Below are 56120 nucleotides of genomic sequence, written 5' to 3'. Positions count from 1 at the left end.
CCTGATCGACGAGGAAACGCCGGTAGTGCTGATGGGGTACGCCAATCCTATCGAACGTATCGGCCAGGCCGAGTTTGCCGTGATGGCGGGCAAGGCCGGTGTGGACGGTGTATTGACGGTGGATTATCCGCCTGAAGAGTCCGAGGATTTCACCCGTTTGCTGACTGAGCAGGGCGTGGATACCATTTTCTTGCTTTCACCCACTTCCACGGATGAGCGCATTGCCAAGGTGGCCGAGTTGGCACAAGGCTATGTGTATTATGTATCCCTGAAAGGGGTGACCGGTTCGGCCCAGATTGATGTGGCGGATGTGGAACACCACTTGCAGCGCATTCGTCAGCACGTCAAAATTCCGGTCGGAGTGGGTTTTGGGATTCGTGATGCGCAAAGCGCCAAAGCCATCTCTCGTAGCGCGGATGCGGTTGTTATTGGCTCCAAGCTGATCCAGACCATGGAGCAGGCCGTGCAGGAGAACGCTGGCAAAGAGCAAAAGGATAAGGATGCAGCAGCGGTTGCAGCGGCCAGTCAATGGCTCGCACAGATACGGCAGGCGCTGGATAATTAGCCTAAATACCTATTCCGCGTATAGAATCATCTGCCTGTTCTTTAGGAACAGGCGCTTTTTTTCAGAATAAAGAGCTTGGTGGGCCGGGTGCCGGCCAGGCGAAAACAGGATCTAACAATGAGCTGGATCGAGAAAATACTCCCGCCGCGAATTAACCGTAACCCCGAAAGCAGTCGTCGCGTTCCCGAAGGGCTGTGGGTGAAATGTCCGTCGTGTGAGTCTGTGCTCTACAAGGAAGATCTTCAGGCAACCTTGAATGTCTGCCCCAAGTGCAGCCATCACATGCGTATTGGTGCGCGTGGCCGGATCAAATCCTTGCTGGACCCCGAAGGCCAGACCGAGATTGGTTCCAACACCCGTCCTATGGATCCCTTGAAGTTTCGCGATTCTCGCAAGTACACCGAGCGTGTTTCCGAGGCAGCCAAGCAGACGGGCGAAACCGAAGCCATGGTGGTCATGAGCGGCACAATTTTGTCCGTGCCTGCGGTGGTGGCCTGCTTCGAGTTTGAATACATGGCCGGTTCCATGGGTTCGGTGGTGGGTGAGCGTTTCACACGAGGTGTGCAGGCAGCGATTGCCAACCGTAGTCCTTTTATTTGCGTGGCCGCTTCGGGTGGGGCGCGTATGCAGGAGAGCTTGTTCTCTCTGATGCAGATGGCCAAGACCACGGCTATTTTGGCGGAGTTGTCCGAGGCGGGTTTGCCGTTCATCAGCATCCTGACTGATCCAACCATGGGCGGTGTGTCGGCCAGTTTCGCTTTTATGGGCGATGTGGTGATTGCCGAGCCTAATGCCTTGATCGGTTTTGCCGGTCCTCGTGTGATTGAGCAGACTGTGCGCGAGAAGCTGCCTGAAGGTTTCCAGCGTGCCGAGTTTTTGCTGGAGAAGGGGGCGATCGATATGGTGGTGGATCGTCGCGAGTTGCAGCGTGAACTGGCGGAGTTGCTGGCTTTGTTGACTCGTCAACCCGCTGAGGCGGTGTCGCGTCATCCTTGATTGCCACAGCTTGAAGCTTAGGGAAAAACGCCATCTGGGTTCAGGTGGCGTTTTTTTATTGCCTGCTGTGGTTTGGGGATTTTGCAGAGGGGCTTGTGCTATTGATGCGTTCGCTTCTTGCTTGAGACTTCAGGGCGAGATTGGCTTGGTTTTCTTGGAGTGGGGGGAGTACGGCCCGCGGCCAAAGCCCTGACTCGCCCCCGGGCCGTACTCCCCCCACCCCAAGAAAAAAGGAATATCGCAGAGGGCTCAAATAGAGGACTGTATCTGCTGTCTGCACCTGCGCCTGCACTTGTCCTGCCCTAGGACCTATATATCGTTCGGTGGAGAGTGTGCGCACGTTTTTTGCGCTATTGGTTTCAGCTTTGTTTTTCCTCTTTATTTCTGTATTTCGCCTTGTCTGCTGCTGAGGTTGGAAGAGTTATAGACTTGAGGCTAAGGCTAGGACTAGGATGGGTTTAATGCCGACCCTGAAGCTGCAGTAGGCGGGACCAGGCTAGGTTTGGGTGAAAGAGAATAGTGACTTTTTGGAGAGGCTGGGGATTAGTGGGGAAGGAGAAAGGGCCCAGGTGACTACTCTTTGTGGATACGGATAGGCATAAAAAAACGCCACCCTTGTGGGTGGCGTTTTTAGTCTAGCTGTTTACTGCGTTTCGACCTGTTGCAGCGGTTCGCTGTTCTCGGTTTCTGCAGCACGTTGCTTGCGTGGGCGACCCAGGCGCACTGGTGCGGGCTGGTAGTCGTCCTGTGTGGCCGAGCGAACGGTTTCCACCAGTTCGATGCCCGCTGCGTTCAGCACGGCTTCCAGAGGGGCGGCTGCGGGCTTCTGTGCTTGTTCGGCAGCAGGGGCTTTTGCAGCAGCAGTCGTTTGAGTCTCAACGTGAGTCTCTACAGTTGTGGTTTCCACTGGAGTGGCTTCAACGGCCGAGGCTTCAACTGCAGGTTGTGCTTCTGCGGGAGTAGCAGCTGTTTCCACGGCTTCAGCTTGAGCTTCGGTGACTTCTGCTTTGGCTGGTTCGGTAGCAACTTCTGCTTGCGCAGGAGCAACAGCTTCTTCAGCAGCAGGAGCTTCTGGAGCGACCTCGGCCTGAGCGGCTGGAGCAGCAACTTCTTCCTGGGCAGTAGCGGTTTCTACGGCTGCAGTTTCCACTGGAGCGGCTTCAACGGCAGGGGTTTCTGCTGGGGCTTGGGTTTCTGCAGGCGCTGCGGCTGTTTCTACGGCCTTGGCTTGGGCTTCGGAGCTTTCCGCTTTGGCAGGTTCGGCAGCCGCTTCTGCTTGCACAGGAGCAACGGTTTCTTCTGCGGCAGGAGCCTCTGGAGCAACTGCGGCCAGAACGGCTGGAGTGGCTACTTCTTCCTGGGCTGGTTCGGTGTTAACAGCGGTTGCCTGGGTCGTCGTGACTTCTTGAGCTTGTTGTGCAACTTGGGCAGCGGCAGGGGCTTCCTGAGCGGTCTCTACGGCGACAGGAGCGGCTTCTTGGGCTGCTGGTGCCTCTACGGCTGCTTGGTGCTGTTCAGGCTCGGCTGCTGCGTTTTGGGCAGCGGTTTGTTTCTGTGCGTCCAAGGCAGCGGGGTTAAAGCTGGGTGTTGCGTGAGCAACGTAGGCATTGGTATTGCCTTCTTCGTTGGTCTCTTCGTTTTCGGCCACTGCGTTGGCGTCCGTGTTGCGACGACCGCGGCGGCTACGACGGCGACGACGTTTGCGCTCTGGATCCAGGGTGCTGTTCTCGCTGTTTTCGTCCGTTTCAGTATCCGAGTTATCGCCGGTATCGGTGTTGTCGGCCTCAGCGAGCGGTTCAACACGTTTTTGTGCTTCTTGCTTGGCGGTGGCAACTGCAGAGGCTGCAGCGATGCTGGCAACAACAGCCTGTTCGGGCTGGGCTTCTGTGCTGGTGAGGTCTTTGTTCGACTCGACGTTTTCTGCGCTGCTTTCTTCACGGCGTTGACGACCGCCACGGCCACGGCGGTTACGTGGGTTGCGGTTGTTGCTGCCGCCTTCCTCGGTGGTGCTAGACGTCGTTGTGGTGTTGGTGCTTTGTGGGGTTCCCGACGCGGTTTCGTTATTAGCCGAGGCGTTACGGCGGCGACCTCGGCTATTACCGCCGGTGCTTTCCGTGCTGGCTTTCTCTTCCTGAGCCGCTTCCGGGCGGTTGGACTGGCGACGGCCACGTCCACCTTGGCCACGTCCACCATTGGATTGGCCTGGACGGCCTTGGCGGCGACCGGAGGAAGATTTGCTGCCTTCGGATTTGGTGGTTTCGGCTACGGGTTCGGCGGGTGAGCCGGACAACCAGTTCAGCACACGTTTGAGCAGGCTGGGTTTGTTGTCGCTGGCAGTGGGGCTGGCGGCTGCAGCGGGCTTGCTCATGGGAGCTGGCTGGGCCGGTGTGGTGCTCTTGACCAGGGCTTCTGGACGAGGCTTGATGTCGTGGCTGCGGTGCGGCACCAGGCTGTCTTGCTGTTCAGGCTGCTGAACCAGTTCGTAGCTGCTGCGCAGTTCGTCCAGACGTGGGTCGTCGTGGCGCAGGCGTTCGATGATGTGGTGCGGGGTTTCCAGATTCTTGTTGGGAATCAGGATCAAGGCAATATTCAGACGCGACTCAATCTTGGTGATATCAGCGCGTTTTTCGTTCAGCAGGAAGGTCGCCACATCCACCGGCACCTGAGCGTGCAGGGCGGCTGTGCCTTCCTTCATGGCTTCTTCTTGCAGCAGACGCAGTACGTGCAGGGCGCTGGATTCGGCATCGCGAATCACGCCAGTGCCAGTGCATCGTGGGCAAGTAATGTGGGAGCCTTCGTTCAGGGCCGGGCGCAGGCGTTGACGGGACAGTTCCATCAGGCCAAAGCGCGAGATCTTGCCCATCTGGACGCGGGCGCGATCCAGATGCAGGGCATCACGCAGGCGTTGTTCGACAGCACGCTGGTTCTTGCTGTCTTCCATATCGATAAAGTCGATAACAATCAGACCACCCAGGTCACGCAAACGCAACTGGCGGGCTACTTCATCGGCGGCTTCCTGGTTGGTGCGCAAGGCGGTTTCTTCAATGTCGGCGCCACGCGTGGAGCGGGCCGAGTTCACGTCAATGGCAACCAAGGCCTCGGTGTGGTCGATAACGACGGCACCGCCCGACGGCAATTGCACCGTACGCGAGTAGGCGGTTTCAATCTGGTGTTCGATCTGAAAGCGCGAGAACAAGGGGATGTCATCGCGGTACATCTTCACGCGATGCAGATTGTCGGGCATGACCACGCTCATGAAAGCGGCGGCCTGCTCGTGAATTTCATCCGTGTCGATCAGGATCTCGCCAATATCGGGCGAGAAGTAATCGCGGATTGCCCGGATAACCAGGCTGGATTCCAGATAAATCAGAATAGGGGCAGCATTGTCGCGGGCAGCGCCGTCAATGGCGGTCCACAACTGCATCAGATAGTTCAGGTCCCACTGCAGTTCTTCGACGCTGCGGCCGATGCCTGCGGTGCGGGCGATGATGCTCATGCCCTGCGGGATGTCCAACTGGTCCATGGCTTCGCGCAGTTCCTGGCGGTCTTCGCCTTCAACGCGACGCGATACGCCACCCCCACGGGGGTTGTTGGGCATCAGAACCAGATAGCGGCCTGCCAGGGAAATGAAGGTGGTCAGGGCAGCGCCCTTGTTGCCACGCTCTTCTTTTTCAACCTGGATGATCAGTTCCTGACCTTCCACCAGGGCGTCCTGGATGCGGGCGCTACGTACATCAACCCCTTCCTTGAAGTAGCTGCGAGCGACTTCCTTGAAAGGCAGAAAGCCGTGACGCTCTTCGCCGTAACTGACAAAGCAGGCTTCCAGGCCGGGTTCAATGCGGGTGATGACCCCTTTGTAGATATTGCCTTTGCGCTGTTCGCGTCCGGCTGTTTCGATGTCGAGGTCAATGAGTTTTTGACCGTCGACAATGGCGACGCGTAGTTCTTCTTGATGCGTCGCATTGAACAACATGCGTTTCATGAGTGTGGATCTCCGTTGTCATGGCGCACCGAAATATTCTCGGCGCACGACCACGGGTCACAAGTGTGTGGCGCTATAGCTGCATCAGTTTGGTGCAGGCAGGCAAAATCGGCCTACCGGCTTATAGTCTGGGAGGCACGAGTCGCGCCAAAGCGCGAAGTTCAATCAGCAGGGGGGTCAGAGTCACGGTGTGTGTTTGACGAATATAAAATTGCTGGGGGAACGGCAGTCGCATAAATCATGCGGCTGGTGCAAAAGAACGGGACAATCTGTGCAGGAATTCAGCGCCGCACGCGGGAGGAAAGCATTTCTTGGAAAGCGGGCCTTCTTGCCACACGACTTTCGCTATTTCGGACTCACCCCGGCGACCTTATGACCCGGAAGCTGGAACTCAAGGATACAATTATCAGTCCTTGCTTATCCAACGGAGACGCACCCTTTGCATCTCTACGCTGGACCCAGTCTCAGCTTCTATAGGCTGAAGCGATTATATGCCCCTTTTTGTTATGTGCAAACCTCATGAATCACAAAGATCAGCCCCTCAAGTGCGAATATTACGCATTGATGAAACGCGGGCGGGTCAGCGTATAGATAATTTTTTGTTACGCGAATGTAAAGGGGTGCCAAAAAGCCACATTTACAAAGCGATCCGCGGCGGCCAGGTGCGCGTGAATAAAGGTCGAATTAGCAGTGACTACCGCTTGCAGGACGGCGATATGGTACGGATTCCGCCCCTGCGTCTGCCCGAGCCCGAGCAGCCTCGTCATGTTCCCGCCGCTGTTTTTCCGGTGGTGTTCGAGGACGAGCACATGATGGTGATCGACAAGCCCGCCGGTGTTGCCGTGCATGGTGGCAGTGGTGTGTCTTTTGGGGTTATCGAGCAGTTGCGTGCCGCGCGTCCCCAGGAACCCTTCCTGGAGCTGGCTCACCGTCTGGATCGTGATACCTCCGGCTTGCTGATTATTGCCAAGCGCCGGGCTGCGCTGGTTGGCCTGCATGATATGTTCCGCGAAATCCGTGCCCGCAAGTTTTATTGGGCGCTGGTGCAGGGCGATTGGGTGAACGATCGTCAGCATATCCGTTTCCCCTTGCTGCGCTGGCTGACCGACAGTGGAGAGCGGCGCGTCAAGGTTGACCTGACTGGCAAGCCTGCGCATACCATCATCACCATGCAGCGTCGCTTTGGTCGCTTTACCTTGGTACAGGCGGAGCTGAAAACCGGTCGCACCCACCAGATCCGGGTTCATTTGGCCCATTCGGGCTTTCCGATTGTGGGCGACGACAAGTATGGCGACGACGCCATTCGCGATCAATTCGCCCGCCAGGGCTTCAAGCGCATGTTTCTGCATTCGGGGCGCCTGGAGTTCAATCATCCTGTCACTGGACAGCCCCTGGTTCTGGAGGCGGCTTTGCCAGCGGCCTGTCAGGCCGTTCTTGAGCGTTTGGAGAAATCGTTATGACGCGTTATGCCGCCGTTCTGTTTGATTGGGATGGCACAGTTATGGATTCAACGTACTCAATTGCCAGTTCTATTCAGTTGGCCAGTGCGGATCTGGAATTGCCTGTACCTTCTATTCAGCAAGCCAGCTGGGTGATTGGTTTGTCGCTGGAAAGCGCCTTGTATCGTGCTGTGCCGGATTTGACTGCCGAGCAGATGCCCCTGTTTCTGGAGCGATATCGCCATCACTTCATGCAGCGTGACCCACATATCAAGCTTTTTGACGGAATTTTACCTTTCATGGGTGAACTTCGCGGTCGCCAGATTGCCTTAGGTGTAGCAACGGGAAAAAGTCGTCAGGGTCTGGACAGAGTGTTGCATCAGGTCAATCTCAGTACGTTTTTTGATGCCACCCGTTGTGCGGACGAAACACGCAGTAAGCCGGATCCCGAAATGCTGCATCAATTGCTGGCTGAGTTGATGCTGGAGCCCGAGCAGGTCTTGATGGTTGGTGATACCGTGCATGATATTCATATGGCAGCCAATGCAGGTATGGATAGTGTCGCTGTCACGTATGGCGCACATGATCCCCAAACCCTGGCCAAGGCTGAACCCACGGTCATGGTTGATAATGTGGCGCAAATGCGCGATTGGGTATTGACACGTATTTAGTACAAGGCAAGCGGGTTTGACGGCCATCTTGCCAGGTAGGTTCAAGGAGATGGAAATGTTCAAATCACGCTCGCAGCCCATACGTCCCTCCGAAATTACCGATGAGTCGGTCTGGCGGGCTCGCCGCCGCCTATTGTTGCAGGCTCCGGGGGCTTTGGCCTTGGCGGCCAGCTTGCCGGGCCAGGCCCAGGCGATTGCGGTGGGGCAAGCCTTGTCGTTTACGCCTTCCCAGCGTTGGAGGCTGGACGAGACGCCCACCCGCGAGTCCGATGTCACCACCTACAATAATTTCTACGAATTTGGCACGGGTAAGGAAGATCCTGCTCGTCACTCGGGGACGTTCAAGACGGAACCCTGGACTTTGCAGATCGATGGTTTGGTGAACAAACCGCTGACGCTGGATATGGATCAGATCTTGAGGCTGGCCCCCTTGGAAGAGCGTATCTACCGTCTGCGTTGTGTGGAAGCCTGGTCCATGGTGGTGCCTTGGGTGGGCTATTCCTTGTCGGCCCTGCTAAAACAGGCCTCGCCCCAAGGCTCGGCACGTTTTGTGCGGTTTGAAACGGCAGCAGATCCAGAAACCATGCCGGGTTTGCGCTCACGTATCTTGGACTGGCCTTACGTGGAAGCGTTGCGGCTGGATGAGGCCATGCATCCTTTGACTTTGCTGGCCACCGGCTTGTACGGAAAAAGCCTGCCTGTTCAGAACGGCGCGCCTGTGCGGCTGATCGTGCCGTGGAAATATGGTTTCAAGTCGGCCAAGTCCTTAGTGCGAATTACCCTGACGGACACCATGCCCGAGTCTAGCTGGATGAGGGTGGCTCCCCATGAGTACGGGTTTTACGCCAATGTGAACCCTGAGGTGCCACATCCACGATGGAGTCAAGCCACTGAGCGTGTCATCGGCTCGGGTTTCTTTGCAACCAAGAAGCCGACCTTACCTTTTAATGGCTATGCGGACGATGTGGCTGGTTTGTATGCCGATATGGATTTAAGGCGTTATTACTAATGGGTACCTGGAAGGCTGCACAGTTAGACAGGCTCAAGCCGCTGGTATTTGTACTGGGCTTGTTTCCCTTTGCGCGCTGGGTGTGGCTGGGTTTCAATAATGGCCTGAGCGCGAATCCCGCCGAGTTCTTGACGCGCTCCAGCGGAGTCTGGGCCTTGGTGCTGTTATTGCTGACCCTGGCCTTGAGCCCCGTGCGGCGTTTGCTGGCGCAACCCGCTTTGGTGCGTTGGCGGCGTATGTTGGGTTTGTTCAGTTTCTTTTATGCAGCCCTGCATACGCTGGCCTGGGCCTGGTGGGATCGTTCGGGAGACTGGTTGTCCATGTGGCAGGACGTAGTGCAGCGACCCTTGATCGCTATTGGTGTGGTGGCGGTGCTGATTTTATTGGCCTTGACACTGACCTCCACGAATGGCTGGCAAAAGCGTTTGGGTCGTGGCTGGAGTCGTTTGCATCAGACGGTGTATCTGGCGGCAGTCTTGTCCATACTGCACTTTTATCTGATTCGGACTGGTAAGAATGATGTGGTGGAGGTCTATGTGTATGGTCTGGTTCTGGTGGGGCTGCTGATTCTGCGTCGCTGGCCCGCCCTGAATAAGACAGGGCATTAAGAAGAACAGGTAATGCGCACTAGCCCATTACCTGTTTTTTTATCAATCCAGACTTTGCAAAATGGCGGCTGTTTCGGCATCCAGAATGCCGTCATAGCGGGCGGGGCGGTAGTGCATCTGGAAGGCGGCGATCACATTTTGTGTCGCCTTGTCGAACGTCCCGCTGTCCGGAGTCTCGTAGCCTGCCTTTCGCAGCAGAGCCTGGGTTTGTGCGGCAGAGGGCAGGGGGCGCGTGGCGTACTGCGCTTGTAGTGCGCGGGCTTGTGATTCCTTGTACCAGCGGCCTATGCCCGCTTGAGCCAGTTCCTTCCAGGGAAAATGGGGGCCGGGGTCCAGCTTGCGCTGCGGGGCCACATCGCTGTGGCCAATAATATTGCGGGCAGACACGCCATGGCGCTGAGCCAGATCTTTCAGCAGTACTTTGATTGCTTCAATCTGCCCGGATGTATACGGGGCCCAGCGGCCATCTGCCAAACGCCCCATATTCACGATTTCGATGCCAATAGAGCCCGTGTTCAGGTCTGTGAAACCGTACCAGGAACCCAAGCCAGCGTGCCAGGCGCGGCGCTCCTCCGGAACCAGACGGTAGACGGTGGGGCGGCGCTCGTCACTGACCAGATAGTGGGAGCTGACATCGCGCTGTGTCAGCACTTTTAGGGACGTGGCGTGGTCGCCTGCGGTGTAGTGCAGGACCAGATAGCGCACGCGACTGTTTTGGCCCTGTGCGCTGTAGCTGTCATCCAGTTTGAAGGGGCCGCTACTGCCACAAGCGGCTAACAGGGCTGTCAGGCTGAGAACGCCAATCTGAAAGCCGCGCTTCAAGGTGGGCGTAAGAGAAGACAGGGGGTTCATCTTAACGGCCTGCCAGAAACAGGAAAATACAGGGGGTTTTGTCCAAGGCAGGCGGCTGGCGTTCGCGCCATTGCTCAATTGTGGCAGTTTGGATCAATTCGCGCGAGCCGGTCAGGTCACGAGCCAGGCACAAGCGTGTTGTGGGTTTTAAAGATTGCAGCAGGGTGTTGTACATGGCCTGGTTGCGGTAAGGCGTTTCGATCAGGATCTGAGTTTGCTTTAAGGTCTGGGACTGGTTTTCCCATTGCTTGAGTTGCTTGGCGCGTGCGCCGCCATCGACGGGTGCATAGCCGTGGAATACAAACTGCTGGCCGTCCAGGCCGCTGGCCATCAGGCTCAGCAAAATAGAAGAGGGGCCCACGTGCGGGCGTACGGGAATCTTCATTTCGTGGGCCATGGCCACCACCAGCGCGCCGGGGTCGGCTACCGCAGGGCAGCCGGCTTCTGACACCAGGCCAATCGACTGGCCTTGCAGGGCGGCTTTCAGCCACTCGCGTATCTCGCCAGGTTTGTTGCCGCGCTTGTCCAGGGTATGAATGGTAATTTCCTGCAAAGGCACCACGGGCTCCACCAGTTTTAGAAAGGCGCGGGCGGTTTTGGCGTTCTCGGCAATGAAAACAGTCAGTTCGCGGGTCAGTGCCTTGATGTCGGCGGGCAGCCAGCCGCTGATCGGGCTCTCGCTTAAGCCTACGGGGATCAGGTGCAGGGGGGCGGCTTGGGGCATGGCGAATCGGTCCTAAACGGAAGGGGTAAGAAGGTTGGGGCGCAAGGGGTTCAAGCCAAAGTGCCGCAGCATGGTACACAGCTCGATCAGGGGCAGGCCGATAATGGCGGTCGGATCGTCCGAGCGCATGGACTCCATCAGGGCAATGCCCAGACTTTCGGCCTTGGCACTGCCGGCGGTGTCATACGGCTTTTCCTGTTGCAGGTAATGCTCGATTTCCTCATCGCTTAAGGCGCGAAAACGGCAATGGGTAACAATGTCGCTACACAGAAACTTCTGGCCATCCGTTACACATAAGGCACTATGGAAATCGATGTGTTGACCGCTCAGGCGACGCAGTTGTTTCTGTGCGCCGGCGTGGTCTCCGGGCTTGCCGATGGCGTCCTGGCCAGATGTGGCGACCTGATCGGAGCCAATCACGAGTGCGCCTGGGTTTAGCTGGCTGATGCGGGTGGCTTTTTCGCGCGCCAGACGCAGGCTGAGCATGGCCGGAGCCTCTCCGGGAAGGGGGGCTTCGTCAATGTCTGGCGACTGACAGGTGAAAGGCAAGCCCAAACGCGCTAACATAGCGCGGCGATAGACTGAGCTTGATGCAAGGATGAGACGCATGGTGTGTTTTGGCTGTGCTTTGGTTTGACTGTCTTGTGCTTAGCACGGTATTATCTAATGTTTTCTTCGTTATTGAAATGGTTGTGGGCTAGCTTGGTAGTTTGCCGGCTGTGTTTTACACGCTTCAATGCCGAGGGGCAGGAAAAAAGCAGTACCAGAAAAAATGGTAGAGCAACCCAAGCGATACCAAGGCAGTGAAACAGGTAAACAGCAAGCAAAACAAACAAGCGGTATCCAAATCCTGGCAAGACTGCGGTTTGATGCCCTAAGCATACTTATGACGACACAGTATATCGATACCTTGAATCTAGCCCGTGCCCCTCAGGAAATGTCGGGTCAGGTGCTGGTGAAAGATTTGTCTCGTCTTGTGTCCGACTTGCCCGGTCAAGGCGATTTACGCATTGATTGGAGTGTTTCGGGTCGGGAGGATTCTGCCCGGCGTCGTTTTGTGCATGTGCAGGCCAAAGGTAGTGTCATTTTAGAATGCCAGCGTTGTGTGAAGCCTTTTGAGTGGCCCATCGATATTTCTAACGAAGTACAGATTGTGGCAAGCGAGGAAGAGCTGGAGCTGGATGATGACGATACGGAAGGTCCTGATCGCATCTTGTGTGAAGGCCAGTTGGATGTCCTGGGGCTGGTCGAGGATGAGCTGATTCTCAGCGTGCCTTATGTGCCGCGCCATGAGGTTTGTCCTGACGCTCAGTCGCTGTCCATGCAAGCCAAGTCAGACGATCTGGATGAATCCGCCTTTGAGCGGCCATCTCCGTTTGCTGCGCTGGGTTCGCTCAAGAAGTCTTGATTGTTTGTTACTAATTCGTTAATTTTTCGGGCTGCACCCATTTATTCGGGGTTGTCCATCTACAGGAGTCATCATGGCTGTTCAGCAGAATAAAAAGAGCCCGTCCCGGCGTAATATGCGTCGTTCGCACGACGCGCTTACTGGTCCTTCGACGGCTATCGAGCCTACGACTGGTGAATTGCACCTGCGTCACCACATCAGCCCCAACGGCATCTATCGTGGCCGTAAAGTGCTGAAAACAAAGAACGACGAGTAATACCTCTTAGTCGTTGCAAGCAACATAGGTTGCATGCTTGATGTCTAACAAAAAAATACGTATTGCCATCGATTGCATGGGCGGCGATATCGGTTTATCCGTCACTGTCCCTGCGGCGCTGCTTTTTGCCAAGCGCCATCCGGATGTGCACTGCTTATTGGTTGGCGAACCTTCGGCCATCGAGCAAACATTGCGTGCGCAAGGTAATGTCGATACTTCCTGGTACGACATTCTTCCCGCATCCGAAGTTGTCACCATGGCCGATTCGGTCGAGGTGGCCCTGCGCCGCAAAAAAGATTCCTCCATGCGAGTGGCTGCTCAGTCCGTCAAGGACGGGATGGCGGATGCCTGCATTTCTGCGGGCAATACCGGCGCCTGGATGGCAATTTCGCGCTACGTACTCAAAACGCTGGATGGGATTGATCGCCCAGCCATTGCCACGTCCATCCCAAACCAAAAGGGCGGGGCCACGATCATGCTGGACCTGGGTGCCAATGTGGATTGCTCCGCAGAACACCTGTTGCAGTTCGCCATTATGGGATCTGCCCTGGCCAGTATCGTGGATCGCCATGAGCGTCCCACCGTGGGCTTGCTCAATATTGGGGAAGAGGTCATCAAAGGCAACGAGGTCGTCAAAAAGGCGGCTGAACTGTTGCGCTCCAGCGGACTGAATTTTTACGGCAACGTAGAAGGTGACGATATCTGCAAAGGTACCGTCAACGTGGTCGTGTGTGACGGTTTCGTGGGCAATGTGGTCCTCAAGTCCATTGAGGGCCTGGCCAAGATGGTCGGCAGTATGCTGCGCGACGAATTTACCCGTGACCCCTTGAGCAAAGTGTCTGCTTTGCTGGCTCGTCCTGTCTTGAATCGTTTCCGCGACAGGGTGGATAATCGCCGTCATAACGGTGCGGCCCTTTTGGGTTTACGCGGTATTGTTATCAAGAGTCATGGTTCTGCCGATGCCTACGCTTTCGGTTATGCTTTGCAGCGGGCCCGCGGTGCGGTGCTCAATGGTCTGCTTAGCGGCACCAGCCAGGCAGTCGAGCGCATCATGCAAAGTGTGAGCTTGCATGAAGAGCAAAGCGGCGAACCTGATACACGCCATACTTCAGAGCCCTCGTCCTCATAAGAACGGGCTTGATCGGGAACATAAAATGACGATATTTGCCAAGATTATCGGTACAGGCGGCTACCTGCCTCCTCGGATTGTGTCTAACGATGATCTAGCGGTCGAGCTGGCTCAAAAGGGTATCGAAACCTCCGATCAGTGGATTGTCGAGCGTACCGGTATTCACCAGCGTCATCTTGCCGATCCCGGTGTCCGTACCAGCCATTTGGCAACACAGGCTGCGCGCCAGGCGCTGGAGGATGCAGGCGTTGCTGCTCAGGATCTGGATCTGATTGTGGTGGCTACGTCCACGCCTGATTACGTTTTCCCCAGCACGGCGTGTCTGGTGCAAGCCGAGCTGGGCAACAAGGGCGCTGCCGCGTACGACGTACAAGCGGTGTGCAGCGGCTTTGTCTATGCACTGACGACCGCCGATGCCATGATCAAGGCCGGCCGTGCGCGCAACGCGCTGGTCATCGGTGCCGAAGTGTTCTCCAGCATCCTGGACTGGAACGACCGTTCTACCTGCGTCCTGTTTGGCGACGGTGCGGGCGCTGTGGTTCTGCAAGCCAGTGATGAACCCGGTATTTTGGCCGCTCAGCTCAATGCAGATGGCAGTCAAATGGGTATTTTGTGTGCGGCAGGCAATGTCTCGCACGGACAGGTTGTGGGTGATCCCTTCCTGCGCATGGACGGTCAGGCTGTGTTCAAGCTGGCTGTTACTTCTCTGGCCGCTTCGGCCAATCAAGTCTGCGAACAGGCTGGCGTTTCCTTGTCTGATGTCAATTGGCTGGTTCCGCACCAGGCCAACGTTCGCATCATCAATTTTCTAGGTCGTAAGCTGGGTATCCCCTCCGAGAAGGTGGTTATCACGGTTGATCAACATGCCAACACCTCGGCAGCCAGTGTGCCTTTGGCCCTGAATGCCGCTCGCCGGGATGGTCGTATCCGCGCCGGTGATCTGGCGCTGTTGCAAGGCGTGGGTGGCGGCTTTACCTGGGGCTCGGTGCTGGTCCGTTGCTAAGTAGCGCGATCCGGATTACCGCCTCATCTCTTTGGGTTTTTCTACCATGAAAATTGCGTTTGTCTTTCCAGGACAAGGCTCGCAGTCCGTGGGCATGCTCGATGCCTGGGCCGAGTCTGCTGTCGTACAGCAAGCCATTGCACAAGCCAGCCAGGCGCTGGGTCAGGATCTGGCCCAGTTGATGGCACAAGGGCCTGCGCAGGCTCTGAACCTGACTACCAATACTCAGCCTGTCATGCTGGCTAGCGCCGTGGCCATGTATCAGGCCTGGATTCAGGCTGGTGGTCCGGTTCCTGCCGTGATGGCAGGCCATAGTCTGGGTGAATACTCGGCCCTGACTGCTGCCGGTGCTCTGAGCCTGGAACAAGCTGTTCCGTTGGTGCGCATCCGTGCCGATGCCATGCAAGCAGCCGTACCTGTGGGTGTGGGCACCATGGCTGCCGTGCTGGGTCTGGATGATGATCAAGTGCGCGATGTGTGTGCTCGTGCCTCCGAGGGGCAGCAGATTGTCCAGGCTGTTAACTACAATGCCCCTGCCCAGGTGGTGATCGCCGGAAATGTGGAAGCGGTAGATCGTGCATGTGCCCTGGCCAAAGAAGCCGGTGCCAAGCGCGCCTTGGTACTGCCTGTATCGGCTCCTTTCCACTCCAGTCTGCTGGAGCCGGCAGCCGCGGTCTTGGCCCAGGCCCTGACCTCGGTGCAAGTGCAAACGCCCGCTATTTCCGTGATCAATAACGTGGACGTAGCCGCGCCCACCGATCCCGAACAGATTAAAGATGCACTGGTCCGTCAGGCCTGGCATCCCGTGCGCTGGGTTGAGACCATCCAGGCCATGAAGGCCCAAGGAGTCACCCACGTGGTCGAGTGTGGTCCAGGCAAAGTGCTGACGGGTCTGGTCAAGCGTATTGATCGTGATCTGGTCGCCTTGTCGATCAGCGACCCTGCGTCTTTGCAGGCCACTTTGGAAGCCCTGGAGGGAGCGTAAATGCAAGAATTGGATCTAAGCGGCAAGACCGCCCTGGTAACCGGCGCATCGCGCGGCATTGGTCAGGCGATTGCCAAAGAGTTGATGGCACGTGGCGCCAAGGTGATTGGTACCGCTACTTCCGAGTCCGGCGCGCAGGCGATTTCCGCCGTGCTGGATCAGAACGGTAGCTACGGCCATGTACTGAACGTGGACGACCCGGCTGCTTGCGAAGCGTTGATTTCGGCCTTGAGCAAAGAAGACGGCGGCCCGCACATTCTGGTCAATAATGCCGGTATTACGCGTGACAACCTGGCCATGCGCTTGAAAGATGAAGACTGGGATGCGGTTATCCAGACCAATCTAAGTGCCGTGTTTCGCTTGTCGCGTGCCGTTATCCGCCCCATGATGAAAGCCCGTTGGGGTCGTATCATCAGCATCACCTCGGTGGTGGGGGAGAGCGGCAACCCTGGTCAAGCCAACTATGCCGCTGCCAAAGCGGGTGTGGCTGGCATGAGCCGCGCCTTGGCGCGTGAGCTCGGTAGCCGTAACATTACCGTTAATTGTGTTGCTCCGGGCTTTATTGATACGGACATGACACGCTCTTTGACCCCTGAGCAGTCGGCGGCAATTTTGTCGCAAATTCCCCTGGGACGACTGGGTGCAGCCGAAGATATCGCCAACGCGGTAGCCTTTCTGGCCGGGTCGCAAGCGCAATATATTACGGGCAGCACCATCCATGTGAATGGTGGTATGCACATGTAAGGCTTGGCATCGCGCCCGGCTGAGGTAAAATTGCGGGATTATTTGGGGCCTATTGCTTGAGCCGGCGTTGTACGAATAACGTTGGGCCTCATACAAGAACGCCGTTTTTTGTCATAGCTCATCCCTCTTCGCAGTATGGATTGGCTATAATTTGCGGGAATTTTTCCCAACTTGGAGAATCTGCATGGAAAGCATCGAACAGCGCGTCAAGAAGATCGTCGCTGAACAACTTGGCGTTAACGAAGCCGAGATCAAAAACGAATCTTCTTTTCTCGACGACCTCGGTGCCGACTCGCTCGACATGGTCGAGCTCGTGATGGCGCTCGAAGACGAATTCGAAACCGAAATACCAGACGAAGAAGCTGAGAAAATCACGACGGTCCAGCAAGCTGTGGACTACATCAATTCTCACAGCAAGCAGTAAGTTCAATTAAGAGAGTGGGCGGCATTGTGCGCGCCCTCGCTCCAGAGCGGTTTCCAGAGAGTAGCTTGTGCCCGGCGGCTTTAGCTTGCAAGACGCAGTTATTCCCTTTAAACCGCTTTTTTTGTGTTTAGGAGTCATCCGTGAAACGACGTGTCGTGATTACCGGGCTGGGTATTGTTTCCCCGGTCGGCAACGATATTCCTACCGCGTGGGATAACATCGTCAATGGGCGTTCGGGCATCGGGCGTATTACCCGTTTCGATCCTTCGGCCCTGAGCGCCCAGATAGCGGGTGAGGTCAAGGATTTTGATTTAGCACCATACATTTCGTCCAAAGAAGCCAAGCAGATGGATACCTTTATCCATTATGGTGTGGTGGCAGGTATGCAAGCCTGGCAGGATTGCGGTCTGGACATCAACAGCATCGATGCTGAGCGTGTGGGCGTTATCGTAGGTTCGGGGATTGGTGGTTTGCCCCGCATTGAAGAAACCCAAAAAGATTATCTGGAACGGGGGCCACGCCGGATTTCCCCGTTCTTTGTGCCCGGTTCCCTGGTCAACTTGGTCTCAGGTCAACTGTCCATCGGCCTGGGCCTGAAAGGTCCAAGCTACGCAGTTGTGTCGGCATGTACAACTGGTTTGCATTCCATTGGTGATGCTGCTCGTCTGATCGAGTATGGCGACGCTGATGTGATGATTGCCGGCGGTGCTGAATCCACCGTGTCCCCTCTGGGCATTGGCGGTTTTGCGGCCATGCGGGCTTTATCCACGCGTAACGACGATCCTGAAACGGCATCGCGTCCCTGGGATATGGATCGTGACGGCTTCGTACTGGGTGAGGGCGCTGGTGTACTGGTGCTGGAAGAGTACGAACACGCCAAAAAACGTGGCGCACGCATTTATGGCGAGTTCGCCGGTTATGGTATGAGCTCTGACGCTCACCACATCACGTCGCCCGACCGTGACGGTCCGCGTCGTGGCGTGATGAATGCCTTGCGCAACGGTGGCATCAACCCCGACGAAGTTCAGTACGTCAACGCCCACGGTACGTCCACGCCGCTGGGCGACGTGAACGAGTCCGAAGCATTGAAACTGGCTTTTGGTGATCACGCTTACAAGCTGGTGGTCAATTCCACCAAGTCCATGACGGGGCACCTGCTGGGGGCTGCCGGTGGTATTGAAGCGGTGTTCACCACCTTGGCGGTGTATAACCAGATCTCGCCTCCAACGATCAATATTTTCAATCAGGATCCTGCTTGTGACCTGGATTACTGCGCTAACCAGGCGCGTGATATGAAGATTGACGTGGCCTTGTCCAATTCCTTCGGGTTTGGCGGCACGAACGGTTCGATGGTGGTTCGTCGTCTTCGCTAAGCTAGACTGCCCCACTCTTGACGCCCAGTCCTGGTCGATCGGAGCTCCGGCTCCGGTGCGCCGACTGGGCGTTGTTGTCTGTGCCTTGCTTGCGTCAGGCCTGGCCTGGACGATGTATAGCTGGCAATGGCCCTGGGCTGTTTGTCTATTCACAGGTGCTTTGTGGGCTAATTTTTTGTATGCTCGCAGTCGTCGGGTATGGGGTGAGCGCGCTACACTAGCGCATCGGGCAGGACTATACTTCTTGCAGTGCGAGGGTGCAGCAAAGGCGTCCGTGCAAATAGAGCAGATCTGGCGGTGCGCTTGGTTCATGACCTTGCGCGTGCGTTTTGATTCCGCCGGTATGACTTGCCGTACGATCACTGTATGGCGCCGTACTCAGCCGTCGCAGGCCTGGTGGGCCTTGTGTCTATGTGCTAACCGGCTGTCCCATCAGGTCCGTGCTCAGAATAAGGATTCTTAATGAGTGAACGCGATACCGATGCCGAACTAGTTGCACGTGTTCAGCGTGGGGATAAGCGAGCCTTTGATCTGCTGGTACTGAAGTACCAGCGCAAAATCATGCGTCTGCTCAGCCGTATGGTACGTGACCCGTCTGAAGTTGAGGACGTGGCTCAGGAAACCTTCATCAAAGCGTACCGAGCTCTTCCCCAGTTCCGGGGCGAGAGTGCTTTTTACACCTGGCTGTACCGCATTGCGATCAATACGGCCCGTAATTGGCAGGCCTCGGCCGCACGACGTCCCAATACCTTGCAGAACGTCGAAACTGAAGAAGGTGAAACTTTTGACCGAATCGACAACCTAAGCGATATAAGCACGCCGGAATCCATGATGGTCAGCCGCCAGATTGCTGAAACAGTAAATACAGCAATACAGGCGCTGCCCGAAGAGTTGCGGACGGCTATCGTGCTACGTGAAATAGAAGGTATGAGCTACGAAGACATTGCTCAGACCATGGACTGCCCTATAGGAACTGTACGCTCACGCATCTTTCGAGCCCGCGATGCCATTGCCGCGCAATTGCGTCCCATACTCGATGGTGAAGATAGTGAACGACGGTGGTAAGGATTGATGATGCAAGCCCTGAAATCCCATTCCGATGAAGATCAACTCAATGCCTGGGAGGCCGCCGTGTCTTCCTGGGTGGATGGTGAGGCTGAAATACGGCCCGAGGAACTGGACTCCCCTTATGGGCGTCAAGTCTGGGATACCTATCACTTGATTGGTGACGTCATGCGTACCGACGCACTGGCTATCCGAACGTCGGATCGTTTTTATGCACGTCTGTCCAAGGCGATCGATGAAGAGCCTACTGTGCTTGCCCCAAGCGCCATGAAGCGCCCTTTGGTGCAACGCTACGGGGTTGGCGGCCTGGCCGTGGTGGCTGCGGTAGCGGCAGCCTTGTGGGTGGGATTGCCCTACATGGGCGTGAACTCCGTGCCGGGTACCTTGGTGGCCAGTGCTCAGGACGAGCAGCTCTGGAATGATTACGCGGATTTACATCGCGACTTTGTGGGTACTGGCCCAGTACGCCATGTTTCCTTTGAAAGCGGAGCTCTGGGTCAATGAGGTCTGTACGTATGCCGTCGCAGGTGGGCTTGGCGCGTTTCTATAAGGGTTTGCTTGCCTTTTCGCTGGTGGTGCTGTGTACACCTGTGCTAGCCCAGGGAACTGACGGGCTTGAGCCTCTGGATCTGCCCTGGTTGCAAAAAGTTCACAAAGCGGCGCGCGACCTGGATTACTCCGGGGTCATTATTTACACCCAGGATCAGGCCAGCCAGTCCATGAAACTGGTCCACATTATTGACGGCACCGGCGAGCGCGAGCGTCTGGAAATTCTGGATGGCGAACCACGGGAGTTTCTGCGCCAAAACGAAGTCACCCAATGCCTGATTCCCGAAAAGAAAATGGTGGTGATCGAACGTCGTGAAAACGAGCGATTTCCCAGTTTTCTGGTCGGTGATGTCAGTCAATTACCCAATTTTTACGATATGCGTCGTTTGCCATCGCGTGAGCGTGTGGCTGGCCGCCCCTGCGATCTGATTGAATTGGTCCCCAAAGATGATCAGCGTTATGGCTACCGAGTGTGTGCTGATACCGAGCATCATTTGCTGTTGAAAATGCAGACTTTGGACCCACAACAAGCGGTAGTGGACCAGATTGCTTTTGCATCAGTCGCTTTGGGAGAGCAGGTGGATTTGCAACAATTGCGTAGCAGTTGGAACCCCAGCAAGTGGGATGTGGTTGAGCCCGAAGTGCAGAAAATTGATGTAAGCGAGTTGGGGTGGCATTTGGCCATGCCAGCTGGTTTTACCTTGCGCTCCGAAATGCTTCGGCCCATGCGGGCCGGTCGTCAGGTAACGCATCTGATGATGTCCGATGGTCTGGCCGCTATCTCCGTGTTTTTGGAAAAAGTAGGGGCTCCCGAAGCCGAAGAAAATAGCTTGGGTGCCTTTCACCGCGGCTCCATGAATATGTACCGCAGTCGCATCAACGATTATGTTTTAACCAGTACGGGGGCTGTTCCTGTACAGACTCTGCGCGCTTTGCTTGAAGGCACACAGTTCACCCCACCATCCCGGACACATTGACTATCGTCCACCAGGAGTATTTGAATGGAAAAATCGAGTCATAAAATGCGTATTCCTGTTCTCTCGGCTTTGACGGCTGCCGTGGTATTGGCAACGGGTGCGTCTATGGCCTATGCGCAGGCTCAGCCTGTCACGACCAGCGAGCAGGTTCAAAGCACGACCTTGGGTCTGCCCGATTTTACGGGGGTTGTGGCCAAGACCGAAGATGGGGTGGTCAATATTCGCACCACAGAGGCGGTGCGAGTACGCTCACCTGCCATGGGCCCTGGCTCGGACCCTTACGATATGTTCCGTTGGTTTTTTGGCCCCGATTTCATGCCGCCAGGCATGGCGCCCCAACGGCCGCACGGAGGTAATAACGGGCAGCAGCCTCAGGAGCGCACCGTTCCGCGTGGCGTGGGCTCGGGCTTTATTATCTCGGCCGACGGCTACATCCTGACCAATAATCATGTGGTGGCCGACTCCAACGGCATTTTCGTCACCCTGAGCAATGGCAAGGAATATCCAGCCAAGATCATCGGTACAGACGAACGCACTGACGTGGCGCTGATCAAGATTGAAGCCAAAGACCTGAAGCCTATGGTCATTGGGGACTCCAAGACACTCAAAAAAGGGCAGTGGGTTCTGGCGATTGGTTCGCCGTTCGGCTTGGAGTCCACCGTGACCTCCGGGATCGTCAGTGCCATCAACCGTGAAACCGGCGACTACCTGCCTTTCATTCAGACTGACGTGGCGGTAAACCCCGGTAACTCTGGCGGCCCCTTGATCAATTTGAATGGCGAAGTGGTGGGCGTGAACTCCCAGATCATTTCGCGCAGTGGTGGTTTCATGGGTATTTCCCTGGCCATTCCTATCGATGAAGCCATGAATGTCGTCGAGCAGCTCAAGTCTGACGGCAAGGTGACTCGTGGCCGTATTGGTGTGCAGATCACCCCGGTGGCCGATGATGTGGCGACAGCATTGGGTTTGAAAGACAGCAAGGGTGCCTTGGTCAGTAGCGTGGAAGAGGGTGGTCCTGCTGCCAAGGCCGGTATTCAGTCCGGTGACGTGATCCTGAAGTTCAACGGTCGCAGCATTGATCAAATGACAGACCTGCCTCGTATTGTGGGTGGCACCAAACCAGGTCAAAGCTCCACGTTGGAAATCTGGCGCAAGGGCAAGTTGCAGACCATCAAGATTGATGTCGAAGAAATGCCTTCCAGCAGCCCCAGTGCCGCCAGCAAGAGTCAGAAGGATGCGCCTGCTGCCAGCACGGCAGATGCCTTCGGCTTGAAAGTGACGGCTGTTTCTGAGGCTGATTTGAAGCGTTTGGGTGTCGAGAGTGCTGTTCAGGTTGTGGATGCGACCGCTCCTGCCAGCGAGGCTGGCCTGCAGCCCGGTGATCTTATTTTGCGTGTCAACGATAAAGACGTAGGAACCCCGGATCAATACGCTAAAATGGTGGCATCCTTGGATAAATCCAAAGCGGCGGCCTTGCTGGTTTTACGTGCAGGCCAGTCGCAATGGGTTTTGATTACGCCATCGAAATAAAAATTCTGTAAAACGGCTAAAATGGTAGCCATTGATGAACTCCGGCCAGGGGCCGGAGTTTTTTCGCCACTATTTGCGGGGGCAGTTTGCCCCGAATAGATTATGGTTCCACGTGCGCCCGTCTGTCAGGACGGGTCTTGCGTTTTCGGCGCGTGGACTGAAAAGGGGCGTCATGGGCGCCCCTTTCTTGTGCCGTCTCTCTGGCGTTACGCCTCAACATTTTCTTTGCTTATTAACGGGTTTATGGATCACATCCGCAATTTCTCTATCATTGCCCACATCGATCATGGCAAATCGACCTTGGCTGACCGCCTGATCCAACGCTGTGGTGGCCTGGCCGACCGCGAGATGTCGACCCAGGTTCTGGATTCGATGGACATCGAGAAAGAGCGTGGCATTACGATTAAGGCCCAGACCGCTGCTTTGCACTACAAGGCTCAGGATGGCAAGGTATACAACCTGAACCTGATCGATACCCCCGGCCACGTTGACTTCTCCTACGAGGTCAGCCGTTCTTTGTCCGCGTGTGAAGGTGCCTTGCTGGTTGTCGATGCCTCCCAAGGTGTGGAAGCGCAAACGGTGGCCAACTGCTACACCGCTTTGGACCAAGGCGTGGAAGTGATTCCCGTGCTCAATAAAATGGATTTGCCGTCGGCTGATCCGGATTCGGCTCGCCAGGAAGTGGAAGACGTTATCGGTATTGATGCCAGTGATGCGATTGCAGCCAGTGCCAAAACGGGTCTGGGTATCGACGAGATCCTGGAAACCATCGTGGCCCGTGTTCCCCCGCCAGTGGGTGATCCTACCGCTCCATTGCAAGCTCTGATTATCGACTCCTGGTTTGATAACTACGTGGGCGTGGTTATGCTGGTGCGCATCGTCAATGGTGTGCTCAAGCCCAAGGAAAAAATTCTGCTGATGGCCACCCGCGCCACGCACCTGGTCGAGCATATTGGTGTGTTCACCCCCAAATCGCAAAACCGTCCTCATTTGTCTGCGGGCGAGGTGGGTTTCATTATTGCCGGCATTAAAGAGCTGGAACACGCCAAGGTGGGTGACACCATCACTCTGGCTGGCAAACCGGCTGAAAAAGCCTTGCCCGGCTTTAAGGAAGTGAAACCCCAGGTGTTTGCCGGTTTGTACCCGGTGGAAAGCAGCGAGTACGACCAGTTGCGCGACTCTCTGGAAAAGCTCAAGCTGAACGATTCCTCCCTGATGTTCGAGCCCGAAGTGTCTCAGGCGCTGGGTTTTGGTTTCCGTTGCGGCTTTCTGGGCCTGCTTCACATGGAAATCGTCCAGGAACGTCTGGAGCGTGAATTTGACATGGACATCATCACCACCGCGCCGTCGGTGGTGTACGAGGTCGAGCGTCGTGATGGTGAGGTGCTGATGATTGAAAGCCCCTCCCGCATGCCGGAAGTGGCTCATATCGAAGATGTACGAGAGCCTATTGTTGTGGTTTCGCTGCTAATGCCGCAGGAATACGTGGGCCCGGTCATGACCCTGTGTACAGTCAAACGTGGTTTGCAGTTAAATATGACCTATCATGGCCGTCAGGTGAATCTGGTCTATGAAATGCCCCTGGCCGAGATCGTGCTGGATTTCTTTGATCGGCTCAAGTCGGTATCGCGTGGCTACGCTTCCATGGACTACGAGTTCAAGGAATACCGTTCAGCCGATGTGGTCAAGGTGGATATCCTGATCAACGGCGACCGCGTTGATGCTCTGTCCATGATTGTGCACCGTAGCAATGCCCGTTATCGTGGGCGCGAGGTGGTTGCCAAGATGCGTTCCTTGATCCCGCGCCAGATGTTTGATATTGCGATTCAGGCCGCTATTGGTGCCGAAGTCATTGCTCGCGAGAACGTCAAGGCACTGCGTAAAAACGTGCTGGCCAAGTGTTACGGTGGTGACATCTCTCGCAAGAAGAAGCTGCTTGAGAAGCAAAAAGCCGGTAAGAAGCGGATGAAGCAAGTTGGGAACGTCGAAATTCCGCAGGAAGCCTTTTTGGCAATTTTGCAGGTCGAAGATAAGTAATGCTCTGGTCGGCGGCCCAAGCCGACCACAGCCAGGACTGCGTTAATTTCTTTAAAGGAAACCGATGAGCTGGGATTTCGCTCTGATTTTGTTTGTACTGCTAATACTGACCGGCGTAATCTGGTGTTTGGATCGATTCTCCCTGCGCTCGCGCCGTTTGGCGCGTGCACAGGCCGCGATGCAGGCAGTACCGGAAACGGCGGCTCAAGACCCCGAGCATTTGCAGCAACTGCGCCAGGAAGCGTATGACCAGGCCAACCGCATGCCCTGGTGGATTGAGTATGGCGTCAGTTTTTTCCCAGTCATTTTGTTTGTGTTCGTCTTGCGCTCGTTCATCATCGAACCATTTCGCATTCCGTCGGGCTCCATGCTGCCGACGCTGAAAAATGGCGACCTGATTCTGGTGAACAAATACGAGTACGGTATTCGTTTGCCTGTTAGCGGCACCAAGATTGTGCCTTTGGGCCACCCTGAGCGTGGTGATGTAATTGTGTTTCGTTACCCCGTGGATACGTCCGTGGACTATATCAAGCGTGTAGTCGGTATGCCCGGTGACCGTGTGGAGTACCGGGACAAGGTGCTGTCCGTAAACGGTCAAGTCATCACCCAAGTGCGTAGTGGCGACTACTACGAACCGGATCGCTCCGCTTACATTGGACGGTATCTGGAAGAGCTGGGCAAAGTGCAGCACAACATCTTGCTGAATAAAACTGCGCCTCAGGGTTTGATGCCCATCGTGGCCTTCCCTCATCGTGACTCTTGTGAGTATTTCTCCAATGGCATCTCGTGCGTGGTGCCTGAAGGTAATTACTTCGTCATGGGAGATAATCGCGACAATAGTCTGGACAGTCGTTATTGGGGCTTTGTGCCCGATGAGAATATCGTGGGACGCGCCTTCTTTATCTGGATGAATTTCCGCGAACTTAGCCGTATAGGTCGCTTCCATTAATGAAACGTCTTGCTCTGCTCGAAGCCGCTATTGGCTACTCTTTCAAAGACACAGGCCTGCTCCAGCAGGCCTTGACCCATCGTAGCCACAGTGCTCGTCATAACGAGCGGCTGGAGTTCCTGGGTGATTCGGTCCTGAATTTCACGGTTGCGGCTTTGCTGTTTGACCGTTTTCAGCGCATTGATGAAGGCGATTTGTCGCGCCTGCGAGCGAATCTGGTCAAACAGGCCGCTCTGGCCGAAATTGCAACCCGCCTGGGTTTGTCGGATTATTTGCGTCTGGGAGAAGGGGAACTGAAAAGCGGTGGTTTCCGTCGCCCGTCCATTCTGGCGGATGCGCTGGAAGCGATTTTTGGCGCCGTTTTCCTGGACGCGGGCTTCACACAAGCTCAAACCGTCATCACCCAGTTGTACGAACCCATGTTGGTGGATGTGGACCCCAAGACGCTGGGGAAAGATCCCAAAACCTTGTTGCAGGAGCTGTTGCAAGGGCGCAAGCTGGATTTGCCGGTGTATACCGTGGTGGCCACGCATGGCGCAGCCCACGATCAGCTCTTCGATATTGAATGCACGATCGCCAAGCTCAACATCCATGTCCGTGCCAGTGGCAGCAGTCGTCGCACGGCTGAGCAAGCCGCCGCAACGCAGGCCATTGCTATTTTAGAAGCTGAATTTCCGGCCAAGACGACGCGCGCCAGTCGCCATCGTCGCCCCTCACAATTGACACTGCCCGTGGCCGTGTCGCAGGAAACAGAATGACAGAGACCCCTTTTCGCTGCGGCTTCGTGGCTATTGTCGGACGACCGAACGTTGGCAAGTCCACATTGGCCAACGCTCTGATCGGCAGCAAGATTTCGATCGTGTCGCGCAAGGCGCAGACCACGCGTCACCGCATCAACAGCGTGTTGACGCGCGACCACGATCAAATGGTGTTTGTGGATACTCCCGGCTTTCAGACCAAGCACGGCGGGGCCATGAACCGCATGATGAATCGTGTTGTTACCCAGGCGCTGGCCGATGTGGACGTGGTGGTGCACGTGGTCGAGGCCGGCAAGTGGTCCGCTTCGGATGCCGAGCTGCTGCCCATGCTGCCTAAAGGCGGCAAAACCATTCTGGTCATCAACAAGGTTGACGCACTCAAGAGCAAGAATGACTTGCTGCCTTATATCGCCCGTTTGTCCCAGGAGTTCGAGTACGGGGCTGTCATTCCAATCAGTGCTGTCAAGCGCCTGCAACTGGACCCCTTGCTGGACGAGATTGCGTCGCGTCTGCCTGAAGGCGAGGCCATGTTCGATGCGGACACCATTACCGACCGCTCGGTGCGCTTCATTACCTCGGAGCTGCTGCGCGAGAAGATCTTCCGGCTGGTAGGTGATGAACTGCCTTACGGTTGTACCGTGGTCATCGAGCAGTGGGATGAAAACGAGCAGGGCGCGCGTATTTCGGCCTGTGTGGTCGTAGAGCGTGAAAGCCACCGTCCAATTCTGTTGGGCGCGGGTGGCATGCACATGAAGCGCATTGCGACTGAGGCTCGCCAAGATATTGCCAAGCTGATCGACAAGCCTGTGTTCCTGGATGTGTACATCAAGGTACGCAAGGGCTGGTCCGATCGTGAAGCGGTCCTGCGCGACCTGGGGTATGAGTAATCCCCGTCATCGCTTTCAGGACGAAGCGGGCTACATACTGCATACCAGTGCCTGGCGTGAAACGTCTCTGATCTGTCATGCCTTTACGCGTAACCATGGGCTGGTGCCGCTGGTCGCGAAAGGCGCCAAAAGGCCGCATTCTATTTTGCGGCCTGCTTTGTCTGTGTTTCAGCCTTTATTACTGGCCTGGTCAGGCAAGAATGAAGTCAAAACACTGACGCGGGCCGATTGTGCCGGGATTCGCCCCTTGAAAGGTCGGGCTTTGATGTCGGCCTGGTACATGAACGAATTATTGATTCGTTTACTGCCGCGTGAAGACCCACACCCTGTTTTGTTTGATGCCTACGAAGAGGCCTTGGTACATTTGGCACAGATTCCTCGTCCACCCGTAGCCGGGGCTTTGCGGCGCTTTGAGTGGGTGTTGCTGACCGAAACAGGTTATGGTTTTGACGAGGCCACACCTGATTTCAACGATCCTGTCGGTGAGCCGGAGTTGCGCATACGCTTGCGTGAACGGCTGAACAGCCTGCTGGGCCGCCCCTTGCATACCCGCTCCGTTCTTATGCAACTGCAACGCTATTGATATGGCCGTCTCTCTTCCTTCCGTGCTGGTCCTGGATACCTGCGTCCTGATCTCCAACGTTCTGCGCCGCTTGCTCCTGGCCCTGGCTGACGAGCAGTTGTTCAAGCCTGTCTGGAGCCCCGTCATTGGGGATGAATGGCGGCGTAATGCGGGCAGGTTGTGGAAGGTCATGCCGACCTCTATCGAGGAGCAGTGGGAAGAGCTGCAGCAGCGTTACCCCGAAGCTGATTTAGGTGATAGCAGCGAGTTCAAGAAGAATTTGCGCTATTCCGATGCCAAGGATTGGCATGTAATCGCCACTGCCCGTTTGGCGCAGCAGCGTTACCCTGAGCAGCCGGTTGGTATTCTGACCCGTAATCTGAAAGACTTTAATCGTTCTGAGATGCGACGATTGGGGATCAGCCTGTGGGAGCCGGATCAGCTTTTAGCCTTGTATATGGTCGCGCATCCGGACTTGATGCAGCGTTTGCTGGATAGTTTGCCTGCTTTGATGCTGACGCCCGAAGCGCAGGCACTGGATACGCATACCTTGTTAAAGCGTGATCGTCTGTTCAGTGTGGGGCAGGCTTATTTGCGGCGTCAGAAAATGGACGAGGCGCACTCATGAAGCAAGGTGTTTTGCTGTCGGTTCTGGCCTCAGCGTTATTCGCTTGCCTGTACTACTACGCCACCGTCTTGCACCCGCTCAGTGGTGAGCAGATTTTTGCCTGGCGCATTGTGCTGGGCTTGCCTGCCTTGGCTTTGGTGATTACCCGCGCACGCCGCTGGCGGGAAGTGCGTTGGGTTCTGCGCCATTGGCCCGGTAACTGGCGTTATTTTGCGCTGCTTTTGCTGGCGGCTGTGTTGGTCGGGGTGCAGCTTTGGATTTTTGTGTGGGCTCCTTTGCATCAGATGGCGCTGGACGTGTCCCTGGGGTACTTTCTGCTGCCGTTGGTGATGGTGCTGGTAGGACGGGTCATCTACAAAGACAGATTGAGTACTATCCAGTGGATGGCGGTTGTGCTTGCTGGCTTAGGCGTGCTGCACGAGCTGTTCCGCGTAGGGAGTGTGTCCTGGGCGACAGCAGTGGTGGTCCTAGGCTATCCGCCTTATTTCATGTTGCGCCGTTACCTGCGTCTGGGGTCGCTGGCTTCACTCTGGTTTGATCTGAGTTTCTTGTTCCTGCCTGCTTGCTGGCTGCTTTTTGTTCAAGATGCGCAAATGTGGGGTTTGTTTGCGGGGGAGCCGCGTCTGTTCTGGCAAGTGCCTGCCCTGGGCCTGATCAGCTCGGTTGCGCTGGTCAGCTATCTATCTGCCAGCCGTCAGTTGCCTTTGGCTTTGTTTGGCATCCTGGGCTATGTGGAGCCAGTGCTCTTGTTCTGGGTGGCGTATTTGCTGCTGGATGAACCCATGAGTCCCAGTCAGTGGTGGACGTATATTCCGATCTGGATTGCCATCGGTTTGATGGCGTTGGAAGGGCTCATCAAGATGTGGCGGCCCGGGCCGCCTGTACCGCCTCCCAAGGCGTGAATCCTGCTTGCCTGGCACTTTGCCAGTGCACGAGGCCACCTGCGTCGATCAAGACGTTTTGAGGGCTTCTTTTGAGTGTGGCGGACTCTTAAAAAAACGACTCCTGTCATAACCCCCGAAGAACTCGGATTGCTATCCGGTTTTCAAAGGGAAGTTCATATCGGGAGTCGTTTTTTGACTATGGAAATCTTCTTGGGGAGATCGTCCGGGAGGCACCGGATCTTGTCCTGTGCGGCACAAATATGCCGCTTAGCGCAGTGTCTCGGGACAGTCAGGTTGATTGCGCAACAGATTTGCCTGGGTGACCGAACAACCAGCCGGTACGTCCTCCGTAATCCAGACATTCCCACCAATCGTGGAGCCTGCCCCCAGCGTGACGCGACCCAGAATCGTCGCGCCAGCGTAAATGACCACATCGTCTTCCACAATCGGGTGACGGGGCTGGCCCTTGAGCAGCAAGCCTTTCTCGTCCTTGCTGAAACGCTTGGCGCCCAGCGTCACAGCCTGATAAATGCGAACTCGCTTGCCGATGATGGCGGTCTCGCCAATAACAACGCCGGTGCCGTGGTCGATGAAGCAGGAGTGATCAATTTGTGCGCCGGGGTGAATATCAATACCGGTCTGGCTATGGGCCAGTTCGGCAATAATGCGGGCGGTCAGGGGCAGGCCCAAATTGGTCAGGGCGTGGGCGATGCGGTGGTGAATCATGGCCAGCAGGCCGGGATAGCACAAGAGCACTTCATCGACGTTGCGGGCAGCCGGGTCGCCTTGATAGGCAGCAACCACGTCCAGATCCAGCGTGCGGCGCAAGTCTGGCAGCTTGTTGGCAAAGGCCTGGATGGCTTTGTGGGCCTGCTCTTCAATGGTTTCACGGTCGTGCTTGTCGCCGCGCAGCAGAGCAGCGCGTTGTAGCTCGATACGGGCTTGTTGCAGCAGGGTATTGAGCGCCTGGCCCAAGTGATGGCCGACAAAGTGGTCTTCGTACTCGCGACGCAGTTCCGGGCTACCCAGACGCATGGGGAACAAAATGCCTTTGAGCTGCTCGGTGACTTGAATCAATGCCTGGACGGATGGAAATTCTTGGCCTTCAAGCTCGTTCAAGCGTTGATGCGCCTGTCGCCACTCTTCGCGGGCCCCACGCAGATTGTCGACGATGTGTTGAGTTTCAAAGACTGCCACCAGTGTTCTCCAGAGGGGAAATTTTTTACAAGGTTTACTATACCCGCGCGTCTGATCCAGGACACGAAAAACAGGGCGCTTCATCAGGGTGATTCGTTTGACGCTTAATCAGGGCTGAGGGTAGGGCGTCACGCTTAGGCTAAGACCAGGCAGATGAGGGGGGACACGTGGATTTTCAAGTTAAGGCGCTTTAAGCAGCGCGTAATAAAAAGCCCCCTTCGAGAAGGGGGCTTGGGGAGTGCGGAGTTCGCGATCTTATTCGCGGTCACCGCCCAGTATGCCCAAGAGCATCAGCAGGTTGCTGAAAATATTGTAGACATCCAGATAGATTGCCAGGGTGGCCGACACGTAGTTGGTTTCACCGCCATTGATGACGCGCTGCAGATCAACCAGCAAGAAGGCCGAGAAGATACCGATAGCCATCACGGAGATGGTCAGCATCAGCGCAGGCAGTTGCAGGAAGATATTGGCCAGAGCCGCAACCAGCAAAATGACGGCACCGACAAACAGGAACTTCTGCATACCGGAGAAATCACGCTTGGTGGTGCTGGCAATGGTTGCCATGGTGCCAAAGACGGCGGCGGTACCGCCAAAGGCCAACATGATCAGTTGTGCGCCATTACCCATGCCCAGGACAAAGCCCAGCAGACGCGACAGCATGATGCCCATGAAGAAGGTGAAGGCCATCAGTAGGACAACACCCATCGAGTTGTTCTTGTTCTTTTCGACCAAGAACATCAGGCCAAAGGCACCGACCAGGAAAACAATGGCGCTCAGGCCTGGGCTGGCGCCCATAACCCGGTTAATGCCCGACGACAGGCCCAGCAAGGCTCCCAGCACAGTGGGAATCATGGACAGGGCCAGCAGCCAGTAAGTGTTGCGCAGGACGCGATTGCGAGCAATCAGCGACTGGGCGCCCAGGGTGCCGTTATGCTCAGGCAAGCTTGATTGACGAAATTCGCTCATGATGAGTCCTTAGAATACAGAGAGATCAGTGGTCAAGAATAACTGACAATTACCTGAATAATCAAGAAGCTTCTTTATTATTCAAGCCCCCAGTTTATGAGCATGCACTTGGCAGCCCTGTGCCTGGTATACACGCCAGCGTTCCCGAGCCTGGGTACGGTCGGCTTCCCGTTCGGACACGATTTCCAAAATACGTGGAAATTGTTCAAAACCGGGTGGGCATTGGGCATCCAGATTCACGAGCCAGCTTTGTTCACCAGCGGGCACGGGGGCCACACTGGTCAACAAAACCGGGGTAGTGGCTGCCAGGGGGTCTTCCACTCCCACGTGCGGCACAAAGGCCGTGGATTCAAAACCCCAGAGCAGCCGGTCAAAACGGGCCAGTTGGCGGGCATCGGACAGATACACCACCACCTGACGGCCCGCCTCGTAGTGCTTGCGTACGACCTCGCAGGCCGTACGCAAACGATCTGGTGCGCCGAAAGCAAAATCGACGCGACTCATGCTTAGCGACACTGATTAAGCAAGTACTGAACCAGCAAAGGTACGGGACGGCCGGTGGCGCCCTTGTCCTTGCCACTGCGCCAGGCGGTGCCAGCGATGTCCAGGTGAGCCCAGCGGTACGCTTTCGTGAAGCGGGACAGGAAGCAGGCGGCAGTCACCGAACCGGCGGGTGGGCCACCGATATTGGCCATGTCGGCGAAGTTCGAGCGCAGTTGCTCCTGGTAGGCGTCGTCCATGGGCATGCGCCATGCCGTGTCGCCTGTTTGCTTGCCCGCTTGCATCAGCTCATCGGCCAGGTCGTCGTCGGTGGAGAACAGACCCGTGTTGACGTGGCCCAGAGCGACCACGCACGCGCCGGTCAGGGTAGCCATGTCGATGACGGCAGCGGGTTTGAAGCGTTCGACGTAGGTCAGGGCATCGCACAGAACCAGGCGGCCTTCGGCATCCGTGTTCAGGATTTCGATGGTCTGGCCGGACATGCTGGTTACAACGTCGCCGGGCTTGTTGGCGCGGCCGCTAGGCATGTTTTCGCAAGAAGCCACGACAGCGATGACTTCGCGGTCGATGTTCAGCTCGGCAATGGCGCGCATGGTGCCCAGAACACTGGCAGCACCACCCATGTCGTATTTCATCTCGTCCATATTGCCGGCTGGCTTGATGGAGATACCGCCCGAGTCGAAGGTCAGGCCTTTACCCACCAGAACGATGGGGCCGTCCTCGTGTTTGGTCTTGGTGTTGGGGGTGTGGCGTAGCACGATGAACGCAGGCGGTTCATCCGAGCCTTTGGCCACCGACAGGAACGAGCCCATCTTCAAGGCTTCAATCTGCTTGCGTTCCAGCACGTCGGCTTTCAGCGTCTTGAATTCCTTGGCCAACTGTTTGGCGGTTTTGCCCAGGTAAGTGGGGGTGCAGACATTGCCGGGCAGGTCAGCCAGCAGGCGGGTCAGGTTCACACCGTTACCAATGGCCTGGCCCTGTTCCAGACCGGCCTTGGCTTCGCTGGCTTGGGTGCGGGCTGTCCACAGCAGGAACTGGCTCAGTTGGGGAGCAGGTTCTGGCTTGCTGAGTGTGGCGGTGTAGCGGTAGCTGGCGCGGCATACTGCCACAGCGGCATCCTGGGCACGGCTGCGTAAGGTAGTGCCTTTGCAATCGATGCTGGCCAGGGCTGAAACGGCTTCTTTCAGGTCCGCTTTCAGGCAGTAAGAAGCCAGGCAGGCCTGGGCTTGCGTATGAGTTGCTGCTTTGTATTCCTCTTGAGCGCCTAAGCCGACTAAAATAACGCGTTCGGCCTTAACGCCAGGCAGATTGCGCAGCACCAGGTGGGTATTGGGCTTGCCTTTGAACTCGGCTTTGACAGCAGCGATCACCGCTCCGTTGCTGGCGCGGTCGATAAGTTCTGCTGCGGGGCTTAGAATGCCCTCGGCAAAGACGCCAACGCCGAGTGCGGCCGTCTTAATTTGGTGCAAAGAAGCGGATGTCTGTGTGCTAAATTCCATTCAACTATCCTCAGTGTGTCGCAAATCGTACCTGCGATTATCTCGCAAATTCTCTTATGTCTCTATTTAAACGCTCTGCGGTATCCGAAATCTTAAGTCACAGTGGCGTTGTACTGTCCACTTTGCTGATTGTGTGGCTTAGTGTACTTCTGGTGCGTTTGTTAGGCGAAGCGGCCAACGGCACGATTGGCCCTGACGTGGTGCTGGGTCTGGCCGCCTTTTCCAGTATTACCGCCTTACCGATTATTCTGGCTGTTTCCCTGTTCATTGCTGTGCTCACCACCGTGACTCGCAGCTTTCGGGAATCCGAAATGGTGGTCTGGTTCGCCAGCGGTCTGTCCTTGAAGAACTGGGTGACGCCCGTTTTGCAGTGTGCAGTGCCGGTTGCGATCCTGATTGCGGTATTGACCCTGCAGGCTTCGCCCTGGGCCTATCGCCAGATTGCCGAGTACCGCCAGCGTTTCGAGCAGCGTTCGGACCTGAGCAAAGTCACCGCCGGGCAGTTTATTGAGTCTGACGATGGCGCCCGTGTGTTTTATGCGGATTCCCCTGAAAAAGAAGGGGATGAGCTGGGCAATGTGATTGCCCGTGTTATTGACCCGCAGTGGCTCAGCATTGTCACTGCGCAAAGCGCGCGCATAGAAGAGCAGCCCAATGGCGACCGCTTTCTGGTCTTGAGCGAAGGCCATCGCTACGACTTGAAACCCGGTCAGGCCGAGTTCCGTATGGTGGACTTTGAAAGTTATGGCATGCGCCTGGAAAGCCGTGACGCGGGCAATACGGCTGAGACTATCCGCGCCCGGGCCGAGCAGCAGATCAAGGCCCGTCAAACCACCTTGTTATTCAGTGATGACAATGCCGAGTCGCGCTCGCAGATCATGTGGCGTTTGGCCTTGCCTTTGGCTGCCTTGAATCTGGCTTTGCTGGCCATTCCCTTGGGAGCGGTGAATCCTCGTATGGGTCGGTCAGGCAATATTCTGGTGGCGGGTCTGGTTGGTCTGTTGTATATGAATCTGATCAACCTGTCACGTGGCTGGATACGCAATGAGCAGCTAGGCTTTGAGATTGGTCTGTGGCTGGTCCACGCCATCTTCTTGCTGATCATGCTCTTTATGATGTGGCGCAAGTTGCGCATCAAGGCACCTAAACCGCCAGCCAGTTAAACTATGCAGAAACAAAAGGGGCGAGCAGCCCCTTTTTTACGTCGTTGAGAATCCGAACCATGACCTTGAAGACTGCCGATACGAAGCCTCCCCGCACCAAGCCGGCGCAGGTGCGTCTTGATGAGTTGATGAATGCGGCCCAGACCCTGTTTCTTGAGCAGGGTTTTGAGGCCACCACGATCAATGACATCGTGGCGCAGGCACAGGTTGGCAAAGGTACCTTCTATCACTACTTCGCGTCCAAAAATGAAATGCTGGATGCCCTGGCCAAACGCTATACCGACTCTTTTCTGGAGCGTCTGGAACAAGCCGTAGACGCTTGCCCGGCGGATGACTGGGCCCAGAAGCTGCGTGCCTGGATTTGTACCAGCGTCACGGTCTATGTGGAGACCTACAAGGTTCACGACGTGGTCTACATCAAGCATCACCATCATGACCGCAGCAACCAGGCCAAAAACGCGATTCTGGATCAACTGCTGGCCATTATTGAAGGCGGCATGGACGTTGGCTTGTGGGCACCGGCAAACCCCAGAATTGTGGGTTTGCTGATGTATTCGGGCGTTCATGGAGCGACGGATGACATTATTGCGGCGCAAGCCAGCGATAGCTTGCCTTTTGCGCAGGCAGTGGCCGATGCCTGTATGCGCCTGTTACCTAGCCCCGGCTGTTAAGAACCAGGGCCGGGCCCGCAAGACTTAGCGGCGCGAGTAGCCTTGCGCCGGTTTCAGCAAGCCCAGATGTTCCCGAAAGCTGCGGCCCTCATAGCGGGTTCGCAGCAAAGCCCGTCTTTGAAGCTCCGGCACGACCTGTTCGGCAAACTCGCTGACACCGCCAGGTAGATGGGAAAACATGATGTTGAAGCCATCTGCCGCCGATTGCTCCAGCCAATGCTGCATCTGGTCGACCACCATGCTGGCGGTCCCCACCATCTCCAAACCCTGATAACCACAAATCCGCCTGGCCAGCTCCAGAATGCTCAGGTTTTCGGTTTTTGCCAGCCGCACCACACGTTCACGGCCGCTTTTACTGGCATTGCTGTCCGGTATTTCAGGTAGGGGGCCGTTACGGTCATAGCCGGAAATATCGTGTCCCAGAGCAATGGACAGGGTAGCCAGACAACTGGCTTGGTCAACCAGCTCATCTAATCGGCGTCGTTTGGCCTGAGCTTGCTCCAGGCTGTCTCCCAAGACTACAAAAACCGCCGGGATGATTTTCAGGGCTTGTTCCCGCCCAGCAGCCTTGGCTCGGGCTTGCATATCGGCATAAAAATCCTGGGCTGAAGACAAGTCTGTTTGATAGGTAAAGATCACTTCGGCGGTTTCGGCAGCAACCTGGCGCCCCGCCTCTGACGCTCCTGCTTGCACGATGACGGGACGGGTTTGGACAGGTCTTTCGACATTCAAGGGGCCGCGTACCGAGAAATGTTCGCCCTGATGATTCAGAACCTGCATCTTGGCGGGCTGGAAGTACTGGCCGGTCTGGGCGTCCCGACAAAAGGCGTCTTCTTCCCAGCTTTCCCACAAGCCATCCATGACAGTGCAGAACTCACGAGCGCGATGATAGCGGTTGCTGTGCTCCATATGCTCTTCTTGGCCAAAGTTGGCCGCTTCATTGGGATTGCTGGATGTCACCAGATTCCATCCCGCGCGGCCTGCGCTGATGCGGTCCAAAGAGGCCAGGCGGCGGGCCAGCATGTAGGGTTCGTTATAGGTCGTGCTGGCCGTGGCGATCAGGCCCAGATGCTCGGTGACGGCAGCCAGGGCTGGCAGCACGGTTAGCGGGTCCAGCGTCACCGTGCTGTGCCCCCGCATCAGTGCTTCCATGGGGGCGGCCCGGATGGCTAGCGTATCGGGCAGGAACAGGCCATCAAAGCAGGCGCGTTCCAAGGTTTGGGCAAACCATTTCATTTGCTCAAAATCGGTCTGGAAACCCGGATGCGCTCCTGGGTAGCGCCAGGCGCCTGAATGAATGCTGGGCATGGCTAAGAGAATCAAGGGGGGCGTGTTCATGGGGCTACCTGTGTTTGAGAGCGCCATTGTTTGCGTACGGAGCGATCCACCAGCAGGAAGGGACGGCCTTGTGAACACATCTCCAGGCGGGCTTGTACGCCATAGACCTTTTCAAGCAGCTCCGGGGTCAGCGTGTCTAAAGGCGATCCCATGGCTTCAACCTGGCCTTGATGCAGGACCACAACCCAATCGCTAAAGTGCAGGGCGTGGTTCAAGTCATGGATGGCCATGACAATGCACATGGCTTGTTCTTGGGCCACACGGCGCAGCAAGTCAAAAACTTCATACTGGTTTTGCAGATCCAGTGCGCTGCTCGGCTCATCGAGCAACAGCACGCGGGGTTGGCGAATCAATGCTTGGGCGATAGAGACCAACTGTCGTTGCCCACCGCTAAGGGCGGCCAGCTCCCGGTCTGCCAAAGCCTCGATTTGCAGGGTTTTCAGCATCTGGCTGACTTTATCCAGCTCTTGATCCTCGACGCCCCAGCGACCACCTTGCTTGCAGGCCAGCAGGACGGCCTCAAAGACACGCAGGGACGAACTCATGGAAATATCTTGTGGGACATGGGCCGGGCGATGGGGGTGAAAAGGGGGCCAGGACTCCAGCGGCTGGCCCAGCACCTCTACGTGTCCTGTTCCGCCTAGCTCCCCAGCGAGACGCTTGAGCAGTGTCGATTTTCCGGCGGCATTGGAGCCCAGCAGGGCGGTGACGGAGCCTGCCTTCAAGGGACCAAAGTTGAGCTTGTGCAGAATCTGGCGTGAGGCAAAGGAGACGGACAGATCGGTGACGTTGAGCAAATCCATTAGCCTTTCCTTGTGCGCAAAATCAGGATGAAGAACAAAGGCACCCCAACCAATGAAGTCACAATGCCAATGGGCAAGGCTTGTCCTTGCACCAGGGTTTTGCTCAATACTGAGGCGGCCGACAGCATGCAGGCGCCACACAGTGCAGAGGCGGGCAGCAGAAAGCGTTGATCTTCACCAACAAGCAGACGGGCAATATGGGGGCCGACCAGCCCCACAAAACCGATCGTGCCTACAAAAGAGACGCAGACAGAGGCCAGCAGGCTTCCCAGCAAAATACCTTTCAGGCGCAGGTGAGCCACCGGAATCCCCAGACTGCTGGCACGGGCCTCGCCCAGCCGCAGAGCCGTCAAGGCCCAGGCGTTGCGGGCAAAAATAAGGGAAACCGTCAGCAAGACGCCGCTCATGATGGCCAGTTTGAGCCAGTTGCTGCGCGACAAACTGCCCATGGTCCAGAACACCACGGCAGACAGGGCCTGATCGGGGGCGACGTATTGCAAGGCTTCCAGCAAGGCGGTGAAGGTAAAGACCAGGGTGGTGCCCAGCAGCACAATCATCTCGGTGGTGATACCCCGTTTTTGGCTTAGCCGGTAAATGAACAAGGCCGCCAGCATGGAGACCAGAAAGGCATTGGCGGGAATGGCAAATGAGACGGCGGATGCTGGCAAGATACTGATACCCAGAATCAAGCCCAGCGCCGCCCCAAAACTGGCTGCCGCAGACAGGCCCAGGGTGAAGGGACTGGCCAAGGGATTGCCCAGTACGGTTTGCATTTGTACACCTGCTACGGACAGGCTGGCGCCAACGACCAAGGCCGTTAACGCCACTGGCAGGCGTATATCCCACAGAATCACCTGGACGGAGAGGGGGGCCTGGCTATCCCATAAGGCGGCCAGTACCTGGGTCGGGCGGTAATGCGCTTGTCCCAAGGACAGGTCGGCCAGAAAACAGAGCAGGGTCAGAATGCTGATCGCCAGCAGCAATAGCCGTCTGCGATGAATCAGACGGGTGTAAAACTGCTGGCCTGATGGGGCTGATCCCGATACAAGGGGGGTACTCATGAGGAAGCTCCGCTCAGGCTAAGCCAATAGCCTGGCTGATAAGAAACGGGAAGAAAGCGCCGATGCAGCTCTTCAAACGTCGCGTCCGGGTCCAGGGTGCGGAACCGTTCGGGATGCAGCCACTTGGCGATACGTTGTAGCGCAATAAAGTAGTAGGGGTTGTCGTAGAAGGGGTGCCAGATGGCGTGAACCCGACCTTCCTGTACGGCGGACAGGGAACGGTAGGCGGGCCGGCTCATCAAGCGTCGCAGGCGTGCCTGGCCTTGTTCGGGATTGGCTCCTGGTCCCAGATTGACCCAATCGCCCGCTGGTGAATACAAGGCCCAGTTCGCGCCGGTGACCAGCACGATATCCGGGTCGGATTCAATTACCTGTTCGGGATGGAGAGTGCCAAACGTGCCATGCAGAAAGCGGGTGCCCAGATTGTCGCCCCCGGCTGCGGCAACCAACTCGCCAAAGTTGCCATCGCCATAGCTCAGGCAGCAGTCGTCATACAGCCCGGCGGCGCGTTCAATCATGATCGTGGGCCGGTGCTGAAGGGACTGCAGGGCTGTGCTGACCCGATCAATCTGCGTTTGTCGAAAGTTCAGAAAAGCCTGCGCCTGTGCCTGGCGTCCCAGCAGTTCCCCCAGAATCTGGATGCTGCGGGCCGTATTGCCAAACATGCGTGTGCGAAAGTCCACAAATACTACGGGCACCCTCGCCTGCGCCAGACGCGTCATCAAACCCGAGGACTCGGCGGCAGGCTTGGAGCTTAGGTTCATGATGAGAACATCGGGCTCCAATGAAATGGCGAGTTCAGTGCCGATAGAGTCCACGGTCCGGCTGGAGAAGGTAGGAATATGGTCTATGCTCGGAAAGCGGTGCAAATACGCTTGATAACCATCCAGGTCCGCCGCGCGGAAGTTGTCGCCCCAGCCCACGATGTCCCCAAAGGGATCTTCCGGTTTGAGCAGGGCCATCACATAGGCCAAGGGGCCATCCCCCAGCAGGAGCCGTTTGATGGGCTGGCGCAAGGAGACGCGCCGTCCGGCAATATCCTCGATGACGTTGGCAGTGCCAGCCCGCAAAGCCGGGCTGGCGAGCAAGGCCCCGCCCGCCAGCAGGCGGGTCAGGACATCGCGTCGGGTATAGCGTTGAACGGACAAGGGCATCACCAGCGGTAGTTCAGGCTGGCTGTAATGGTTCGGTCCTGGCCAACGAAGCAATACAGGCGGGAGGTGCAACTGGCGATGTATTGCTTGTTTGTCAGATTGTTCACATTCAGGCTGACGGTGGCGCCACTCAGGTCCGGGGAAAGCATGCCCAGGTTGTAGTTCAGACCCAGGTCCACCAGGGTGGCCGAGGGGACTTCCAGCTTGTTGGTGGGATCACCATAGGTCTTGCCCAGATAGCGCACACCGGCCCCCACTTGCAGGCCATTGAGCGGGCCTTGTCTGAAGGCGTAGTCCATCCAGAGTGAGGCGCTGTGTTTAGGCGTTTGCGTCAGGCTTTTGCCCTGATAGTTGGCGTCCTGAACCAGCTCGTTGTCCAAATAGGTATAGCTGGCAATCAGGTTCAGGTCTCGTGCCAGTTCCGTGGTGGCTTGCAGGTCCAGGCCGCGGCTACGCACTTTTCCGGCTTGCGTATTGAAGCCCAGGTGATTCGCATCCGCTGTTTTCACATTGCTTTGTTCAAGCTGGAAGATGGCGGCGCTAAGCAGGGTTTTCGATCCCGCCGGGTGGTACTTGATGCCCAGCTCGGTCTGCTTGGTCTCGATAGGCACAAAGGCCTCGCCTTTGTAATTGGTGCCCAGGATCGGATCGAAGGAAGTGGCGTAGCTGATGTAGGGAGCCAGGCCCATATCGAACTGGTAGCTTAAGCCGGCACGGCCACTCCATTTCTTGTCGTTTTGATGGGTGTCGCGCGCAGTGGAAGCGTAGCTATGGGTCTGATCGTCGGTTTTGGACCAGTCGTGTCGGCCACTCAAGGTTAGACGCCAGCGCCCGTAAGCAATCTGGTCTTGCAGATACACGCCGACGCGGGTGAAGTCTTGCTGGACTTTCCAGGGCGCAGCGTAGCTGGCGGTGAAATCCGGGTAGATATTTGGATGATGAATGTCGTCATACGGGTCAAACAGGATGGGACCGACGCTATACAGCTCGTTTCTGAGTGTGCCCTTGGAATAGTCCACGCCAGCCAGAATTGTGTGAGTCGTCGCTCCTAGCTTCAGATCGCCGCGCAGATAGTTGTCCATCGAGAAAGTGTTGACTTTGGCAGGCGTCAGTTCATACGAGCCTTTCAGTTGTGGCAGGCCATTGACGTCCTGATAGCCGTACACCACACCGCGCTGAATATTGGATTGCACATACATATAGCGAGCGTTGCTGACAAAGCTCCAGCCGTTGTCGAACTCGTGCTCGAACAAGGAGCTGATGGAGTTTTGCTTGCGGGAGGAGTGGGCGAAGTTGCTGTCCGTGAAATTGCGATGGCGATCCACTTCGGGATAGGCTCCGCCTTCCAGGCCCAGCACGGCAGCGGGCAGGCTGTTGTAGTTGGGGAGCTCGGGCTCACGCGAATGGGTTGCCAGAATCGTCCATGACGTTTGTGTGTTGGGACGCCAGGTAATGGCAGGGGCGAGGTAGACGCGTTTGTGGCGTGTGTCTTCAATTTGCCCTTCGCTGTCCAGCCCGCTGGCTGTAACTCGGTACAGCAAGGTGCCGTCCTGATTGATAGGGCCGGTGCTGTCAAAGCCCAGTTGTTTGCGGTTGAAACGGCCATACTGAATATTCAGCTCATGGGCGGCGACGTCCTGTGGCTTGCGGCTGACTTGATTCACGATGCCGCCGCCTGTGCCTTGACCGTAAATGGCGGCGGCTGGCCCGCGCAGCACTTCAATCCGTTCCAGCGAATAGGCATCTACTTGTGGCAGCCAGCTACCGGGGTTGCCAATAACACGCAGCCCATCCAGGTAGTAGTCCGCGTCTACGCCGCGAATACGGGTCATGTCCAGATAGCTGCCAAAGCCGCCATAGCGTTCGCTGGTCGCACCAGCGGCATAACGCAAGGCGGCACTGCTGCTGGAGGCTTGCTGCAAATCCATTTGTTCGCGAGTGACGACGGAAACCGATTGGGGGGTTTCCAGAATGGAGGTGCTGGTCTTGGTGCCGATGCGGGATTTTTCTGCCACATAGCCTTGTACCGGACCGTTTTCCGTATCCGAGCCACCACCTGAGGTGACCGTGACCGAGGGCAGGATGGTGACATCGCTGCTGTCTTGTGCCTGTGTAGAAGGAGCATGAATCAGCATCAAGGCCGTGGCCAGTGTGGTGTAGCGCAAACGAGGTGAAACCGACCTGCTCGTTTTTAAGGGGCGGTTTCTGGAAAACAAGGGGAGGTTCATAACAGCAGTTTCTTAAGGAGTAGGAGAGATTAGAGAGTCAAGCGGAGGTGATTGTAATTATCGACCGACCGTCGGTCAATGTAAATAATTCGCATTCCCCAAAAATTGAACAGAATTCTGAAGAAGGGAATTAAGTGTTCAGGAATGAGGCTACAGATGGGACGTGATGTCTGAGGCGAGGCAAGCAGGAGGTAGGGGGGCGTAAACGTAAAAAGACCGACGCAGGTTCGGTCTTTCTCTATGTCTTGAGATGTATAGAAGGAGGTTTGTTTTTATGCCCCATCCAGCAGGTCTTGCCGCTCTTCCACTGATTGCTTCAAAAAGTGCCATAGCCGGGTCAGGCTGGGATTCTGGCGTTGTTCTTCATGGCAAAACATCCAGAAGCGTCGACGCAATTCCACTTGGTCGGGTAGAACGCAACGCAGGCGCGGATCGGTTTTCGCCAGAAAGCAGGGCAGAACGGCAATTCCTTGCCCCTGCAAGGTGGCCTGGTACTGCGCAATCACGCTGGTGCTACGAAAGCGTACGGCGGCGGACCGGACGATTTCTTCCAGATAGCGCAGGCTGTCGCTGAACACCAGATCATCCACATAGGCAATAAAGCGATGCTGGGACAGATCCTGCACGCTGTCTATGGGCGGGTGGCTATGCAAATAGTCCTGATGAGCATAGAGCCGCAAACTGTAGTCCGCCAGGCGCGTACACCAGTAAGGACCGCGTTGCGGGCGCTCCAGTGCAATGGCCAAATCGGCATCCCGACGTGACAGGCTGATAGGCCGGGGGACGGGCAACAGTTCCAGCGTCAGCTCCGGATACTGAGACTGAAAAATGCTGAGCAAGGGCGTCAGCACATAGCTGCCAAAGGCCTCGGTGCAGCCCAGTCGCAGCTTGCCCGTCAAGGGTCTGGCTTTGCCGGTAATCGCATCTCGTGCCGCCAGCAAGCGGTTTTCTACTGGCTCCATGCGTTGCTGCAGATTCAGCCCTTCACTGGTCAGGCTATAGCCGCTGACGGTGGACTTGTGAAACAGGCGCAAGCCCAGTTCTTGTTCCAGGGCCTGGATACGGCGAGCCACGGTGCTGTGTTGTACCCCCAGCCGCTGGGCGGCAACGCTAATCCGTTGGCAGCGGGCCACTTCCAGAAAGTAACGCAGATTATCCCAGTCCATCCTGATGAGCCCGCCTTGAAAAAGACTTGTGCATAAATGCCCAGCTCCTGTGCATTTTTCATCATGGTAAACGGTTCTTGAGGCTTCTACACTCGATGAGAACCCTCATACACGTGGGATAACAAATAAGGCTTAGCCGCCTGAGCAATTCATTGGAGACATGCTATGACGGAAGTGGTTCGCGTACCTTTGTTGATCGATGGACAACATGTTCAATCCAAGAGCACCCGTTGGGACGATGTGCTCAATCCAGCCACCCAGGAAGTCGTGGCCCAAGTGCCTTACGCTACGATGGAAGAGCTGGAAACCATTATTGCCAGCTCAGCCAAGGCCTATGAGAGCTGGCGTCATTCCAGCCAGGGCGCTCGCATGCGCGTCATGCTGAATCTGCAGCGTCTGGTGCGTGAAAACAGTGCCAAGCTGGCTGAAGCGATTTCGCGCGAACACGGCAAGACCATGCCTGACGCTGAAGGCGAAGTAGGTCGTGGCCTGGAAGTGATCGAATACGCGTGTTCCATTGCCTCGATGCAATTGGGCGAATACGCAGAAAATGCTGCAGGCGGTATTGACGTCTACACCTTGATCCAACCCTTGGGCGTGTGTGCAGGCGTGACCGCGTTCAACTTCCCGGTGATGCTGCCGTGCTTCATGTTCCCGCTGGCGGTTGCTTGCGGTAATACCTTCGTTTTAAAACCTTCCGAGCAGGATCCTAGCGCCAGTCTGATGCTGGCTGAGCTGGCTCTGGAAGCCGGTCTGCCGCCGGGCGTACTGAACGTGGTTCACGGCGGTGCCGATATTGCCAATGCTTTGGTCACTCACCCTGAAGTCAAAGCCGTATCCTTTATTGGTTCGACGGCTGTTGGTACCGAGATTCACCGCCGAGCAACCGAAGCGGGCAAGCGTTCGCAAGCCATGATGGGCGCTAAAAACCATTGCATCGTAATGCCTGATGCGGATCGTGATGTAGCGATCAACCAGTTGCTGGGGGCGGCTTTTGGTGCGGCAGGTCAGCGTTGCATGGCGATCTCGGTGGCCGTGATGGTCGGTGAAACCGGCGAGTGGGTCGATGAGTTGGTCAAGCGTGCGGCCACCATGAAGGTCAATGTCGGTACAGACCGTCAGGCCGACCTGGGGCCGCTGGTTTCGCCACGCGCTCGTCAGCGTGTGGAATCCCTGATTGAAGCCGGTGTGCAGGAAGGCGCCAGCCTCTTGCTGGATGGGCGTGGCGTGAAGGTGCCCGGTTATGAAAGCGGCAACTTTGTGGGCCCAACCATTTTCAATGACGTGAAAGCCGATATGCGCATTTACGAAGAAGAAATCTTCGGTCCTGTGCTGTGCATTGTGCGCGTCAACACACTGGAAGAGGCGGTACAGTTCATTAACCGCAACCCCAATGGTAATGGCGTGTCCATCTTCACTCAGGACGGTGGCCATGCACGCTATTTCCAGAACCGTATCGACGTGGGCCAGATCGGTATCAATATCCCTATTCCTGTGCCTGTGGCCTGGTTTAGTTTCACTGGCTCGCGTGCATCCAAACTGGGTGACCTGGGTCCGAATGGCAAACAGGCTGTTCAGTTCTGGACTCAGACCAAAACCGTGACGGCTCGTTGGCAGGCTCACGCCAATACGATGAATACAACCATCAGCATGACGTAATGGTTGCATCTATATATATAACTTAATGCAATAAACGGGCTGTTCCTTATTACATATAATGGTCCTGTACCTGGGGCTATTAACATATGAATATTCAACAATTCCGTTTTGTCCGTGAGACCATCCGACGTAACTTCAACCTGACTGAAGCCGCGCGTTCGCTTTACACCTCCCAGCCGGGGGTGTCCAAGGCGATCATCGAGTTCGAAGATGAGCTGGGCATCAAGATTTTTGAACGTCATGGGAAACGCATTAAGGGCTTGACCCGACCGGGAGAAGCCGTCGCCGAGGTGATTGATCGCATCATGCGTGAGATCGACAACCTCAAGCGTGTCAGCGACGACTTCGCCCGCCGCGATGAAGGCACTTTGGTCATTGCTTGTACCCATGCCCAGGCACGATATTTGCTGCCCAAGGTCATTCCTGAATTCCGTCGTCGCTTTCCCAAGGTCCATATGTCCTTGGCCGAAGGCAGCCCGCCCGTGTTGGCCCAGATGGTAATACACGAGCAGGCTGACGTGGCCATCGCCACCGAAACGCTGGCCTTGACGCCGGGCCTGGTCGCTTTGCCGGTCTATACCTGGGAGCATACGGTAGTTGTGAAGCCGGATCACCCGTTGGCTGATCTGCCTGCCAACAAGCAACTGTCCATCGAAACCTTGGCGCAGTACCCCATCGTGACTTACGACCATGCCTTCTCGGGTCGAGGTTCGATTGACGAGGCTTTTGCCAAGCATGGCATCACTCCGGACATTGTGCTGGAGGCTATTGATGCTGACGTGATCAAGACCTATGTCGATGTCGGTCTGGGTATCGGTATTATTGCGGGCATTGCTTTCGACCCTCGTCGTGACAAGGGCCTGGTGGGTCTGCCTGCAGGGCATTTGTTTGGGGCACACCATACCAAGGTGGCGGTGAAAGCAGGGGCATTTCTGCGCGACTATATTTTTGAACTGCTGGAGATGCTGGCACCGGAATTGACTCGCGATGTGGTGCTGAGTGCGCTGGATGAAAAACAGGCGGGTGGTCCGTTGTAGAGCTAGCTGCTGCTGAGTTAAGAACCAGGGCCATCGTGATCACACGCTGGCCCTTCTTGTTGATGCTGTGGACGTGGTTTTGCAGGGGCGGTGAGGGTTTATGGTTAAAGGCTATAAGTAAAAATTGAAACAAGCTATCGACTCAATTGACTATGATAATAAGAATGATTATCATTATCTCACTTTCTTAGCCAATGGAGCTTCCTGTGTCTCAATACGTCAGTGCAGTCGTGGTTGGAGCAGACCGTCTGGGGAACATTCCCGACCTGCTCAAGATCCACAATATCTCGATCAAACATCATATTAGCGGGCGTGATCCTGCACACCAGAAAAAAACCTTGCAATTGCCTTCTGGCACCGATTTGTTGATTTTGCTGACTGACTTTTTGGGTCACAATGTCATGAAAACCTTTCGGGCGGCTGCCTCGAAGTCCGGTATTCGAGTGGTCGCCTGCCGACGCTCGGTTTGTAGCATGAAGCAAGCCCTAACCCAATGCGGCTATTGTGAATCTTGTCCGCTCGGTAAGTCCAAGAGCCACTAGATTGGCGGCATGACTTACTGGGACAAAGAAGGACTCGTTAGAGATTAAAAAAAGCCACTGTTATGAAACAGTGGCTTTTTTGTGGTTTGCTGGATGAGCAGCAGAGCACTCTTTACTTGACGCTACGCAGACGGGTTTCAGAGTGCTGCGTATCGGCAGCGGCCAAACGACGTGCACCGTTATACCGTTTTTTCCAGTAACCCACTTGCATGCTTTCAACGCGAACAACTGCACCCGTGCGAGGCGCGTGAACAAACTTGTCATCGCCCAGGTAAATGCCGACGTGAGAGAAACGAGCGCCACGGGTATTGAAGAAGACCAGATCGCCTTTGCGCAGTTCGCTACGGTTAACCGAAATGCCTTCTTTGGCAATATCTTTGGATTGGCGGGGCAGTTTCAGTCCCAGGGATTGTTCAGCGACATAAGACACCAGGCCACTGCAATCAAACCCCGTGCTGGGAGCGTCGCCACCAAAACGGTACTTCACGCCCAGAAAGTTAAGGGCAGTGGTGGCCAAGCCATGGCTAGAGGAAGCGTTTTGGCTGCTGCGGCTTTCGGCGCGTCCTTGGCGACGATCGCTGCTGTACGCAATATTAATATCGTTACGAGCGCGATTGGCCAGATAGGTACCCAGCGGATCGGACTCGGTCTGAAATTCGTAATCGGCGTAGTAAGCGTGATCCAGTTCTGCACGATCTTTGTTTTGGCTGGACTGTTGAGTTCCAGTGGTGGCACATCCGGTTAACGCTAGCGCACCGGCTAACAAAAGATACTTGGCGCTGCGATAAGTAATGTGCAAAAGTGCGGGTGGATTCAGGTAATGTGGCGGCATGACCAGGGCTTTTTTAAGGACTGGGTGGGCAGCAGCACAACCTTGATGCCTATTTTTGCTGAAATTAGCAGCAATTGATGGGTATCAGGGCTGTAAGTATGGCTAAAAGCACCATACCTTACCGAACGTTGCTGAGCGTCGGGTGCTAAGCAGTGTACCGGATGACAATTGCACCGTAAAGCATTGTGGGGGTGTATTTTTCGATTGAATCATACAGTTGCAATGTGGGGCGGACAGCGGTTTTCAAGCCCTGTTCATGGGTCCAGTGTTCTTTTGGCCAGCTTGGTGAAAATTAGCCGAAATAGAGCGAAGTTTTATTGTTTATAGGGATTGAATGATGCGATTTATGGGACAAGCCCTGGGGAAAGCCTTAAATGAAGGAGTGCGGCTGCGTGAGTTGTGGGCTTGGGCTATGTACGATTTTGCAAACTCTGGCTACACCACCGTGATTTTGACCAGTGTTTACAGTGCGTACTTTGTAGGTGTTATCGCTGAAGGCCGCAGTTGGGCGACCTTGGCCTGGACCCTGGCCTTGTCCGCTTCATATTTAAGCATCATGTTGACTATGCCTGGGCTTGGGGCAAAAGCCGATGCCCGTCAAGGCAAAAGACGACTTTTGTTCAGCAGCACCATAGGTTGTGTGCTGGCAACCGTGATGCTGTATTGGGCCGGTCCCAATGACATTGTCTGGGCACTGGTTTTCATTGCCTTATCCAATTATTGCTACTGCATAGGCGAGTCCATCATCGGCGCTTTCTTGCCGGAAATTGCCCGACCTGACGCCTTGGGACGAGTCTCTGGTTGGGGCTGGGGTTTTGGCTATTTTGGTGGCATGCTGGCCTTGGGGCTGTCTCTCGGTTTCTTGACTTGGGCAACGTCGCAGGGCTGGACGGCTCAGGAGTATGTACCGGGCATTGCTCTGATTACGGCTACCTTGTTTGCTCTGTCAGCCCTGCCTTCCTTTCTGTTTCTGCGTGAGCGCAGTGCGCCTAGCGGCGCGGAGCAGCAAGGCATGCTGTCGCGTTTGATCGCATCGGCGCGCGATGTGCATCAGCATTTTCCTGATTTCCGTACCTTGTTATTGTGCGGTGCTGCCTATCAGGCCGGGATTGCCGTCATTATTACTTTGTCCGCGGTGTATGCCACTGAGGCCATGGGCTTTACGATGGCACAAACCATGGCCTTGATTTTTACCGTCAATATCGCGGCAGCGGTGGGGGCGTTACTGTTTGGTCATGTGCAGGATCGAATCGGCCATCGGCGTGCGTTGTCATTAACGCTGTGCGCTTGGCTGGTCATGGTTGGGATAGCGGTCAGTACGCGTTCCCTGGCCGGGTTTTGGGCCGCAGCAGCCGTCGCCGGGCTGTGTATAGGAAGCAGTCAAAGTGCGGGTCGGGCCATGGTTGGTTTGCTGGCACCCAAGAGCCGTCTGGCCGAATTTTTCGCCTTGTGGACCTTTGCCATTCAACTGGCCGCTGTATGCGGTCCCTTGTCCTATGGTCTGGTGACTTGGCTCAGTGGCGGGAACCACCGTTTGGCTCTGGCGTGTACGGGATTATTCTTTCTGGCGGGCCTGTTGATCTTGTCGCGTTTGAATTTTCAGCGAGGCATTTTGGCCAAGAATCAAGCCGATCTCAGTTGTCAGGATTGAGTAAGTAAGGCACGTTACGTTTATATAAAATTAAGCTGGACTGCCCTTGTGTGCAGCCCATAAAAAACACCAAATCTGGAAAATAAAGGAGCCAAACTATGAGCGGTCCTACGTCTATTGAATCCGTCCTGTCGGAAAGTCGGGTGTTTCCCGTGTTCCCGGACCTGGAACGCGATGCTCGCATCGCTGGCATGGCGGCCTACCAGGAGCTTTGCCAGAAGGCTGAGCAGGATTATCCCGGCTATTGGGCGGACTTGGCCCGTGATCGTTTGGTCTGGACCAAGCCTTTCACCCAGGTTCTGGACGACAGCAAGCCTCCGTTTTACAAGTGGTTCCATGATGGCGAGCTGAACGTCTCGGCCAACTGTCTGGACAAGCATCTGGGCACGCCCACCGAAAACAAAACTGCGCTGATCTTTGAAGCGGACGGTGGCGAAGTCACCAAAGTGACTTTCCGCGAACTGTATGAACAGGTTTGCCAATTTGCCAATGGTTTGAAGGCGCTGGGTTACAAGACGGGCGAATGTGCCTTGATCTACATGCCTATGTCGGTACAAGCCATTGTGGCCATGCAGGCATGCGCTCGTTTGGGTATTACCCATTCCGTCGTATTTGGTGGTTTCTCGGCCAAGAGCCTGCACGAGCGTGCCGTGGACGTGGGCGCCTCTCTGGTCATTACTGCTGACGAACAGCGTCGCGGTGGCCGTGCCATCCCCCTGAAAAATGCCGTTGATGAAGCCCTGAGCGGCGGCGACTGCGACGCTGTGCGTCACGTCATTGTGTACAAGCGCACAGGCGGTCCCGTTGCTTGGCACGAAGGTCGTGACCTGGGGTGGGAAGATGTCGTCAAAGGTCAAGGCAGCGATTGTCCGGCTGTGTCCGTGAATGCCGAGCACCCTTTGTTTGTGCTGTACACCTCCGGCTCTACAGGCAAGCCTAAAGGCGTTCAGCATTCCTCGGCGGGTTATCTGCTGGGTGCCATGCTGAGCGTGCAGTGGACCTTCGATGCCAAAGACAGCGACGTGTTCTGGTGTACTGCCGACATTGGTTGGGTAACAGGACACACCTTTATTACCTATGGCCCTCTGGCCGCGGGTGTGACGCAAGTTGTGTTTGAAGGCGTGCCTACTTACCCGGATGCCGGCCGTTTCTGGAACATGATTGAGCGCCACGGCGTGACGGTGTTCTACACCGCCCCGACTGCCATTCGTTCTCTGACCAAGGCCGCCGAAGCGGACGAGGCCATCCATCCCAAACAATACAATCTGGATACCCTGCGCATCATCGGTTCGGTGGGTGAGCCCATCAACCCTGAAGCCTGGATGTGGTACTTCAAGAATGTGGGCCGCGAGCGTTGCCCCATTGTGGATACCTGGTGGCAGACGGAAACGGGCGGTCACGTCATTACTCCCTTGCCCGGTGCCACTCCACTGAAACCTGGTTCCTGCGGTCTGCCATTCCCCGGCATGGACGTGGCGATTGTGGACGAAGTCGGTGAGGAGGCTGAACGCGGCAATGGTGGCTTTCTGGTCATTCGCAAGCCTTGGCCCAATATGATCCGTACCATCTGGGGTGATCCGGACCGTTTCGTGAAAAGCTATTTCCCCCCCGAGCTGAAAGGCTATTACCTGGCCGGCGACGGCGCACAGCGTGATACCGACGGCTACTTCTGGGTCATGGGTCGTATTGACGACGTGTTGAATGTCTCGGGCCACCGTTTGGGCACGATGGAAGTGGAGTCGGCGCTGGTGGCACACCCACTGGTGGCTGAAGCTGCTGTTGTGGGCAAGCCTGACCCAACGACGGGCGAAGCCATTGTGGCCTTTGTGGTGCTCAATGGCGATCTGCCCTCGGGCGAAGAAGCCGACAAGGTCGCCGCTGAGCTGCGCAACTGGGTAGGCAAAGAAATTGGTCCTATCGCCAAACCTCGTGAGATCCGCTTCGGCGAGAACCTGCCCAAGACACGTTCGGGCAAGATCATGCGTCGTTTGTTGCGCTTTGTTGCCAATAACGAACCGATCACCCAAGACGTCTCCACGCTGGAAAATCCAGCCATTCTGGATCAACTGTCCGAAGCACACTAAATTTTTGAGTAGTTCCTGTTTGACCCTGGTTGCTTTTCAGAGCCAGGGTTTTTTTATTGCTCCTGATTATTTTGTCTTTGAGAACCTGCTTGGTATGGAAGTAGCCTAGCATTGAGTCTGTGGTCAACATATCGGTCCATGAATTCAATAAAAAGGGGAAAGGTTTGAGCGGGGAACAGCAGGCAGACAGGGGCGCTTTGGCACTGATGGGCTTGGTGGTGCTGACCTGGGGCATGAGCTGGGTCGTGATGAAGGCGATGACTATCTACATCGGGCCGGTTGATCTGATTGCAGCACGCTATGCGGTAGCATTTGTTTTTTTATGGTTGGTGTTGCGTCTTAAAGGCGGGCATTTACGGCCTACGCCATGGAAGCTGAGTCTGGGCGTTGCTCTTTTCCAGACCACTGGATTTCAGTTGCTTAGCCAGTTTTCCTTACAAGCAGGCGGGGCAGGCAAAATGGTGGCTCTGGCCTATACCATGCCAATCTGGATTTTGTTGCTGTCCTGGCCCATGTTGGGGCAACGTCCCCAAAAGCGCCATGTCATGGGTATGGTGCCTGCAATTTTGGGCTTGATGCTCCTGATCGCACCCTGGAAGGGAGTGGGCGGCATACTGGGTTCCGTTCTGGCGACCTTGAGTGGCGTGAGCTGGGCCTTGGGGGCGGTTTTCTCCAAACAGCTATTTGAGCGCCATCGAGTCGAGCTGCTCAATGCCACGGTCTGGCAGTGCCTTCTGGGGATTGCGATTGTTCTGCCCTTGAGTTTCCTGATTCCCCAGCGCCCTATTGTGATGGAATGGCAGATGTTCAGTGGCGTACTGTACTTGGGCGTCATTGCAACAGGGGTGGGTTGGCTGCTGTGGATGGCGGTAGTCAGTCGCGTCAGCGCGACCTTGGCTGGAATGTCCAGCCTGGGTGTGCCTGCGCTGACTGTCTTGCTGGCCTGGTTGCTGCTGAACGAATGGCCCACTCAACTGGAATTGATGGGGACAGGCCTGATTCTATTGGGGCTGTTCGTAGTGAATTGGCCCAGCCGATCCCGCAAGACACAAAGAACCTAAAAAAGTTACCCATTGTGAACGGGCCCCAAAAGTTGGATAGTAGTCTGACCTTTTTGGGGAAGGGCTGGTCTTTGGGTTGAGTTTCTGACCGTCCAATTGATGGGGCGGTTTATCGGGATGGTTTTCCCCAGGATAAACAATTCTGACCTTGGCGATAGCACCAAGGCCAGAATTATTGTTACATGCCGTTGTACACTGGACCTTCGCCCCCTTGCGGGGGCACCCAGACGATATTCTGGGTGGGGTCTTTAATGTCACAGGTTTTGCAGTGTACGCAGTTCTGTGCGTTGATCTGCAATTTGTCGTCGCCGGTTTCGGTCTTGATGAACTCGTACACGCCAGCCGGACAGAAGCGGGCTTCGGGACCACCGTAGCGAGCCAGGTTCACGGCCACAGGCACGGACGGGTCTTTCAGCGTCAGATGGACAGGTTCGTCTTCTTCGTGGTTGGTGTTTGAAATAAACACGGAACTGAGACGGTCGAAGGTGATTTTGCCATCAGGTTTGGGATAGTCGATACGGGCGCATTCGGCTGCCGGCTGCAAACAGGCGTGATCAGGCTTGTTGTTACGCAGCGTCCAAGGCATTTTGCCTTTGAGCAGACCTTGCTCCACAAAGGTCATGACGGACGCAATTGATCGACCTTTCTTGAACCACTGCTTGAAATTACGGGCCTTGTTCAGTTCCTCATGCAGCCAGGATTGTTTGAACTTTTCGGCGTATTGCGACAGTTCGTCTTGTTTGCGCCCGGCTTGCAAAGCTTCAAAAGCGGCTTCTGCAGCCAGGGAACCGGATTTGATCGCGGCATGGCTACCCTTGATGCGTGAGGCATTCAGGAAACCAGCATCACAACCGACCAGAGCGCCGCCGGGGAAGCTGAGCTTGGGCAGCGCCAGCAAACCACCCGCCGTCAGGGAGCGGGCCCCGTAAGCAATACGCTTGCCGCCTTCAAAAGTGGCGCGCAGGGCAGGGTGGGTTTTGTAACGCTGGAACTCCTCAAAGGGAGACAGCCAAGGGTTGGCATAATCCAGACCCACCACCATCCCAACCATGACCAGGTTGTTATCCAGGTGGTACAGGAAGGAGCCGCCATAGGTGTCCGAATCCAGAGGCCAACCAGCGGTGTGGATCACCAGACCGGGCTGGGACTGGGAAGGATCTACTTCCCACAGTTCTTTAATGCCGATGCCGTAGCTTTGTGCATTGCGGGATTCGTCCAGCTTGAATCGTTCGGTCAGCTCACGGCCCAGGTGGCCACGCGAGCCTTCGGCAAAAATCGTGTAGGACGCCAACAATTCCATGCCAGGCTGGTAGTGGGAGGTGTGGGTGCCGTCACGGGCTACGCCCATATCGCCGGTTAACACGCCACGGACCGCGCCATTGTCGTCGTACAGAATGTGGGCAGCAGCAAAGCCGGGGAAAATATCCACGCCCAGGGCCTCGGCCTGCTCCCCCATCCATTGCACGACATTGCCCAGGCGGACAATGTAATTGCCATGGTTTTTGAAGCAGTCGGGCAGCAGCCACATGGGGGTGCTGCGGGCGCCTTTTTCGGTCAGGAACAGGAATTTGTCTTCGGTCACTTCGACCGAGATGGGGGCGCCTTGCGCCTTCCAGTCCGGTAGCAGTTCGTCCAGGGCGCGCGTATCCATGACGGCACCGGACAGGATATGGGCCCCCACTTCAGCGCCTTTTTCCAGGATACAGACGCTGATTTCTTGTTCTTTTTCTTGGGCGAGCTGTTTCAGACGTATCGCGGTGGCCAGACCAGCAGGGCCAGCGCCAACGATAATAACGTCATATTCCATCGATTCACGTTCAGACATTGCTGCTGATCTCCTATTACGGCTTAGCGCTTTGTTCTTGATTGTTGGCGGGTGAAATTCGTGTACTGTGTGTACGGTCGATTGTATTGTAGTCTGAGCAATCCCGTTTTGAGTTCAGAGGCGGTGTTTGGTGGCCTCTGGGTTCATCAGTAACCATCAGTAAGGAGAGCATGTAATGACTCAAGTCGTAGATTCTGGTGCAGGAGCCACTTTTGATATTGCCGTGCGTTGGGGCGATCTGGATGCCATGAATCATGTTAACAATACGGTCTACTTTCGCTACATCGAGGAAGCCCGTGTCCAGTTAATGATGAAGCTGGGCATGGTGCCACCTTCTCCACGTACCGGGGTGCTGGCGCACGCCAGCCTGGATTTCCTGCGTTCGGTCCTGTATCCGGCCACTGTGCGGATTGTGCACAAATTGCTGAAAGTCGGTGGCAGCAGCATTGAGTTGGAAGTCCTTGTAGGTGACGCAAATCAAGCCGATGTCATTTATGCTCGTGGCCGCTGTGTGCTAGTGTCCATTAACCCCCAAGGCGGTTCACAGCCTTGGACCGAAGATGAGCGTAAACAGATACACTCGGTTTTTCAGGGTTAAGCTTTACGTATACGGAAAGCATAGTCAAGTCGTAAAATGCCTGATAGCGCCTGATGGTGCATAGCGGCATTATTGGACAAAGTTTGCTGTTTAGGCCAATTAAAGAGTTATTGGAGAGTCAATTGAATAAAGTCTATCCAAGCGCCAAGGAGGCGTTGCAGGGGGTCGTTGCTGATGGACAGACAGTCGCGGTAGGTGGGTTCGGCTTGTGCGGAATTCCCGAGGCGCTGATTGCTGCACTGCGCGATAGCGAAGTCAAAAACCTGACCTGCATTAGCAATAATGCCGGGGTGGATGGCTTTGGTCTGGGCCAGTTGCTGGAAACACGCCAGATCCGCAAGATGATTTCCTCCTACGTGGGTGAAAACAAGGAGTTCGAGCGCCAGTATCTGGCCGGCGAGCTGGAGCTGGAGTTCACTCCCCAAGGCACACTGGCTGAAAAGTTGCGTGCCGGTGGCGCAGGCATTCCTGCTTTCTTTACCGCAACCGGTGTGGGCACCATTGTGGCTGACGGCAAGGAAATCCGCGAGTTCAACGGTCAGCAATACGTGATGGAAGAGGCCCTGGTGCCCGATGTGTCGCTGGTCAAAGCCTACAAGGCCGACCGCAGCGGTAACCTGGTGTTTCGCAAGACGGCACGTAACTTCAACCCGAACGTGGCTATGGCGGGGAAAATTACCCTTGTCGAGGTCGAGGAAATTGTCGAGACCGGCAGCCTGGACCCGGACGATGTGCATTTGCCTGGCATTTACGTGCACCGTATCGTGCTCAATGCCCAGCCCGAAAAGCGCATTGAACAGCGTACCGTTCGTTCTTCCTGATTAGCGAGGCAAGATAATAATGGCTTGGAATAGAGATCAAATGGCGGCACGTGCCGCCCTGGAGCTTCAGGACGGCTTTTACGTCAACCTGGGTATTGGTTTGCCTACGCTGGTTGCCAACCACGTGCCCGAGGGCATTGAAGTCTGGCTGCAATCGGAAAACGGTTTGCTGGGCATTGGCCCCTTTCCGACCGAAGACAAGATTGATGCGGACCTGATCAACGCGGGCAAGCAAACCATCACGACCTTGCCCGGCTCATCCATTTTTTCCTCGGCAGACTCGTTTGCCATGATTCGTGGCGGCAAGATCAATATCGCGATTCTGGGTGCCATGCAGGTGTCGGAAAAGGGTGATCTGGCCAACTGGATGATCCCCGGCAAGATGATCAAGGGCATGGGCGGCGCCATGGACCTGGTCGCTGGCGTTGGCCGCGTCGTGGTTCTGATGGAACACGTGGCCACCAAGAAAGACGGCACGGAAGACCTGAAAATTCTGCCTTCTTGCACCTTGCCCCTGACGGGCGTGGGTGTGGTCGATCTCATCATTACCGATCTGGGGGTGATGGAAGTGACGGAAAATGGTTTAAAGTTGCTTGAGTTGGCACCAGAAGTCAGCCTTGAGTACATTCAGTCCAAGACAGGCGTCCCGCTGGACGTCAGTGCGTTGGCCTGATCGGTTTCTCTGGCTTAAAAAGCTTCGGCGCGAGTCGGAGCTTTTTTTATGCTTGATCGGTGCGTGAACGCTGTTTATGTAAAGGAAGTTGGCATGGCCCATCCCCCCGTTGCCGCACGCTTGCAGGCGCTGCGCGAACAAATGCAATTTCAGTCCGTGCAGGCAAGCATCTGGCCTACATCCGACCCGCATCTGTCTGAATATCTGCCTGATCGCTGGAAGAGCCGTCAGTGGCTCAGCGGATTTGTCGGGTCGGCCGGACTGTTGGTGGTGACGGCTGATTGGGCCGGTTTGTGGACCGATAGTCGTTATTGGGAACAGGCCGCCAAGGAGCTGGAAGGCAGCGGTATTCAATTGCAACGTGCGGGCGAGGCCGGGGTGCCGGAGCCGGCCAACTGGCTGGCCGAGCATCTGCCGGTTCAATCGCGGGTGGCATTGGATAGCCAGTCGGTGTCGGCACAAAGTCTGCTGGCCTGGCAAAAAGCCACGCCGGAGCTGGAGTGGGTTCTGGAAGCCGACTTGCTAAGCCCGATTTGGACGGATCGGCCTGCTGCGCCTGTTGGCCAGGTGGTGGAGCATCTGCCTCCTTTTGCCTG

At 56.0% G+C, this 56120-nt stretch carries 53 protein-coding genes (2 of these 53 cut by a window edge); 37 read left to right on the top strand and 16 right to left on the bottom strand.

What is annotated here, in order from left to right:
- Positions 1 to 565: the 3' portion of a tryptophan synthase subunit alpha gene (gene trpA, locus ACDI13_RS02940; RefSeq protein WP_316988523.1), read on the top strand. 269 nt of this gene lie to the left of the window's left edge; only the last 565 of its 834 coding nucleotides appear in the window; its start codon lies off the left edge, out of view; the stop codon is at positions 563 to 565.
- A 117-nt stretch (positions 566 to 682) separates the two neighbouring features.
- The gene (gene accD, locus ACDI13_RS02935; RefSeq protein WP_316988522.1) at positions 683 to 1561 is read left to right on the top strand and encodes an acetyl-CoA carboxylase, carboxyltransferase subunit beta; all 879 of its coding nucleotides are present in this window, start codon (positions 683 to 685) and stop codon (positions 1559 to 1561) included.
- A gap of 643 nt (positions 1562 to 2204) precedes the next feature.
- Here accD and ACDI13_RS02930 read toward each other — a convergent pair.
- Positions 2205 to 5543, bottom strand: a complete 3339-nt coding sequence (locus tag ACDI13_RS02930) for an Rne/Rng family ribonuclease (RefSeq protein ID WP_316988521.1) — start codon at positions 5541 to 5543, stop codon at positions 2205 to 2207.
- A gap of 491 nt (positions 5544 to 6034) precedes the next feature.
- On the opposite strand from ACDI13_RS02930, the gene ACDI13_RS02925 reads away from it, so the two are divergent.
- The 4 genes from ACDI13_RS02925 to ACDI13_RS02910 are packed head-to-tail and all read left to right on the top strand — an operon-like array spanning position 6035 to position 9270.
- Entirely contained in the window at positions 6035 to 7003 is a 969-nt protein-coding gene (locus tag ACDI13_RS02925) for an RluA family pseudouridine synthase (protein ID WP_372372678.1), read from the top strand.
- Positions 7000 to 7653: an HAD-IA family hydrolase gene (locus ACDI13_RS02920; protein WP_316988520.1), complete on the top strand. Its 654-nt coding sequence runs from the start codon at positions 7000 to 7002 to the stop codon at positions 7651 to 7653. Before ACDI13_RS02925 ends, ACDI13_RS02920 begins: the two co-directional genes overlap by 4 nt.
- Positions 7654 to 7708: 55 nt before the next feature.
- A complete protein-coding gene (gene msrP / locus ACDI13_RS02915) occupies positions 7709 to 8662 on the top strand; it encodes a protein-methionine-sulfoxide reductase catalytic subunit MsrP (protein ID WP_316988519.1) in 954 nt (317 codons plus the stop codon).
- Positions 8662 to 9270 carry a protein-methionine-sulfoxide reductase heme-binding subunit MsrQ gene (locus tag ACDI13_RS02910; protein ID WP_316988518.1) on the top strand — a complete coding sequence of 203 codons (609 nt, stop codon included), beginning with the start codon at positions 8662 to 8664 and terminating at the stop codon, positions 9268 to 9270. The genes msrP and ACDI13_RS02910 overlap by 1 nt, the downstream gene beginning before the upstream one ends.
- A 42-nt stretch (positions 9271 to 9312) precedes the next feature.
- Here the strand turns inward: ACDI13_RS02910 and ACDI13_RS02905 are convergent, their stop codons facing one another.
- Genes ACDI13_RS02905 through ACDI13_RS02895 form a run of 3 tightly spaced genes read right to left on the bottom strand, consistent with a single transcriptional unit; the run spans position 9313 to position 11413 of the window.
- The gene (locus ACDI13_RS02905; protein ID WP_316988517.1) at positions 9313 to 10122 is read right to left on the bottom strand and encodes an N-acetylmuramoyl-L-alanine amidase; all 810 of its coding nucleotides are present in this window, start codon (positions 10120 to 10122) and stop codon (positions 9313 to 9315) included.
- Between the two features lies 1 nt (position 10123).
- On the bottom strand, positions 10124 to 10846 hold the full coding sequence (locus tag ACDI13_RS02900; RefSeq protein ID WP_316988516.1) for an SAM-dependent methyltransferase: 723 nt from the start codon (positions 10844 to 10846) through the stop codon (positions 10124 to 10126).
- A gap of 12 nt (positions 10847 to 10858) precedes the next feature.
- Positions 10859 to 11413 carry a Maf family protein gene (locus ACDI13_RS02895; protein WP_316988515.1) on the bottom strand — a complete coding sequence of 185 codons (555 nt, stop codon included), beginning with the start codon at positions 11411 to 11413 and terminating at the stop codon, positions 10859 to 10861.
- Positions 11414 to 11732: 319 nt separating this feature from the next.
- Here ACDI13_RS02895 and ACDI13_RS02890 point away from each other — a divergent pair, with 319 nt between their 5' ends.
- The 19 genes from ACDI13_RS02890 to rarD all read left to right on the top strand — a co-directional run bounded on the left by ACDI13_RS02890 (position 11733) and on the right by rarD (position 29012).
- Positions 11733 to 12254: a DUF177 domain-containing protein gene (locus tag ACDI13_RS02890; RefSeq protein WP_316988514.1), complete on the top strand. Its 522-nt coding sequence runs from the start codon at positions 11733 to 11735 to the stop codon at positions 12252 to 12254.
- Between the two features lie 73 nt (positions 12255 to 12327).
- The gene (gene rpmF / locus ACDI13_RS02885; RefSeq protein WP_003800968.1) at positions 12328 to 12510 is read left to right on the top strand and encodes a 50S ribosomal protein L32; all 183 of its coding nucleotides are present in this window, start codon (positions 12328 to 12330) and stop codon (positions 12508 to 12510) included.
- 40 nt (positions 12511 to 12550) lie between these two features.
- Positions 12551 to 13639, top strand: a complete 1089-nt coding sequence (plsX, locus tag ACDI13_RS02880; protein WP_316988513.1) for a phosphate acyltransferase PlsX — start codon at positions 12551 to 12553, stop codon at positions 13637 to 13639.
- 25 nt (positions 13640 to 13664) lie between these two features.
- Entirely contained in the window at positions 13665 to 14642 is a 978-nt protein-coding gene (locus ACDI13_RS02875) for a beta-ketoacyl-ACP synthase III (RefSeq protein ID WP_316988512.1), read from the top strand.
- Positions 14643 to 14688: 46 nt separating this feature from the next.
- On the top strand, positions 14689 to 15627 hold the full coding sequence (gene fabD / locus ACDI13_RS02870; protein ID WP_316988511.1) for an ACP S-malonyltransferase: 939 nt from the start codon (positions 14689 to 14691) through the stop codon (positions 15625 to 15627).
- Positions 15628 to 16371 carry a 3-oxoacyl-ACP reductase FabG gene (gene fabG, locus ACDI13_RS02865; protein ID WP_042482415.1) on the top strand — a complete coding sequence of 248 codons (744 nt, stop codon included), beginning with the start codon at positions 15628 to 15630 and terminating at the stop codon, positions 16369 to 16371. It begins immediately after the preceding gene.
- 184 nt (positions 16372 to 16555) lie between these two features.
- Positions 16556 to 16795, top strand: coding sequence for an acyl carrier protein (gene acpP, locus ACDI13_RS02860; protein ID WP_003800961.1), 240 nt, complete (start codon positions 16556 to 16558; stop codon positions 16793 to 16795).
- A 140-nt stretch (positions 16796 to 16935) separates the two neighbouring features.
- A complete protein-coding gene (gene fabF / locus ACDI13_RS02855) occupies positions 16936 to 18168 on the top strand; it encodes a beta-ketoacyl-ACP synthase II (protein WP_372372672.1) in 1233 nt (410 codons plus the stop codon).
- A 462-nt stretch (positions 18169 to 18630) separates the two neighbouring features.
- On the top strand, positions 18631 to 19233 hold the full coding sequence (gene rpoE, locus ACDI13_RS02850) for an RNA polymerase sigma factor RpoE (RefSeq protein WP_009456579.1): 603 nt from the start codon (positions 18631 to 18633) through the stop codon (positions 19231 to 19233).
- A 9-nt stretch (positions 19234 to 19242) separates the two neighbouring features.
- On the top strand, positions 19243 to 19737 hold the full coding sequence (locus tag ACDI13_RS02845; protein ID WP_316988509.1) for a sigma-E factor negative regulatory protein: 495 nt from the start codon (positions 19243 to 19245) through the stop codon (positions 19735 to 19737).
- Positions 19734 to 20759 (top strand): MucB/RseB C-terminal domain-containing protein, encoded by a 1026-nt coding sequence (locus tag ACDI13_RS02840; RefSeq protein WP_316988508.1) that lies wholly within the window; start codon positions 19734 to 19736, stop codon positions 20757 to 20759. Before ACDI13_RS02845 ends, ACDI13_RS02840 begins: the two co-directional genes overlap by 4 nt.
- Positions 20760 to 20783: 24 nt before the next feature.
- Positions 20784 to 22289, top strand: coding sequence for a DegQ family serine endoprotease (locus ACDI13_RS02835; protein ID WP_316988507.1), 1506 nt, complete (start codon positions 20784 to 20786; stop codon positions 22287 to 22289).
- Between the two features lie 243 nt (positions 22290 to 22532).
- A complete protein-coding gene (gene lepA / locus ACDI13_RS02830; protein WP_316988506.1) occupies positions 22533 to 24326 on the top strand; it encodes a translation elongation factor 4 in 1794 nt (597 codons plus the stop codon).
- A gap of 64 nt (positions 24327 to 24390) precedes the next feature.
- Positions 24391 to 25275, top strand: a complete 885-nt coding sequence (gene lepB, locus ACDI13_RS02825) for a signal peptidase I (RefSeq protein WP_316988505.1) — start codon at positions 24391 to 24393, stop codon at positions 25273 to 25275.
- Positions 25275 to 26033, top strand: coding sequence for a ribonuclease III (rnc, locus tag ACDI13_RS02820; protein WP_316988504.1), 759 nt, complete (start codon positions 25275 to 25277; stop codon positions 26031 to 26033). Before lepB ends, rnc begins: the two co-directional genes overlap by 1 nt.
- Positions 26030 to 26920, top strand: a complete 891-nt coding sequence (era, locus tag ACDI13_RS02815; protein ID WP_316988503.1) for a GTPase Era — start codon at positions 26030 to 26032, stop codon at positions 26918 to 26920. The genes rnc and era overlap by 4 nt, the downstream gene beginning before the upstream one ends.
- Positions 26913 to 27503 (top strand): DNA repair protein RecO, encoded by a 591-nt coding sequence (recO, locus tag ACDI13_RS02810; protein ID WP_316988502.1) that lies wholly within the window; start codon positions 26913 to 26915, stop codon positions 27501 to 27503. Before era ends, recO begins: the two co-directional genes overlap by 8 nt.
- 1 nt (position 27504) lies before the next feature.
- On the top strand, positions 27505 to 28110 hold the full coding sequence (locus ACDI13_RS02805) for a PIN domain-containing protein (RefSeq protein ID WP_316988501.1): 606 nt from the start codon (positions 27505 to 27507) through the stop codon (positions 28108 to 28110).
- On the top strand, positions 28107 to 29012 hold the full coding sequence (gene rarD / locus ACDI13_RS02800; RefSeq protein ID WP_316988500.1) for an EamA family transporter RarD: 906 nt from the start codon (positions 28107 to 28109) through the stop codon (positions 29010 to 29012). Before ACDI13_RS02805 ends, rarD begins: the two co-directional genes overlap by 4 nt.
- Before the next feature lie 249 nt (positions 29013 to 29261).
- Here rarD and epsC read toward each other — a convergent pair whose 3' ends face one another.
- The 4 genes from epsC to ACDI13_RS02780 all read right to left on the bottom strand — a co-directional run bounded on the left by epsC (position 29262) and on the right by ACDI13_RS02780 (position 33157).
- On the bottom strand, positions 29262 to 30191 hold the full coding sequence (epsC, locus tag ACDI13_RS02795; RefSeq protein WP_316988499.1) for a serine O-acetyltransferase EpsC: 930 nt from the start codon (positions 30189 to 30191) through the stop codon (positions 29262 to 29264).
- A 255-nt stretch (positions 30192 to 30446) separates the two neighbouring features.
- Positions 30447 to 31157, bottom strand: a complete 711-nt coding sequence (locus ACDI13_RS02790; RefSeq protein WP_316988498.1) for a Bax inhibitor-1/YccA family protein — start codon at positions 31155 to 31157, stop codon at positions 30447 to 30449.
- Between the two features lie 81 nt (positions 31158 to 31238).
- Positions 31239 to 31661 (bottom strand): DNA polymerase III subunit chi, encoded by a 423-nt coding sequence (locus tag ACDI13_RS02785; RefSeq protein ID WP_316988497.1) that lies wholly within the window; start codon positions 31659 to 31661, stop codon positions 31239 to 31241.
- 2 nt (positions 31662 to 31663) lie between these two features.
- Positions 31664 to 33157 carry a leucyl aminopeptidase gene (locus ACDI13_RS02780; protein WP_316988496.1) on the bottom strand — a complete coding sequence of 498 codons (1494 nt, stop codon included), beginning with the start codon at positions 33155 to 33157 and terminating at the stop codon, positions 31664 to 31666.
- Positions 33158 to 33213: 56 nt separating this feature from the next.
- Between ACDI13_RS02780 and lptF the strand changes: the two genes are divergently transcribed.
- Positions 33214 to 34320, top strand: a complete 1107-nt coding sequence (gene lptF, locus ACDI13_RS02775) for an LPS export ABC transporter permease LptF (protein ID WP_316988495.1) — start codon at positions 33214 to 33216, stop codon at positions 34318 to 34320.
- Positions 34321 to 34379: 59 nt separating this feature from the next.
- Positions 34380 to 34991 (top strand): TetR/AcrR family transcriptional regulator, encoded by a 612-nt coding sequence (locus ACDI13_RS02770; protein WP_316988494.1) that lies wholly within the window; start codon positions 34380 to 34382, stop codon positions 34989 to 34991.
- 24 nt (positions 34992 to 35015) lie between these two features.
- Here ACDI13_RS02770 and ACDI13_RS02765 read toward each other — a convergent pair whose 3' ends face one another.
- The 6 genes from ACDI13_RS02765 to ACDI13_RS02740 all read right to left on the bottom strand — a co-directional run bounded on the left by ACDI13_RS02765 (position 35016) and on the right by ACDI13_RS02740 (position 42741).
- Positions 35016 to 36329, bottom strand: coding sequence for an LLM class flavin-dependent oxidoreductase (locus ACDI13_RS02765; RefSeq protein ID WP_316988493.1), 1314 nt, complete (start codon positions 36327 to 36329; stop codon positions 35016 to 35018).
- Entirely contained in the window at positions 36326 to 37132 is an 807-nt protein-coding gene (locus ACDI13_RS02760; RefSeq protein ID WP_316988492.1) for an ABC transporter ATP-binding protein, read from the bottom strand. Before ACDI13_RS02760 ends, ACDI13_RS02765 begins: the two co-directional genes overlap by 4 nt.
- Positions 37132 to 38193, bottom strand: a complete 1062-nt coding sequence (locus ACDI13_RS02755) for an iron ABC transporter permease (RefSeq protein ID WP_316988491.1) — start codon at positions 38191 to 38193, stop codon at positions 37132 to 37134. Before ACDI13_RS02755 ends, ACDI13_RS02760 begins: the two co-directional genes overlap by 1 nt.
- Entirely contained in the window at positions 38190 to 39347 is a 1158-nt protein-coding gene (locus tag ACDI13_RS02750; RefSeq protein WP_372372670.1) for an ABC transporter substrate-binding protein, read from the bottom strand. The genes ACDI13_RS02755 and ACDI13_RS02750 overlap by 4 nt, the downstream gene beginning before the upstream one ends.
- Entirely contained in the window at positions 39347 to 41575 is a 2229-nt protein-coding gene (locus tag ACDI13_RS02745) for a TonB-dependent siderophore receptor (RefSeq protein ID WP_372372669.1), read from the bottom strand. Before ACDI13_RS02745 ends, ACDI13_RS02750 begins: the two co-directional genes overlap by 1 nt.
- 272 nt (positions 41576 to 41847) lie before the next feature.
- Complete coding sequence (locus ACDI13_RS02740) at positions 41848 to 42741, bottom strand: LysR family transcriptional regulator (RefSeq protein WP_316988488.1); 894 nt, start codon at positions 42739 to 42741, stop codon at positions 41848 to 41850.
- 165 nt (positions 42742 to 42906) lie between these two features.
- Between ACDI13_RS02740 and ACDI13_RS02735 the strand changes: the two genes are divergently transcribed.
- The 3 genes from ACDI13_RS02735 (at position 42907) to ACDI13_RS02725 (ending at position 45979) form a co-directional block, all read left to right on the top strand.
- A complete protein-coding gene (locus ACDI13_RS02735; protein WP_009456555.1) occupies positions 42907 to 44400 on the top strand; it encodes a CoA-acylating methylmalonate-semialdehyde dehydrogenase in 1494 nt (497 codons plus the stop codon).
- An 86-nt stretch (positions 44401 to 44486) separates the two neighbouring features.
- The gene (locus ACDI13_RS02730) at positions 44487 to 45437 is read left to right on the top strand and encodes a CysB family HTH-type transcriptional regulator (protein ID WP_316988487.1); all 951 of its coding nucleotides are present in this window, start codon (positions 44487 to 44489) and stop codon (positions 45435 to 45437) included.
- A gap of 206 nt (positions 45438 to 45643) precedes the next feature.
- On the top strand, positions 45644 to 45979 hold the full coding sequence (locus tag ACDI13_RS02725; RefSeq protein WP_316988486.1) for a DUF2325 domain-containing protein: 336 nt from the start codon (positions 45644 to 45646) through the stop codon (positions 45977 to 45979).
- 112 nt (positions 45980 to 46091) lie between these two features.
- Here ACDI13_RS02725 and ACDI13_RS02720 read toward each other — a convergent pair whose 3' ends face one another.
- Positions 46092 to 46811 (bottom strand): C40 family peptidase, encoded by a 720-nt coding sequence (locus tag ACDI13_RS02720; protein WP_316988485.1) that lies wholly within the window; start codon positions 46809 to 46811, stop codon positions 46092 to 46094.
- 334 nt (positions 46812 to 47145) lie between these two features.
- Here ACDI13_RS02720 and ACDI13_RS02715 point away from each other — a divergent pair, with 334 nt between their 5' ends.
- The 3 genes from ACDI13_RS02715 (at position 47146) to ACDI13_RS02705 (ending at position 51607) form a co-directional block, all read left to right on the top strand.
- Positions 47146 to 48462: an MFS transporter gene (locus ACDI13_RS02715; RefSeq protein ID WP_372372666.1), complete on the top strand. Its 1317-nt coding sequence runs from the start codon at positions 47146 to 47148 to the stop codon at positions 48460 to 48462.
- Positions 48463 to 48560: 98 nt separating this feature from the next.
- On the top strand, positions 48561 to 50546 hold the full coding sequence (acs, locus tag ACDI13_RS02710; protein ID WP_316988484.1) for an acetate--CoA ligase: 1986 nt from the start codon (positions 48561 to 48563) through the stop codon (positions 50544 to 50546).
- A gap of 164 nt (positions 50547 to 50710) precedes the next feature.
- Positions 50711 to 51607, top strand: coding sequence for an EamA family transporter (locus tag ACDI13_RS02705; protein ID WP_316988483.1), 897 nt, complete (start codon positions 50711 to 50713; stop codon positions 51605 to 51607).
- A 178-nt stretch (positions 51608 to 51785) separates the two neighbouring features.
- Here ACDI13_RS02705 and ACDI13_RS02700 read toward each other — a convergent pair whose 3' ends face one another.
- Positions 51786 to 53432 carry an electron transfer flavoprotein-ubiquinone oxidoreductase gene (locus ACDI13_RS02700; protein ID WP_316988482.1) on the bottom strand — a complete coding sequence of 549 codons (1647 nt, stop codon included), beginning with the start codon at positions 53430 to 53432 and terminating at the stop codon, positions 51786 to 51788.
- Between the two features lie 175 nt (positions 53433 to 53607).
- Here ACDI13_RS02700 and ACDI13_RS02695 point away from each other — a divergent pair, with 175 nt between their 5' ends.
- The 4 genes from ACDI13_RS02695 to ACDI13_RS02680 all read left to right on the top strand — a co-directional run.
- A complete protein-coding gene (locus ACDI13_RS02695) occupies positions 53608 to 54030 on the top strand; it encodes a thioesterase family protein (RefSeq protein WP_045930219.1) in 423 nt (140 codons plus the stop codon).
- 122 nt (positions 54031 to 54152) lie between these two features.
- Complete coding sequence (locus tag ACDI13_RS02690; protein WP_316988481.1) at positions 54153 to 54851, top strand: CoA transferase subunit A; 699 nt, start codon at positions 54153 to 54155, stop codon at positions 54849 to 54851.
- Between the two features lie 19 nt (positions 54852 to 54870).
- Positions 54871 to 55524, top strand: a complete 654-nt coding sequence (locus ACDI13_RS02685) for a CoA transferase subunit B (RefSeq protein ID WP_009456529.1) — start codon at positions 54871 to 54873, stop codon at positions 55522 to 55524.
- A 93-nt stretch (positions 55525 to 55617) separates the two neighbouring features.
- On the top strand, positions 55618 to 56120 hold the start of the coding sequence (locus ACDI13_RS02680) for an aminopeptidase P family protein (protein ID WP_316988480.1). The gene runs 1276 nt beyond the window's last position; only the first 503 of its 1779 coding nucleotides appear in the window; the start codon lies at positions 55618 to 55620; its stop codon lies beyond the right edge, outside the window.

It is taken from the genome of Alcaligenes faecalis (assembly GCF_041521385.1).
Classification (GTDB): Bacteria; Pseudomonadota; Gammaproteobacteria; order Burkholderiales; family Burkholderiaceae_B; genus Alcaligenes; species Alcaligenes faecalis_E.
This window is presented reverse-complemented; position numbering and strand designations above follow the sequence as displayed.

What these genes read in the sequence shown, in the direction of transcription:
- ACDI13_RS02840 (WP_316988508.1), top strand. Translation starts at nt 19,734, where the DNA reads ATGAGGTCTGTACGTATGCCGTCGCAGGTGGGCTTGGCGCGTTTCTAT.
- ACDI13_RS02755 (WP_316988491.1), bottom strand. Translation starts at nt 38,193, where the DNA reads ATGAGTACCCCCCTTGTATCGGGATCAGCCCCATCAGGCCAGCAGTTT.
- ACDI13_RS02730 (WP_316988487.1), top strand. Translation starts at nt 44,487, where the DNA reads ATGAATATTCAACAATTCCGTTTTGTCCGTGAGACCATCCGACGTAAC.
- ACDI13_RS02905 (WP_316988517.1), bottom strand. Translation starts at nt 10,122, where the DNA reads ATGAACCCCCTGTCTTCTCTTACGCCCACCTTGAAGCGCGGCTTTCAG.
- rarD (WP_316988500.1), top strand. Translation starts at nt 28,107, where the DNA reads ATGAAGCAAGGTGTTTTGCTGTCGGTTCTGGCCTCAGCGTTATTCGCT.
- ACDI13_RS02685 (WP_009456529.1), top strand. Translation starts at nt 54,871, where the DNA reads ATGGCTTGGAATAGAGATCAAATGGCGGCACGTGCCGCCCTGGAGCTT.
- acs (WP_316988484.1), top strand. Translation starts at nt 48,561, where the DNA reads ATGAGCGGTCCTACGTCTATTGAATCCGTCCTGTCGGAAAGTCGGGTG.
- era (WP_316988503.1), top strand. Translation starts at nt 26,030, where the DNA reads ATGACAGAGACCCCTTTTCGCTGCGGCTTCGTGGCTATTGTCGGACGA.
- ACDI13_RS02760 (WP_316988492.1), bottom strand. Translation starts at nt 37,132, where the DNA reads ATGGATTTGCTCAACGTCACCGATCTGTCCGTCTCCTTTGCCTCACGC.
- lepA (WP_316988506.1), top strand. Translation starts at nt 22,533, where the DNA reads ATGGATCACATCCGCAATTTCTCTATCATTGCCCACATCGATCATGGC.
- accD (WP_316988522.1), top strand. Translation starts at nt 683, where the DNA reads ATGAGCTGGATCGAGAAAATACTCCCGCCGCGAATTAACCGTAACCCC.
- plsX (WP_316988513.1), top strand. Translation starts at nt 12,551, where the DNA reads ATGTCTAACAAAAAAATACGTATTGCCATCGATTGCATGGGCGGCGAT.
- ACDI13_RS02875 (WP_316988512.1), top strand. Translation starts at nt 13,665, where the DNA reads ATGACGATATTTGCCAAGATTATCGGTACAGGCGGCTACCTGCCTCCT.
- ACDI13_RS02715 (WP_372372666.1), top strand. Translation starts at nt 47,146, where the DNA reads ATGATGCGATTTATGGGACAAGCCCTGGGGAAAGCCTTAAATGAAGGA.
- ACDI13_RS02700 (WP_316988482.1), bottom strand. Translation starts at nt 53,432, where the DNA reads ATGTCTGAACGTGAATCGATGGAATATGACGTTATTATCGTTGGCGCT.
- ACDI13_RS02895 (WP_316988515.1), bottom strand. Translation starts at nt 11,413, where the DNA reads ATGTTAGCGCGTTTGGGCTTGCCTTTCACCTGTCAGTCGCCAGACATT.
- fabG (WP_042482415.1), top strand. Translation starts at nt 15,628, where the DNA reads ATGCAAGAATTGGATCTAAGCGGCAAGACCGCCCTGGTAACCGGCGCA.
- ACDI13_RS02770 (WP_316988494.1), top strand. Translation starts at nt 34,380, where the DNA reads ATGACCTTGAAGACTGCCGATACGAAGCCTCCCCGCACCAAGCCGGCG.
- ACDI13_RS02925 (WP_372372678.1), top strand. Translation starts at nt 6,035, where the DNA reads ATGCCCCTTTTTGTTATGTGCAAACCTCATGAATCACAAAGATCAGCC.
- ACDI13_RS02845 (WP_316988509.1), top strand. Translation starts at nt 19,243, where the DNA reads ATGCAAGCCCTGAAATCCCATTCCGATGAAGATCAACTCAATGCCTGG.
- ACDI13_RS02805 (WP_316988501.1), top strand. Translation starts at nt 27,505, where the DNA reads ATGGCCGTCTCTCTTCCTTCCGTGCTGGTCCTGGATACCTGCGTCCTG.
- ACDI13_RS02735 (WP_009456555.1), top strand. Translation starts at nt 42,907, where the DNA reads ATGACGGAAGTGGTTCGCGTACCTTTGTTGATCGATGGACAACATGTT.
- ACDI13_RS02765 (WP_316988493.1), bottom strand. Translation starts at nt 36,329, where the DNA reads ATGAACACGCCCCCCTTGATTCTCTTAGCCATGCCCAGCATTCATTCA.
- ACDI13_RS02745 (WP_372372669.1), bottom strand. Translation starts at nt 41,575, where the DNA reads ATGAACCTCCCCTTGTTTTCCAGAAACCGCCCCTTAAAAACGAGCAGG.
- rnc (WP_316988504.1), top strand. Translation starts at nt 25,275, where the DNA reads ATGAAACGTCTTGCTCTGCTCGAAGCCGCTATTGGCTACTCTTTCAAA.
- recO (WP_316988502.1), top strand. Translation starts at nt 26,913, where the DNA reads ATGAGTAATCCCCGTCATCGCTTTCAGGACGAAGCGGGCTACATACTG.
- msrP (WP_316988519.1), top strand. Translation starts at nt 7,709, where the DNA reads ATGTTCAAATCACGCTCGCAGCCCATACGTCCCTCCGAAATTACCGAT.
- acpP (WP_003800961.1), top strand. Translation starts at nt 16,556, where the DNA reads ATGGAAAGCATCGAACAGCGCGTCAAGAAGATCGTCGCTGAACAACTT.
- ACDI13_RS02835 (WP_316988507.1), top strand. Translation starts at nt 20,784, where the DNA reads ATGGAAAAATCGAGTCATAAAATGCGTATTCCTGTTCTCTCGGCTTTG.
- rpoE (WP_009456579.1), top strand. Translation starts at nt 18,631, where the DNA reads ATGAGTGAACGCGATACCGATGCCGAACTAGTTGCACGTGTTCAGCGT.
- ACDI13_RS02890 (WP_316988514.1), top strand. Translation starts at nt 11,733, where the DNA reads ATGACGACACAGTATATCGATACCTTGAATCTAGCCCGTGCCCCTCAG.
- ACDI13_RS02740 (WP_316988488.1), bottom strand. Translation starts at nt 42,741, where the DNA reads ATGGACTGGGATAATCTGCGTTACTTTCTGGAAGTGGCCCGCTGCCAA.
- ACDI13_RS02750 (WP_372372670.1), bottom strand. Translation starts at nt 39,347, where the DNA reads ATGCCCTTGTCCGTTCAACGCTATACCCGACGCGATGTCCTGACCCGC.
- rpmF (WP_003800968.1), top strand. Translation starts at nt 12,328, where the DNA reads ATGGCTGTTCAGCAGAATAAAAAGAGCCCGTCCCGGCGTAATATGCGT.
- ACDI13_RS02910 (WP_316988518.1), top strand. Translation starts at nt 8,662, where the DNA reads ATGGGTACCTGGAAGGCTGCACAGTTAGACAGGCTCAAGCCGCTGGTA.
- ACDI13_RS02900 (WP_316988516.1), bottom strand. Translation starts at nt 10,846, where the DNA reads ATGCCCCAAGCCGCCCCCCTGCACCTGATCCCCGTAGGCTTAAGCGAG.
- ACDI13_RS02785 (WP_316988497.1), bottom strand. Translation starts at nt 31,661, where the DNA reads ATGAGTCGCGTCGATTTTGCTTTCGGCGCACCAGATCGTTTGCGTACG.
- ACDI13_RS02930 (WP_316988521.1), bottom strand. Translation starts at nt 5,543, where the DNA reads ATGAAACGCATGTTGTTCAATGCGACGCATCAAGAAGAACTACGCGTC.
- lptF (WP_316988495.1), top strand. Translation starts at nt 33,214, where the DNA reads ATGTCTCTATTTAAACGCTCTGCGGTATCCGAAATCTTAAGTCACAGT.
- ACDI13_RS02920 (WP_316988520.1), top strand. Translation starts at nt 7,000, where the DNA reads ATGACGCGTTATGCCGCCGTTCTGTTTGATTGGGATGGCACAGTTATG.
- lepB (WP_316988505.1), top strand. Translation starts at nt 24,391, where the DNA reads ATGAGCTGGGATTTCGCTCTGATTTTGTTTGTACTGCTAATACTGACC.
- ACDI13_RS02790 (WP_316988498.1), bottom strand. Translation starts at nt 31,157, where the DNA reads ATGAGCGAATTTCGTCAATCAAGCTTGCCTGAGCATAACGGCACCCTG.
- fabD (WP_316988511.1), top strand. Translation starts at nt 14,689, where the DNA reads ATGAAAATTGCGTTTGTCTTTCCAGGACAAGGCTCGCAGTCCGTGGGC.
- ACDI13_RS02720 (WP_316988485.1), bottom strand. Translation starts at nt 46,811, where the DNA reads ATGCCGCCACATTACCTGAATCCACCCGCACTTTTGCACATTACTTAT.
- ACDI13_RS02780 (WP_316988496.1), bottom strand. Translation starts at nt 33,157, where the DNA reads ATGGAATTTAGCACACAGACATCCGCTTCTTTGCACCAAATTAAGACG.
- ACDI13_RS02695 (WP_045930219.1), top strand. Translation starts at nt 53,608, where the DNA reads ATGACTCAAGTCGTAGATTCTGGTGCAGGAGCCACTTTTGATATTGCC.